This window comes from Pseudocolwellia antarctica (assembly GCF_049933045.1).
Taxonomy (GTDB): Bacteria; Pseudomonadota; Gammaproteobacteria; order Enterobacterales; family Alteromonadaceae; genus Pseudocolwellia.
The window spans coordinates 2825897-2883567 of record NZ_CP187926.1 but is presented as its reverse complement, the minus strand read 5'-3'; the positions used below and the strand labels follow the sequence as shown (position 1 = coordinate 2883567).

The following is a 57671-nucleotide window of genomic DNA, read 5'->3' as shown; positions in this document are numbered from 1 at the left end:
TTGTATGAATTTAGCGGCTACTGTTAATGTGTTGATGTATGACCGTTCGGTCAAATTAGAACACTTTGAATATGGCGATGATTTAATTAGAACCAGTCGAGATAAAAACAATCGCACGAGGTTAATTCAAACAGAAAATAAAACATAACTCGATAAATCAATTATAAAGGCTTTATTTTTATATCAGTAAAACTACTTGACTAAGAATTTTATTCAGCTAGAATGTTCCCAGCTAGAAAGTAAGACCTATATTTATGTACGCCGTTTCGATGTTATATTAGTAGCTCGTCCTGTTTAATAAGTAATAGCAAAACTTCCTGCAACACCGCTCCATTTTGGAGCAAAAAATTACTCTTAAAAGAATAGGATATTATTATGTCTACAACTACTGGTACAGTAAAATGGTTTAACGAATCTAAAGGTTTTGGCTTTATCGAGCAAGAATCTGGTCCAGACGTATTTGCACATTTCTCTGCAATCCAAGGCGACGGTTTCAAAACTTTAGCTGAAGGTCAAAAAGTACAGTTTACTGTTACTCAAGGACAAAAAGGTCCTCAAGCAGAAAACATTCAAGCACTTTAATTTAATTACCGATTAAATTCGGTTATTAATAAAGCGTTTAAAAGGCAAGATTATATCTTGCCTTTTTTGTGTCTGTTACTTTATTTTAGCCCCTTCAAACTTCAAACTTCAAACTTCAAACTTCAAACTTCAAACTTTACATTTTAGTTAGTCAAATTAACCATTTTTTAGTCTTTTAATCTTTAATATTATGCTTTCATAAATTTAAGTGATGATCGTTTATTTTAAGTCTTTGTTTGTAATGAATTTAATATTTGGCATCAGTTTTGTAATGTAATTATTAAATAAAATATAAATTTGAGAGTTAAACATGAAAAAATTATTCGTAGGGTTAGTTTTAATAAGTAGCAACAGTTTTGCACACGATTCATCACATACTCGTGATTCTTGTAATATCGATATTAATGGAGGCGTGAGTATTTCTCAGTCAAATATTGAATTTTTAAAGAATGATAAAAGCTTATATAAAATAGAGAAAGATCACTCTCTGATAATCAATGGTGAAGAAGTCTCACTAACTTCAAGTCAGCAATCAATAATCACCCAATTTTCAACGGATATAAGAGCCTTAATACCTCAAGCTAAAAATGTAGCGACTGATGCCTTAACTTTAGCTTCTGAAGGCGTTAGTTTAGTTTGTAATGAATTACTTGGTGAAAATAATGCTGTAGTCGAAGATCTTGCTACGCACTTTAATACGATTAATCATGAAATAGAAGAAAGCTTTGCGATGAACAAAACAATTCATTTCAATGAAGATGGATTTTCTAGTGATGAGTTTTTTGGAGATGATTTTGAAGAGCGTATCGAAGCCGCTGTTGAACAAACCATTAAAAACTCAATTGGTAGTGTGATGATTGCTGTTGGGCAAGAACTTCTCTTTTCTGGCGGTAATATGGATGTATTTGAAACTAAGATGGAAAGTTTTGGAGAACAAATGGAGTATGAAATGGAAGTAAGAAGCCAAGATATTGAAAAGCGAGCTTATGCTTTATGTGAAGCTTTAATCAATATTGACCTTATAGAAGAGAATATGAGAAATGATATCCCTGAACTTTCAAAATTTAATGTATTAACTATATCAGGTGAAAATCAAAATAAAGTCTAGTTTTCAATAAATAAGTAATTTTAAATGAGAGAACACTCAAAAGATGTTCTCTTTTTTTATCTTAGAGACGACGTTTAACATAAAAGTGTTTTATAATAACCCCATTAGTTAAATGAGGTTTTATACATGAGAATATGTGGCGTAGAGTTAAAAGGTAATGATGCAATTGTTTGTATTATGTCGAGAGAGAATGGGTTATATGATATTCCTCACCTTAGAGTACAAAAGTTATCAATAGGTGATGCTGGTGATGCAGAACAAGTAAGAACTTTTCAATTTACTTTTGCTAAGCTGATGGAAGATTATAAAGTAGATAAAGTTGTTATTCGTGGACGTGCTTTGAAAGGTAAATTCTCAGGTGGACCTGTAGGCTTTAAATTAGAAGCTGCTATTCAATTGATTCAAGACTTATCTGTTGAAATTATTTCTGGAACAGATGTTAAAAAATCTTTAGCTAAAAGTCAGGTTGATATTGATTTTAGAGATACAGGATTAAAGCAATATCAAGAAGGTGCATTTGAAAGTGTATTTTCTTACTTTGAGCAATCAGCGTTTAATCCAAACAGCATACAATAAATTAAATAAGCATATTAAATATAAGGAAGCGAAAGCTTCCTTTTTTTATTTCTTGGATTCAAATAATAAGTGCATAACTTGAATAGGTAGAAGAAATGGTCAGTTGAATATATGCTGATTGCTTTTTCTCCGGCAAGAGATGCAACAATGAAAACATATAAACAACTGACCTATGAACAACGATGCCAGATTTATGCGTTAAATAAAACAGGTTTAAGTCAAAATAAAATAGCGAAACAACTAAACGTTAGCCAATCTACTATTAGTCGAGAGTTTCAGCGTAATAAGGGTAAACGAGGTTATCGCATCAAACAGGCTCAGGCATTATCGAATGAACGTCGATTATCCGCTTGCAAAGCGATTAAAATGACAAAGCGCTTTACTCAACTTATTGATTCAAAGATAGAAGAAAAGTGGAGCCCTGAGCAAATATCTGGCTGGCTTCGGGCAGAGAAAGATACTGAGATTAGTCTTGAGACGATTTACCTGTATATTTGGGCGGATAAGCGACAAGGTGGCGTATTATTTCAGAGCCTGCGCAGAAAAGGAAAAGCATATCAATCCAGAAGTAAGGATAAGCAAGCAGGTCGAGGGTTCATTAAAAACCGTATCAGTATTGATGAACGACCAGCAGTTGTTGATGACAGAAGTAGAATTGGTGATTGGGAAATAGACCTCGTTATTGGTAAAGGACACAGTGGCGCTTTGGTCACTATTGTAGAGCGTCAAACAAGCTTTACCGTGTCTGCGCGAATAGATGATAAATCAGCTAAAACAGTGACTGCTGCCACAATTTCATTACTCAAACCTTATGAGAAATCAGTGTTAACAATCACGGCTGATAATGGTAAAGAGTTTGCTTATCATGAAGAAATGACTAAGCATTTAGGCTGTGATGTTTTCTTTGCAGATCCTTACTGTTCGTGGCAGCGAGGATTAAATGAAAATACGAATGGATTGTTACGGCAATATTGGCCAAAATCAACAGACTTCAAAAAAGTATCACACACAGAAGTTAACGAGGTCATAGTTAACCTCAACGATAGACCAAGAAAAAAACTAAAATATAAAACGCCAGCCAAATTAATGGCTGAACATATGGTAGCTATAGCTGCTTAAAGGTTATGCACTTCAGACTTGAATCTGCCTTTTAAAAAAACATCGTAAAGTTATTTTATTTTTAGTTATATTTCAAATATTGATAAATTAATATTTATTTCAGCTCATCTCGTTATCATTTTTTGTTGTTTTCAATCTTAAATAAAAATCAGAAAAATAAAGTAATTAGCATCAATGTATATTTAAGAACGCTTTTGCTTTTAGGTTGTTTGGATGATTTATATTGGTGATAAATTAATAGCGGAATTGTTAGAAGAGGTTGGGTCTAAAGCTTTGTTTTAGTTGTGTCATTATTGCTAGAAGAGATATAAATTTTAGATAAAAAAAAACCGGCTAATGCCGGTTTTTCAATCTTTATACAAAACTAAAGAGCTTTAATAGCAGCGTTTAAACGACTTTTGCTACGAGCAGCTTTATTTTTGTGAATAAGACCTTTGCTTGCATAACGATCTAAGATCGGTGTTGCAGATGCAAATTCTTTAGTTGCTGTTTCTTTGTCACCGGCTTCGATAGCACCGATTACTTTCTTAAGTAATGTGCGCATCATTGAACGACGGCTTGCATTGTGTTGACGGCGCTTTTCAGATTGTACTGCGCGCTTCTTAGCAGACTTTGAGTTAGCCAAGGTGAACTCCTAAAATTAATAAATATTGCCTAGATTTAAGGCGACGAAATATGCCTGTTTTTAAGCTGTTTGTCAAACCCTTTCGCTTTATTTTTAATTTTAGTACGAAATTTAAAACCAAAGGGAAAGGTAGAATATTTATTTTATCACAATCTAAATAAAATAGGTGTTTAAGTTAACTTTAACGCTTGTTTCTCCTTATCAAAAAAACGCATAATAATAGATTCATTTAAATGATAAAAATTAGCAGTATGGGAAGTCTATTTTGAGTAAGAAACTCATTAAATCAGGATTGATTGTAAGTATTATGACACTTGTTTCGCGAGTGCTTGGATTAATACGAGATGTTGTTATTGCTAATGTTATGGGGGCAGGGGTAGCCGCTGATGTTTTCTTTTTTGCGAATAAGATCCCTAATTTTTTAAGACGTTTGTTTGCAGAAGGGGCTTTTGCACAAGCTTTTGTACCTGTGTTAAGTGAGTATCATGCTAAAGATGGCGATAAGCTAGGTCCTGAAACTCGTCAACTTATTGCTCAAGTCTCAGGAACATTAGGTGTTCTAGTGACACTAGTTACACTTGTAGGTGTTATTGCATCCCCAGTCTTTGTTATTTTATTTGGTTTTGGTTGGTTTTGGGATTGGTTACATGACGGTCCAAAAGCTGAACAATTTGAACTGGCTTCGTTTTTACTAAAAATAACTTTTCCTTATTTATTTTTTGTTAGCTTTACAGCATTAGCAGGAGCTATTTTAAATACGTTAGGAAAATTTGCGGTTTCTTCATTTACCCCTGTATTACTTAATATTTGTATTATTACTTGTGCAATATTCCTATCTCCTATCGTGCCTAATCCTGCTTATGCCTTAGCGATTGGTGTTTTTATTGGCGGAATAGTGCAGTTTATGTTTCAAATTCCTTTTTTAATGCAAGCAGGTGCTTTAGTTAAACCTAAGTGGGCTTGGAAGTCTGAAGGTGTTAGTAAAATTAGAAGGCTTATTGTGCCTGCGTTATTTGGGGTTTCAGTTACACAGATTAATTTATTGTTAGATACGCTTATTGCTAGTGTATTGATTACAGGGTCTATTAGTTGGTTGTATTATGCCGATAGACTTTTAGAGTTCCCTCTTGGCTTATTTGGTATTGGTATAGCCACAGTTATTTTACCCAGCTTATCAAAGTTACATGCTAAACAAAGTTCTGGTGAGTTTCGCGCTACGGTAGAGTGGGGACTTAAAATAGTATCGCTATTTGGTTGGCCTGCTTTAGCTGGGCTTATGGTGTTAGCTCAACCTATTGTTATGGTTTTGTTTATGCGTGGTGAATTCTCAGAACAAACGGTACTTAATGTATCGTATGCACTTTTTGCGTATTTATCAGGTTTGATTAGCTTCATGTTTATTAAAATCTTGGCTCCTGCTTATTACGCGCGACAAGATACTAAAACACCTGTGATTATCGGTATTAAGGCTATGGTCGCTAATATGGTATTTAATTTGATGTTGGCACCATTCTTTGGTTATGTTGGTTTAGCTATCGCAACAACTATGTCGGCATCGTTAAATGCTTTTCTACTTTATCGAGGATTAAAAAATCAAAATGTTTTTAGCTTATCTTCACAAGCATTATGGTTTATGGCGCGTATTATGATCGCTGCGGGAGTTATGGGTACGGTTGTTTATTTTATTTCGCCTCCATTTATTGAATGGTTAAATATGACTAAGATCGAACAACTGATTCAACTCATTACTTGCATTGGCTTAGGTGTTATTAGTTATTTTGTATCAATTGTTTTATTCGGTATTCGAATGAAAGATATTAAAGTTTTAAACTAGGGGCTATTCATCAGAAAAGATAAATAGACTCTGGTAGCGACTTAAAATGACTAAATCGTAAATAAATGTGATGAAATTGCGTTCATATGCTGATTCTTAGGGTTGAGTAATATATAATTTCTCGGTTTTTCTTAATACATAATTGAAGTTCAGTGAAAGTTTAGTTAAAAAAGGTTTTTTTAATAAATGCAGTTAATACGCGGTATCCATAATATACAACCAGAGCATAATGGCTGTGTACTAACTATAGGCAACTTTGATGGTGTTCATCTAGGCCATAAAGAAGTAATTAATGCGTTAATTAAACAAGCTAAAGAACTTAATTCTATAGCCGCTGTTATGGTTTTTGAGCCACAACCTCGAGAATTGTTTTCTCCAGAAACAGCCCCAGCTCGATTATGTAGATTAAGAGATAAATATACTTTGTTGGCATCGTTAGGTGTTGAACGATTAATTTGTGTTAATTTCAATCAGAAATTTGCAACACAATCAGCTGAAAATTTTATCGAAGACTTATTAGTGAATAAGTTAGGTATTAAAAGTTTGATTGTTGGTGACGACTTTAGATTTGGTAAAAGTCGTAAAGGTAATTACAACATGTTACTTGAAGCAGGTAAGGCTTCAGGCTTTAATGTTTCAGATACCGCAAGTTATAAAATACTGGATCAAAGGATCAGCAGTACAGAAATTCGCAAAGCTCTTGAAAATGATGATCTTGAGCAAGCCGAAATGATGCTTGGTAGGCCTTATTCAATAATAGGCCGAGTTTTTCATGGAGATAAAAGAGGCCGTCAATTAGGCTTTCCAACGGCGAATGTTAAATTAAAAAGACGTGTTTCACCTGTTAATGGTGTGTACGCGGTAAAAGTTAAAACAGGTAAAGGGCTGTTTTTTGGGGTCGCTAATATTGGCTCTAGACCAACGGTCGCTGGCATACGACAGCAGCTAGAAGTACATATTTTCGATTTTGACTTTGATCTTTATGGTCAAACCATTGAAGTGATATTGCTGAAGAAATTAAGAAAAGAAATGAAATTTGATTCTCTTTCTGCCTTAACAGAACAAATAGTGATTGATAGCGAGCAAGCTCGTCAATTTGTTCAAGTGTTAAGTGTATAAAGCGGTCACAACATATATTAATTTTTAAAGTTAACCGTAGTAATGAATTGTGAAGGTTAACTAAAATACGAGTGGATATAAATTTAAATGAGTGATTATAAGCATACCCTAAATTTGCCAGATACTTCGTTTCCAATGAAAGGGAATATGGCAAACCGCGAACCTAACATGCTAAAAGAGTGGGCCGAAAAAGATTTATACGGAAAAATTCGTGCTGCTAAAAAAGGCAAAAAATCATTTATTCTGCATGACGGACCTCCTTATGCAAATGGTGATATTCATTTAGGACACTCAGTAAATAAAATTCTTAAAGATATTATTGTTAAATCTAAAACCTTATCTGATTTCAACTCTCCTTATGTTCCAGGTTGGGATTGTCATGGCTTACCAATTGAATTAATGGTTGAAAAGAAAATAGGTAAACCAGGACATAAAGTGACTGCTGCTCAGTTTAGAGAGAAATGTCGCGAATATGCAACCAAGCAAGTTAATGGTCAAAAAGAAGACTTTAAACGCTTAGGCGTTTTTGCTGATTGGGATAAACCTTACCTAACGATGGATTTTGATACTGAAGCTAATATTATCAGATCGCTTGGTAAAATTGCTGAAAATGGTCATATACATCAAGGCTTCAAACCTGTTCATTGGTGTACTGATTGTGGTTCTGCTTTGGCGGAAGCTGAAGTTGAATATCAAGACAAAAAGTCACCTGCTATCGATGTTACATTTAGTGTTAAAGACAATGCAATAGTTGATAAATTTTCAGTTGGAGACAATCAAGGTGAAGGCGATATCAGTATCGTTATTTGGACAACAACTCCTTGGACTTTACCTGCTAACCGCGCGATTTCGGTTCATCCTGATGTTGAATACTCTCTTGTTCAATGTGAAACAGAGCAGGGTAAGCAACGATTGATTTTTGCAACTGATCTTGTTGAATCATGTATGAAAAGATACGGTATTGAAGAATTCAGCACATTAGGTTTATGTAAAGGTATCGATCTTGATTTAGTTGATGTTAACCATCCGTTTTATGATTTTACTGTGCCTATTGTATGTGGCGATCATGTAACAACAGATTCAGGTACTGGTTGTGTTCATACAGCTGGTGGTCATGGTGTAGACGATTTCAACGTAAGTAAACAATACGATTTAGAAATATATAACCCAGTTGGAGCTAACGGTGTTTATTTAGAAGATACACCTTTATTTGCTGGACAACATGTCTTTAAAGCGAACGCTTCAGTACTTGAAGTATTAGCTGAAAAAGGTGCTTTATTGCATCACTTTGCAATGGAGCATTCGTATCCTCATTGTTGGAGACATAAAACACCTATTATTTTCCGTGCGACTCCACAGTGGTTTATCAGTATGGACAAAAAAGGGTTACGTCAAGATTCACTGAAAGAAATTGAGAAAACAAGATGGATCCCTGATTGGGGTCAAAGCCGTATTGAAAAAATGGTTGAAGGCAGACCTGATTGGTGTATCTCTCGTCAACGTACATGGGGCGTGCCTATTGCTTTATTTATTCATAAAGATACAGGTGCACTTCATCCTCGTAGTATTGAACTTATTGAAGAAGTTGCTTTAAGAGTTGAAAAATCAGGTATTCAAGCTTGGTTTGATTTAGACGCAAAAGAATTGATTGGCGATGATGCGAATGATTTCGTTAAAGTACCAGACACTCTTGATGTATGGTTCGATTCAGGAACAACTCACGCTTCAGTTATTGAAGCACGTGAAGAATTTGACGGTATAGCTGATTTATACTTAGAAGGTTCAGATCAACATCGTGGTTGGTTCATGTCATCGATGATGTCATCAGTAGCTATGAACGGAAAAGCACCTTATAAACAAGTGTTAACACATGGTTTTACTGTTGATGCTAAAGGTCACAAAATGTCTAAATCTTTAGGCAATGTGATCACACCATCTCAAATAACAAATAAGTTAGGTGCAGATATTTTAAGATTGTGGGTAGCTTCAGTTAACTACACACAAGAAATTACTGTTTCAGATGAAATATTTAAACGCCAAGCTGATGCATATAGACGTATTCGTAACACTTCTCGCTTCTTATTAGCTAACTTGAATGGTTTTAATCCTAAAGAACATTCAGTTGCGTTAGAAGATATGGTTTCATTAGATCGCTGGGTTGTAGGTCAAGCTGCACAATTACAAGAAGACATAGAAAAAGCGTATAACGATTACGAATTTCATGTTGTGGTACATAAGCTAATGAACTTCTGCACAACTGAGTTAGGTGGTTTCTATTTAGATGTGATTAAAGATAGACAATACACAGCTAAAGAAGACAGCGCTGCGCGTCGTTCATGTCAAACAGCTATGTATTTAATCGCCGAAGCACTAACGCGTTGGATGGCTCCTGTATTATCGTTTACTGCTCAAGAACTTTGGGAAGCATTGCCGACTCCTGCTGGTGAAGAGAGAGATGAATTTGTATTCACTGATGTTTGGTTTGATGGCTTAGCTAAATTACCTGAAAATGCATCATTTGATGATGAATTTTGGGCTGAAATTTTATTAATTAAAACTGAAGTTAATAAAGCTCTAGAAGCGGCACGTAAAGAAAAAATAGTGGGTAAAGCATTGGAAGCTTCAGTCACTATTTATGCAACAGCCAATATCGTAGACAAACTTAAACAACTTGAAGAAGAGCTACGCTTTGTTTTAATTACTTCATCAGCAACAGTTGAATTAGTGACTTCTGCACCTGAAGGTATGATTGAAACTGATGTTACTGGTTTATGGTTATCAGTTGCTCCAGCATCAGGTAGTAAGTGTGACCGTTGTTGGCACTTTACAGACGATGTTGGTCAAATAGAAGCGCATCCTGAGTTATGTGTACGTTGTGTAACTAACGTAGACGGTTTAGGTGAAGAGCGTAAGTTTGCATAGCTCGTTAGTATAAACGTCATCTTAAGTGACTAAATATATTAAAGAAATAAGCGTATATTATTAATTAATGTACGCTTGTTTTATATTTAGGCGTTAATTTCGTTCTTTAAAAAGGTTTTAGTTTTTAATGATAAAAAATGCAATGAATACAGGGTTAAGTTGGTTGTGGTTAACTTTGTTATGTTTGATTGTAGATCAAGTAACTAAACATCAAGTTGTTGGTTCAATGGAACTCTATGAGTCAATCAAGGTATTTTCTTTTTTTAGTATTACTTATGTACATAATCTTGGTGCAGCTTTCAGCTTTTTAGCTGATGAAGGCGGCTGGCAAAGGTGGTTCTTCACCGGTGTTGCCGCTATCGCTAGTATCGTTTTTATTGTTTGGTTAGCTAAAACACCTAAAAACCAAAAATTATTAAGTATTGCTTTTGCCTTGTTGCTAAGTGGTGCTTTAGGCAATTTAATTGATAGAGCTTTATTTGGATATGTTATCGACTTTTTAGATTTCTATATTGGTGATAATCACTGGCCTGTTTTTAATGTTGCAGACTCAATGATCTTCATCGGTGCAGCGCTCATGATTTTTGATTCATTCAAAAACAATAATAAAGACAACGAAAAAAATAAAAAGTAGGCAGACAAGTCATGACTAAAATTATTAAAGAAAACTCTAATATCATTGTTCATATAACAATGAAACTTGCTGATGGTTCAGCTGCTGACAGTACGAAAGTAAATAATAAACCAGCAAAAATCATTATGGGAGATCAAAGTATCTCTCCAGCATTTGAAGCCAATCTTCTTGGTTTAAAAGAAGGTGAATCTAAAGAGTTTACGCTTCAATCTATCGATGCATTTGGTGATAAAAATCCAGACAATATTCATTATGTAGATGCCACTAAGTTTGATAGTGAAACACCCGCTAAAGTCGGTAACATTATTACCTTTACTCAACCAGGTGGTGAGTTACCAGGTATGATCACTGGCGTTTCAGGTAGTTCAGTTACTGTAGACTTTAATCACCCCTTAGCAGGGCAAGCAGTAACTTTTGTTATCGACGTAGTAGAAATTCAATAGACCAGAGTAATAGAGAATATCATGGAAATTATATTAGCAAACCCAAGAGGCTTTTGTGCTGGTGTAGATCGAGCAATTAGTATTGTTGATCGCGCACTAGATTTATTTGATGCACCTATCTATGTTCGACATGAAGTTGTACATAACAAGTTTGTTGTTAATGGTTTAAAAGAGCGCGGCGCTGTTTTTGTTGATGAGTTAGATGAAATTCCTGATGACAGTACTGTGATTTTTAGTGCGCATGGCGTTTCTAAAGCTGTTCGTAATAAAGCAAAAGACCGCGGTTTGAAAGTGTTTGATGCTACTTGTCCGTTAGTGACTAAAGTACATATGGAAGTATCACGAGCAAGCCGTAAAAATGTTGAATGTATTCTTATTGGTCATGCTGGACATCCTGAAGTTGAAGGTACAATGGGGCAATACGAAAGTGACATTGGCGGAATTTATTTAGTTGAATCTGTTGATGATGTTGAAACATTAACAGTGAAAAACCCTAATGAACTGTATTTTTGTAGCCAAACCACATTATCAATAGATGATACCAGCGATGTGATTGATGCTTTACAGAAAAAATATACGAATATTGAAGGTCCACGTAAGGATGATATTTGTTATGCAACCCAAAATCGTCAAGATGCAGTGCGATCAATTGCAAATCAAGTAGAGTTACTTTTAGTGGTTGGAGCTAAAAATAGTTCTAATTCAAATCGCCTAAGAGAGCTTGCTGAAAAAATAGGTACTACATCTTATTTAATAGATACAGCTGAAGATATTTTACCTGAGTGGTTGGATAACATTAACCATGTTGGAGTAACTGCTGGAGCATCTGCCCCTGAAATTCTTGTTAATCAGGTAATAGAAGCACTTAAAAACTATGGTGGTAAAGAAGTTATAGAATACCCTGGGCGAGAAGAAAATACAGTATTTGCAGTTCCAATTGAATTGCGCTAATCTTATCTTTCTGTATAAAAAAAGAACTAATTGTTAATTTGGTTAGTATGTTGTTAATTGAATTAACATATTTTGTTTCTAAAATGTTTTTTTATAAGTCTAAGTTTTTATTACGTAAATTATAAGTGGTAAAAACATAACATTTAGTGAAATACTACTGAGATATGGATATTAAGGTATGAGTTAATGCGGTTCACTTTAGTGATTTTTAACACGTATGATTTTCTTTTAAAGTTATTGGTCTCTATAAAACAATACTTTCTTACTTTGTTGCCGCTAACAAAACCTTCCTTAAATATTCATGATGATTATTCAGAACTTTATCATGTGAACCTTCTAACCGTTGAGGCGTAATAATTTGTGTTTTTCATCGTCATTTAAACAAAAATCTAATAAAGGCTTTACCTTAATAGAAGTACTTGTTGCGTTATTCATATTATCAACAGGTATCTTAGGTGCTGTTGCTATGCAAGCGTCGGCTAAAAAGGGCAGTTTTGATGCAATGCAACGCTCAATGGCTTCTACACTTGCACAGAATATTATTGAACGTATGCGAGGCAATGATGCGCAAGTTGAGACAAATGTACTTAATGGATATAATGGGAATTATGGTATTAATCCATTAAATGCTCCAGGTAACAGATGCAACCTATCTACATCTTTATGCACAGCAGGTGAATTAATTACCAACGACTTATATGAGTGGGAGCAAAGCTTAATTGGTGCTGATTCAAAAAATATTAATGCTAATGTTGGTGGTTTAAACGAAGTTGTAGGTTGTATCAGTCATTCAAATAATAACGTTACTGTCGTCATTAGTTGGGAAGGACGTGAAGACACTTCTGATGGAGCTACAGATAATGATGAGTTTGGAAAGAATTGTGGTGCTTCAAATACAAAACGTCGTCAAATTGCTATTAATGCATTTATTAATTAGAGGCTTATATGCTTAAAAAACAACAAGGTTTCACTTTACTTGAAATTTTTGTCGCATTAGCTATAGGTCTTGTGCTTATTGGCGGTGTGTTAAGTGTTTTTGTTGGAATGAAAACGACAACACAAGAAACCTCTAGTATGGGAGAGCTTCAAGAAAATGGCCGCTTTGCTGTTTCACTTTTAACTGATGACTTATTAAGGCAGAACTTGTGGGGAGATTTAAGTAGTAATTTGAGCAGTGGATTACTTATTACTCCTGCACCTGCGAACCCTGCTGGTGATTGTATAGGCGGAGGGTTTAATAATGGTAGTTTTCCTCAACCTGGAGTAGGAAGCTTTCGTACCATTTGGGCGCAAACGGTTGATAATATAAATATATTAGATGGTTGTATTGACGATGCAGTTATAGATTCAGATGTTATTCAAATCAAACGTGTAGTCGCTAACCCTGTTGCTCAAGCAGATATACAAGTAAATCGTTATTATATAAATTCAGGGTTTGAGAATGCAGCAATATTTTTAGGTAATGCAGGGGCGGTACCTACAGTAAACCAGTCTCGAATCTGGGAATATCAACATCACGTTTATTACATTCGTGAAGACAAAGTAGGAGACGAGGTTATACCTGTATTAATGCAGGGGAGATTACAAAATGCTGGTAATGCGATGTCTTTTAATATGTTAGTAGAAGGTATTGAAAGAATACACTATATGTTTGGTGTTGACACTAGTGGAGATGGTGTTATTAATGCCTATATAGCCCCCGTCAATATGCTCGAAAATTATTGGGATAATGCAAATAATGTTAAGATTCTTGCTGTTAAGCTTTATGTACTTGTGAGATCTATTAGGCCAGATAGAAATTACGACAATGATAATGTTTATCAAATGGGTGATGTTAGTTTTGATGCCAGTGGCGATAATTATAGGCGAATACTCTTTAGCACAACGGTATCGATGCCGAATGCGACACTTAGAACTTTTTAAAATACAGAGTTAATATGAAAACTATATACTTGATCAATCCTAAATATCAAAACTATAAGCAACAAGGTGTTGTTTTAATTGTAGCATTGGTTTTTCTCATTGCTTTAACTGCCGTTGCTGCCGCCTTAATGCAAAATACAGCAACAGATATTAAAATGGCAGGGGCAAGTCAAGAAAAATCTATTGTAACTCAAGAAACTATTAGTGAAATGGAACGCGTGATATTTAATGAATATCGTAAGGTTGATGGGGCTAATGCATTTTCAGATATTATTGTCGGTGAAATTACATTCGATGTTACTAATGATGAAACAATGAATGCTTCAGCTGTTAATGCGAATCAATATGGTTTCGATGTTAGTTGTCCTCGCAATACACAACCTACATCAGGTATGAAATGTACAATTACACGAGTTCAAATAACTCAAACATATGGTCGAGACAATAACCATGCAGTCCAAGTCAACTCTGGTATTGCTCAAGAATTACCAGCAGGAAATTAATATGAAAAAGTCATTGTTATTTTTTACATGTATTCTTCTTCCACTTTTTTCTTTTAGTGAAGATATAGAGTTATATATTGGTAATACTAGTCAACGAGAAGATACAAAACCTCAAGTATTATTAATTGTTGATACATCTGGCAGTATGGCTGATACCCAATCGATAAAGACCCCCTATGATTCAACTAAAACGTATAAAACATTAGGTGGTTTTTCTGGTTCAAATAAAGATTATTTATATTATGCGGTAGGTACTGGAGCTTCTACTCCTGTTGTGGATTCACCTGAAGAAAACCGTCGATTTTTAAACAGTATTAATAACTGTTCTGCAGCAGTTTCTAGATTAAACAAGGTGGGCTTTTACACAGGTCGAATAAGAGAATATACATTTGAAGGGAATACTGGAAGCTGGCAAGAAGTTCCAGAGTCAGATGGAAGTGAAATTACAATTATTGATTGTGAAGACGATATAAATCTTGATTTAACAAATATAAAAAATGGTTTAGCTGTAGAGCATGATGAAAATGAAGTTAGTATAGGTTTACTTGGCCTAACAACTACAGTTAAAGGTTACCCTATTGATGGTGCGGGTAATGCTGTTCTACCTGAATATTATGATTCTGATATTGAGAAGGTCGAGTCCTCTTGGGGTGGTGATGTTGTTACTGTTTATACTGATAATTATCTCCGTTGGGATCAAGGTACAAAATATAGCAATAATAAGAATATTGGCGAAACAATAGCATCGAGAATATCTATTGCTCAGCGGACATTGAGTGATTTAGTAGAATCTATTCCGTCAGTACAGTTTGGCCTCCAAGTTTATAATATCAATTCAAAAGAAGATAAAAACTCAAATGTTGGTCATGGGGGTCGTATTGCTTTTGGTATTCAAGATATAACGGCTAATGCAAAAGCTGATTTACAATATATCATTGATAATGACTTACATGCTGCTGGCTCTACGCCTTTATGTGAGTCATATTATGAAGCATACCGATATTTCTCTGGATCATCGGTGTATTTTGGGGATACTGATTTTAGCTCATATCTTAATAGTAAGACTCAATATCATAATAGTAAAAAGCCTGATAGAGATACAAGTATTGAGAGTAAGGGTACTTATATAGCACCATATAAAACTTGTAGTAATGAGATCTTTGTTATTTTAATTACAGATGGTATTCCACAAAATGATAGCAAAGCAGATAATTTAATCAAATCTCTTCATACTAGCGTCGGCTCTACTGCCCAAGCCGTAGATGGTAATTATTTACCTGCATTAGCAAAATACATGCATAGTAATGATATAAATGCACAAATAGATGGAACTCAAATTGCAACTTTATATACCGTTGGGTTTAGTGAGGGTGCAGAGGCTGCTGAAGATGTATTAATTGCTGCAGCAACTAATGGTGGAGGTCAATACTATGATGCAAATGATCCTACTAAGTTAGGTTCATCGCTTCAAAAAGCCTTAAGTGCTATTTTAGAAGTTACCACTAGTTTTACCGCACCATCAGTTGCAACGAATAGTTTTGATAGAACAGAATCACAGGATTCGGCTTATTATGGAATGTTTATTCCCGAGAGTGGCGCTAAATGGAAGGGGAATCTAAAAAAACTTAAGTTAGTCAATGATGAACAAGTTGGTCGAGATGATGAAGTTGCGATTGACAGCGATGGTAATATGTTAGCCTCTGCAAAAACATATTGGAAGAGTACTTCGGCATCTGACGGAAATAATGTCGAAGCCGGTGGTGTTGTGGGGATGTTTAATAATAAAGAAGATGCTCGTGATATTTACAGTGATATTGGCGAAGGAAATTCACTAAATCCATTGAATTATACAAGTATGGTGGATTACTACGGTGGTACTCTTAATACGTTATTAGCGTTTGGCGTTTTAAACATACTTGAAGCGGATAAATATATTAATTGGGCTTTAGGTTTTGATGTTGACGATGCCGATAATGATAATGATACAGGTGATTACCGACCAGACTTATTCGGAGACCCACTACATTCAAAGCCAGTAGCAATAAACTATGGTGGTAGTGACGAAGACAACCCAGATATTAGAATTGTAGTTGGTACAAACTCCGGTGTATTACATATGTTTAGAGACAAAGGAGAAACTGTTGAGGAGTCTTGGGCATTTATGCCGAAAAGGTTTTTCTCTGATATAAAATCATTGCGAGATAATTTACCTGCTGCTAATAAAGTTTATGGTGTTGATGGTCCTATTACCGCTTTTACTATAGATAGTAATGGTGATGGTACAATCAGTGGAACAGATGAAAAAGCGTGGATATTTTTTGGTTTACGACGCGGTGGTAACTCATATTATGCCTTAAATGTAACAGATCCTGGCACACCAGAGTATATGTGGGAAATCACAGCTGATACACCAGGTTTTGCTGAGTTAGGGCAAACATGGTCTCAACCTGTGGTAGGGTATTCAAAATTAAATATTGTAGGCGGCTCACCTAAACCTGTTCTTATTTTTGGTGCAGGGTATTCTATTGCTAAAGATGCTTCAGGACCGGGAACTGAGGACGAAGTTGGTCGAGGCATATATATGGTAGATGCTGCGAGCGGCGATTTGCTGTGGAGTATAACACCTGGGCCTACAAGCAAGGAAAATACTCAATTTACAGGTCTTACAGGCTTTACTGACAGTATCCCTTCTAAAATAGCGGTATTTGACAGTGATAGCGATGGGCTTATTGACAGATTGTATACGGGGGATACTGGTGGTAATGTTTTTAGAATAGATATGCCAGGTTCAGATCCTTTTGATAGTGACACACCTTGGACAGCATTTAAATTCGCTAAATTAGGTGGTATTACTAATGCTGACGATAGACGCTTCTTTAGTGAGGCCACTGTAGAAAAGACATTTTTTACTGATACTGTTAAAGTTACTATAGATGGCGATACAACCGTCGTAAGCCAAGAAACACCTTACGATGTTGTTTTAATTGGCAGTGGTGATAGAAGTACTCCTACATCAACCGATACTGATGATAAGTTCTTTATGCTACAAGATGAAAATGTAGTTACACAATCATTTGTTGCTGGTGCAGTTGCGCCGTCTCTTGAGCCGCCTTCACCGATATTATTTAGCGACGCTTATTTACACGACTTTACTGATAATCCGTATGATTCATTAACAGGTACTGATAAACAAAACCTAGACGAAATTGTTAGTAAAAAGTCTGGCTGGTATTACAATTATGGATTAGGTGAAAGAAGTACTGGTGGCGCTATCTTGGTTAAAGGTAAGGTATTATTTCCTGCATTTGTTCCAGGTACAGCAGCAGATCCATCTTCTTGTTCTTTATCTACAGGTCAAGGTTTTATATATACGATTGACTTATTTGACGGTACTAATGCCTATGACACACGTAGAACTGTAGTTACGTCAACAATGCCTGACACCCCAACTATTGTTATTCCGCCAAGTGGCACTGTAACAACAACTCCAGATGAAAATGATCCTCCGGGTACTGATAGCTCTAATATACTAATTTTGACAGGTGGTGTTCCTATCAGTACGGATGTTTCACTTAGTACATTTAGTACTTATCAATATGTTACGGAGCAATAATCATGCAAGCTAAAAAACAAGTAGGCATGACACTTATTGAGTTGTTAATTACTATTGCTATTGTAGGTATCTTGGGCGCTGTTGCTTATCCGTCTTATACAACGTATGTAACACAATCGAATCGTACTGAAGCTAAAAGAGAACTAGCTCGAGTCGCAAACAAAATGGAGCAATATTATGTTGACCATCGAAAATATACAGCAGACATGACTTTACTTGGACTAGCTGCTGACCCTTATATAACAGAAACAGGTAATTATAGTATTGATACTTCAGCGCAAAATGACGGGACTTTTACTTTAACTGCCACAGCTACAGGAAATCAAGCGAGTAGAGATCCCGACTGTACTACATTATCTATCGACCATACGGGTCAAAAAACAGCTGAATCAGCTAATTGTTGGGAAAATTAATATGGATAAGTTCTTTTTATTAATCGTGGTACTAACGTTTTCTAATGTTGCGTATAGTAACTCGTCAACCAAGAATCAAAATTCTGAAGAAATGGAAAGGGTTTCACTTAAATGTGATGTTATATATGTAGGGGGCAATAGAAGTATTTATTATCATCACTACTTACCTAAAGCACAAAACAATTCTTTTGAGTCGGATTTGATGCTGAGAAATAAAGACTCAGCGAATAAAATATATAAAATTAATGAGTGCGTAGAAACCGATAATAAATTTACAGATCCATCTGCAAATGAATTAGAAGAAACGTTTAAATCAGAAAGATAATTTAAAATTTAGAACCATTCTAATCGACTTTTAAGCTGCTCTTTAAAGGAGTGGCTAATTTTTAAATACACGTTATGTTTACGTTATTTCTATCTTCATCAACCCCATCGCCATCACTATCATCACTAATATAAGCTCTTCCAGAAACAGCAACAATAATACCTCTTGATGCATCTGTATAGCCGTAAGGACAGTAACTAAAAGTAGATTCATTGTTATTTATCGGTAAGTTACCTAAAGAATTATAAGTAAGAAATGCTCCATTTGAATATTGAAACTGATCATTACTACTACTTATAGCTGATTTTACACGAATAATTTCGTCAGACGGTATTGCCCCTGCTGCTGCATCAAAATCATTGTTTTGATTAAAGTCGATAAAAACACTAATTTCTTTAGTCCAATCATCAGTACAAGAACCATTCACGATAGGGCATACAACTACGTTTTGTCCGCTATTTACAGAAGTATTTCGTGCAATAAGAAGCAACCGATGTAACTCAGATATTTCATTATCAACTCTCATACTGACAGTAAAGCTATTTAAGCTGGGTAAAGCGACAGCAGCCAAAATAGCTACAACTGATATACCAACTAAAAGCTCTACCATAGTAAAAGCTTGTTGTTTTTTCTTGAGGTTTTTTATAGACATATAATCAATATCATCCTTTGTTACAGCAATAAGTTATTTATAACATTATAAGAGTAACCTATCTAGATATGAGTATAGTCTATTTACAGATTATTAAGACTCCACTTCTATTTCTGTCTAAACCATCATTTTTTAAGTTTGTTGTTTGATAAGCTCTTCCTGCTCTTGAAACTATTATACCTCTGTTTTTATCTTCATGATCTTTCGGACAATATTTAAAGGTTGCATTACCACCCCAAATAACTAAGTGTCCAGTAGGGCCAAAAACTAAAGCTGTTCTGTTTAAGCCATATTGTAGTTTGTCATTAACATCGATAGCTTCTTTAACTTTAAGTATAGTTTCATCTTGTAGAGGTTCATATTTCTTATTTTTATTATGATCACTGAATACACTGATAGCTAAGTGCCAATCTGCCGTGCAAACATTAGTTTTGTTTAAAGGGCAAATAGTAATATTGGTATTAGAGTTAACTGCTGTATTTTTAGTAAATACTATCATTTTATGTAAAGCGGATATTTCACGGTCAACACGAAGTTTAACCGTGAAATCTGCCAATGCAGGCATCCCTATGGTGATTAAAAACATTAAGATGCTAACTGAAGTGAGTAATTCTATTAATGTAAAGCCGTTATGTTTATTCATATCAACTATCCTTAGTCGCTTGATTATTGTTTTGGTTATTTAATAAACGATTTAGCTGCGACATTGATAGTATAATTTTTAGCATTGAATGTAAACTAGGTGTAAATTGTTGGTATTTCAGCTCGCTTGTGCTGGGTTTTTAGGTAGATATTTATGATCTTTTTCTCAATTATTTTATCTGTTAATTGACCTTCTAAAAAATCATCAAGCTGATCATAAGTAATACCTAATGCATCTTCATCTTTCTTACTTGGTGATAACTCCTCTAAATCAGCAGTAGGAGCTTTTATAATGAGCTGTTCTGGCGCACCTAACTCTTGAGCAAGCTGACGAACTTGACGCTTTGATAAACCAAATAATGGTGCTAAATCGCAGGCACCATCTCCCCATTTAGTAAAGAAGCCCGTAATATTCTCAGCGGAATGATCAGTACCGAGTACCAAGCCACCCAGAATGCCAGCTACGTTATATTGCATTACCATTCGTGTACGTGCTTTAACATTGCCTTTTGAAAAGTCAATTTGAGCATCTGAGGCGGTTAATAAATTACTAGTAGATAATGCATCAAGTGTTTCTTTATGTATGGCATTAGCTCCATTTAAAATATTGGTGCATATATCATGTGAGGGTTTGATGAAGCTAAGAGCGAGTTGCGCATCTTCTTCGTCAGCTTGCACATCAAAAGGTAGTCGGACAGCTATAAAATTATAGTCGCTAGCATTATTTTCAGTATTCAATTCATTTACTGCAAGTTGCGCTAATTTTCCACATGTTGTTGAATCAACACCACCACTAATACCTAGTACTAGATTTTTTAGCCCAGAGCCTATTAATTGCTGTTTAATGAATTGTACTCGGCGGTTAATTTCGAACGGAACATCTATAACAGGCAATACTTTCATTTCATCAATAATTAATTGGGGATTCATGCATTTTCCTTAGCAGTAATTAAATAATAATTTTATTTGAAGGATCAGATTCTTCGGTAGATAATGAGGTAAGTGTATCAAAATTTATCACATTAATAGTATGCTATTTAGTGATATTTTTGATTGATGTTGTGAATTGTGTACAATGAATTTAACTTTATAGAAATGGATCAAATGATGAAGAAAATAGAAGCAATTATTAAACCGTTTAAATTAGACGATGTTCGAGAAGCACTAGGCGAAATAGGTGTTACAGGTATGACGGTTTCTGAAGTTAAAGGTTTTGGACGTCAAAAAGGTCATACAGAACTTTATCGTGGTGCAGAATACATGGTTGATTTCTTACCTAAAGTAAAAATTGAACTTGTTATTGCTACCGAAGATGTAGAAAGGTGTATTGAAGCTATTATGTCTACAGCGCAAACAGGTAAAATAGGCGATGGTAAGATATTTGTTACAGATGTAGAGCGTATTATTCGTATAAGAACGGGTGAAGAGGATGCTTCAGCTATATAGAAATGGCTGCAGATATATTCAAAGCACTAATTTATATATTAGTGCTTTGAAAAACTTATATTATTTTAACAGCGGATTGTCAGGAAAGTTAGCCGCTAATACTTGTTTTGCATTATTCTTAAGATCATTAAGCTCTAACTTGTCGTAACACTCAATCATAATCTCTAAAGCTTCTTCAACATGCTGACTCGGCGCATAGTATTCGATAACATATCTACCTCTGTTAGCTGCTGAAGCCCAAGCATCTCTTTTCAAATAAAAGCGCGCAACAGATATTTCATATCTAGCTAAACGTTCTTTTATATCAATCATACGTTTTCTTGAATCGGCAGCGTACTTACTTTCTGGATAATCTGTAAGGATCTTCTTGAAGCCAAGAAAAGCATTTCTAGAGGCTGTAGGATCTCTATCTGAGCGATCAATTCCCACTAAATCTTGGAATAAGTTATCTTCAGTTGATAAATTAATCAATGCTTTCATATAGTAAACATAATCAACATTTGGATGCGCAGGGTTTAATTTTACAAATCTATCAGCTAAGGCAATACCTTGTTCGGCATTTCCCGTTTTGTAATAAGCATATATTAAATCGATTTGTACTTGATGAGATATAGGACCAAATGGGAATCGAGCATCTATTGCTGATAATAATTGAATAGCTTTTTGAAATAACCCATCATCAAGTGCTTTTCGTGCATCTGAGAATAATGTTTGAGCAGATTTATTCGGTACATTTTCAATGTTCACTTCATCAGAAGATGAACAACCGACTAAGCTTAATGTAAGTGCAGTCAGTAATACTTTAATTGATATTTTTTCCATAGATATAAAAATCACAACGTTGGTTTAGCTAAAGTTAATGTGGCTTTATCAAAATTCTATATGATTCATGCATTAATTATCGCATTCATATTTATTTAATAAAGTTGGTTTCATCCCATCACACAAACAGGTAAAATATCCAAGCATTCTAACCTAGCAAACATTCCTTGCACAGTACTAAAGTATATTTAGTTTGCTTGGTAAATTTAAAGAGAACTTAATGGCTGAAAAAATTCAACACACTGGTATAGTCCCTGAATCTTGTCTGGGTAAAAGATTAGACCAAACAATTGCGGAAATGTTTCCTGATTATTCAAGAACAAGGTTAAAAGATTGGATTTTAGCTGGTCACGTCAGTGTAAACGACGCTGTAGTTAATATTGCACGCGAAAAAATGTTTGGTGGCGAAAGTATAGCTATCGATACTGTAATAGAAGCTGAAGTTAGATTTAAAGCTCAAGATTTACCGTTAAATATCGTATACGAAGATGATGATATTTTAGTTATTAATAAGCCTGCTGGTTTAGTAGTACATCCTGGAGCAGGTAACCCGGACGGTACTGTATTAAATGCATTGTTACATTATTGCCCTCAGGTAGAAATTGTACCAAGAGCTGGCATAGTGCATCGTTTAGATAAAGATACGACTGGGTTAATGGTTGTTGCTAAAACAATTGCAGCACAAACTAATTTAGTTGAAGCATTGCAAGCCCGAGAAATCACTCGTGAATATGAAGCTGTTGCTGCTGGTGTTATGACTGCTGGTGGTTTGGTTGATCAACCTATTGGCAGACACCCTACTAAACGCACACATATGGCTGTATCTTTTTCAGGACGCCCATCAGTTACACATTATCGTGTTATGGAAAAGTTTAGACTTCATACCCGACTTCGTTTGCGATTAGAAACAGGGCGTACTCATCAAATCAGAGTACACATGTCTCATATTACTCATCCACTTGTTGGTGACCCTGTATATGGTGGTAGACCTCGTCCACCTAAAAATGCAACTGAAGACTTACGTGACTTTTTACGTGGATTTCATCGACAAGCTTTACATGCTGCAATGTTATCGTTATTTCATCCTATAACGGGTGAGCAAATGACATGGCATGCTGATGTACCAGAAGATATGGTTAAGTTAACTGCACTGTTAAGAGAAGATAGTAAGTTACATTCAATTGAACCGTACTAATAACGTTTTTCATTATTTGTCTTGGCCAGTACAAAATGTAGTGGCCTTTACTACAACTGTTCATCATCCCGAACAATTTAAACGCTCTTCATCTTACGGAAATTTTAACTTAGGTTTGCATGTAGGCGATGACAAAAGCATTCTTCAAAGTAATAGAAATCTTTTACTTAACTACCTTCCAGAAAAAACATCAATTCAATGGTTAGAGCAAGTTCATGGAAATAACGTGGAAGTTATAACAACATGTTCAGGTGTGCTTATTGCTGATGCCTCTATTACACAACAAAAGAATATAGCACTTGCTGTAATGACGGCTGATTGTTTACCTATTATTATTTCTTCACTTGATGGAAGTGAAATTGCTGTAATACATGGAGGATGGAAACCATTATCCCAAAATATTATTGAGCAGACACTCTTGAAAATGAACACTGCTGTTCAAGATCTACATGTTTGGTTAGGACCTTGTATAGGACCTGCAAGCTTTGAAGTAGGTAAAGAGGTATATGAACAGTTTATTTCAATAGACTCAGACTTTAAAAAAGCTTTTGTTGCTTTTAAATCCTCAGAGAATGAAATTAAATATTTGGCTAACTTACATCTCATCGCCCAAGTACAGCTAGAAAAACTAGGTGCTCAATACGTATATTCCTTACCTCATTGCACATTCACTCAGACTGATGATTACTATTCTTATAGAAGAAGTCATAAAACAGGTCGAATGGCGACTATGATTTGTCGAACTTAAAGATCTATATAAATATTATTCTAGATCAAAAGTAAATGAATCTAGATTGAAATTTCGCAATTTGCCCCTATTAATAAACTATAGAAAGTTAAACTAGATCATATTTAATTTCGTTTTATTGAAGGTGTACCATGCGCTTAGACCGATTTACCCAAACATTCCAAGAAGCTATTTCTGATGCTCAATCGCTTGCATTAGGAAAAGACCACCAATTTATTGAGCCTACTCATTTAATGATGTCGTTATTAAATCAAAATAATAATAGCGTAATCCCCTTATTAAAGAGTGCAGGCGTAAATATTCATACCTTACGTAATCAGATAGACACGTCTTTAACTAATTTAGCTCAGGTTTCTGGCACAGGAGGAGATGTACAACTTTCAGCGTCTCTAGGTAACTTATTTAATCTATGTGATAAATACGCTCAAAAACTAGGTGATAAATACATATCATCTGAAGTTTTTGTTCTTGCTGCTATCGAAGATAAAGGCGCGCTAGGCAGAATGTTAACTGCGCTGGGTGCTAATAAATCACGATTAGAGAAAGCAATAGAACATATAAGAGGTGGAGAATCAGTGAATGATCAAAATGCTGAAGACGTACGCCAAGCATTAAATAAATACACGGTAGATTTAACTGAAAGAGCAGAGCAAGGAAAACTCGATCCTGTAATTGGGCGTGACGATGAAATAAGACGAACTATTCAAGTATTACAAAGACGCACCAAAAACAATCCTGTCTTAATAGGTGAACCAGGTGTAGGTAAAACAGCGATTGTTGAAGGGCTAGCTCAACGAATTATTGATAATGCTGTACCAGAGGGTATAAGAAATAAAAGAGTTCTTTCATTAGATATGGGAGCTTTAGTTGCTGGCGCTAAATATCGAGGCGAATTTGAAGAGCGTTTAAAAGCTGTTTTAAATGAATTAGCGAAAGAAGAAGGGCAAGTGATCCTCTTCATTGATGAATTACATACCATGGTTGGCGCCGGGAAGTCTGATGGTGCTATGGATGCAGGTAATATGTTAAAGCCTGCTTTAGCTCGAGGTGACTTACATTGTGTAGGTGCAACCACACTTGATGAATATCGACAATATATAGAAAAAGATGCGGCTTTAGAACGTCGTTTCCAAAAAGTATTAGTTGATGAACCAAGTGTGGAAGATACTATTGCTATTTTACGTGGTTTAAAAGAGCGCTATGAACTGCATCATAATGTTGAAATCACTGATCCTGCGATTGTTGCAGCGGCAACATTATCTTACCGCTATATCAGTGATCGTCAGTTACCAGATAAAGCTATAGATCTGATTGATGAAGCTGCATCTAGTATTCGTTTACAAATGGACTCTAAACCAGAAGATTTAGATCGTTTAGAAAGAAGACTGATCCAGCTAAAATTAGAAGAGAGAGCTTTAGCGAAAGAATCGGATACTGCTTCAGTAAAACGTTTAGAAATTATTGTGCAAGAAATAGAAATAATGCAAAGCCAATATGACGAGCTTGATGAAGTATGGACAACTGAAAAAGCTGCATTACATGGTACACAAACTATTAAAACCGATCTTGAGCAAGCGAGATTAGCACTTGAAGCTGCCACTCGAGTTGGTGACCTGAATAAAATGTCTGAACTGCACCACGGACGAATTCCAGAGCTTGAAAAGCAACTTGATTTAGCAAGCCAAGCTGAAATGCAAGAAATGAGCTTGCTAAAAAATAAAGTAACTGAAGCCGAAATTGCCGATGTTTTAAGTAAGGCTACAGGTATTCCTGTTTCAAAAATGCTAGAACAAGAGCGAGAAAAATTGTTAAACATGGAAGATAGCTTACATGAGAAAGTTATCGGACAAAATGAAGCGGTAGAATCAGTATCAAATGCTATTAGAAGATCAAGAGCTGGTTTATCAGATCCTGATCAACCCATAGGATCTTTTTTATTCTTAGGTCCAACGGGTGTAGGTAAAACAGAATTAACGAAGTCACTGGCTAACTTTTTATTTGATAGTGAAGACTCTTTAATAAGAATAGATATGTCAGAGTTTATGGAAAAGCATTCTGTTGCTCGTCTTATCGGTGCTCCTCCTGGTTATGTTGGTTATGAAGAGGGCGGCTATTTAACAGAAGCTGTACGTCGTAAACCTTATTCAGTTATTTTGTTGGACGAAATAGAAAAAGCACACCATGATGTTTTTAATATCTTACTTCAGGTACTTGATGACGGAAGATTGACTGATGGGCAGGGAAGAACGGTTGATTTTAAAAATACAGTGATCATCATGACATCTAATATTGGTTCTGATGTTATCCAAAAGTTTAGTGCAGAAAAACAATATGAATTAATGAAAAGTCAGGTGATGGAAGAAGTTCATCAATACTTTAAGCCTGAATTCATTAACCGAATTGATGAATCTGTTGTATTTCATCCACTAGAAACAAGTCAGATTGAGAAAATAGCGGGCATACAAATTAAATTACTTGCGAAACGTTTAAAAGATAAAGATATAACACTCACTATATCTGAAGAAGCGTTACATTATATTGGTACCATTGGGTTTGATCATTTTTTCGGTGCAAGACCACTCAAAAGAGTTATCCAACAGGAAATTGAAAACCCGCTAGCTCAATCACTGCTGGCGGGAGACATTACTCAAGAGAGTGTTATTAGAATAGAACTGCTAGATGAGAAACTAACTTTTACAATTACATAAGTTATTTTTTACAGAAAAGATCAACTCGTTCTTGATTAATAACGAGTTGCTCTTTCTGTGCTTCTTTATCTAATACTTGAGTCTCGCCATCTGCATTTACAAAGCGGATCCTATTAAAGTCACTTAACGTAGCTAAGTTTTTCTTAGCTTCTTCACATTTTTTAGCTGTATCAATCGTTAAGTTTTCAGAAGCTTCCGTTTCTTTTTTATCTGGCTGAGATACTAAGCTTTTTGTTTCTTTCGGCGTATTATCTTTCTTATCAGTATTTGATAAATGAGTATTAGCCATGGTCAATTCAGTATAATCACCTACAGCAGGTTGATGCTGAGTAAAGTGAACAATACCACTTTCATCAACCCATCTATAAATAATACCATCGGCGAAAGTATTCAAACTAAAAGCAAGTAATAAACCTGCAGACCAATATTTCATTTTTAAACTCTTTTTATTTTTTAAATCAGTAAGTAAATTATGATGTTTATAAATCTACTTAAGAATGTGTAATATGAATCTATAACATTCCCTAGTAATAATTCAAACATTTTATGCTTTTTAAGCGTAATAATAGTAAATATTCTATCGTTGTGAATTAGACTTATGGTAAATTTACGCAAACACCTTGTATAACCTAATGGTTTTAAAATGACACAAAACTCTTCAAATGAAAAAACACCTAATAAAGGTATTTATCTTTTACCTAATTTATTAACAACGGCAGGTTTGTTTTTTGGATTTTATGCCATCGTATCTTCTATGAATGGGCACTTTGAAAGTGCAGCTATCGCAATATTTGTTGCTATGGTATTTGATGGCTTAGATGGGCGAGTTGCAAGAATGACAAATACGCAAAGTGAATTTGGAGCTGAATACGATAGCATGGCAGATATGGTGTCATTTGGTATTGCACCAGGATTAGTTGCTTATAACTGGGCATTAGATGACTTTGGAAAATTTGGTTGGTTAGCTTCTTTTGTCTTTGTAGCAAGTGCAGCACTTAGATTAGCTCGCTTTAATACACAGGTTGGTGTTGCTGATAAACGTTATTTTCAAGGTTTAGCAAGTCCGGCAGCCGCTGGCGTTATTGCAAGTTTAGTCTGGGTTGGTTCGTCGTACGAAATTGTCGGTCAAGATTATGGTTACATTGTTGGCGTAATTACTATTATTACAGGTTTGCTGATGGTGAGTAACTTCAGGTATAGCAGCTTTAAAGATGTCGACTGGAAAGGAAAGGTAAACTTTGTTGTTGTTCTACTGATCGTTCTTGCGTTTGTTATTGTTGCCTCAAGTCCTGAAAATGTATTACTCATCATTTTCGTTATTTATGCTTTTTCTGGGCCTTTTACCACTATTAGAGGAGTGAGAAAGCTTAAACTAGAGCATGTTGTTGGTGACGACAAAGATGCTGATTTTAAATAGTATAAAATTTTTTTAGATGCTTTTTTAGTTTATCAGGATTGAGAATTCCGTCCCACAAGCCAATATTTATATTGGCTTTTTTGTTTTTATTAGGCAAAATATAATTTTCCATATTTAAATTAACAAGGATGTATTAATGAAGCGTTTATTCATTTTAGCAATAGCTATTTATAGTATTGCCTTTAGCAGTTTCTCTGCTCAGTCACTACTCTCCTACAAAGACTTCGGTGTTCTACCTATGTTTGAAAGACCATCTGTTTCACCTGATGGTAATAAGATCGTTGCTATTTATAATACAGATGATGGTCCTAGTGTTATTTTGAGTGATTTTGGCGGTCAAGAAATTACAACTCTCGTTAAGCTTAAAAAAGCTAAAGATAGGATAGATAATGTTTATTGGATAAATGAGAAACGTGTATTAGTTTCTGCAAGTTATTCGGAAAGGATTGTCGACCGTTATTTTAGAATGACACGCTTATTTGCCATAGATATTGACGGTAAAAATTTACGAGAAATTAAACAACGAGGACGAAGAGATCTAAATAACTGGGAAAAAATTGCAGCAGGAGATGTTAGTTTAGTTTCGCTACTGAAAAATGATAAAGAGCATATTTTAGTTCAGTTATATGATAAACGAGATAAAGATCACGCTGTTTTTAAATTTAATGTTAACGACGGTAGTTTAGAGAAGCTATTTGCTAATACATATAATGTTCATTCTTGGGTTGTAAACAGTGAAGGTGTTGTTGTTTTTGGTTATGGTACAGACAAAGTTGAACGTGATGTAAGAACCATTTGGTATCGAAAAGATGCATCATCTGAATGGAGTTTATTACATAAGAAAAAAGCATATAAAGGTGAAACCTTCAGACCTATTATAGTACAAGACAATAAATTATTGGTTATTAGTGATAGAGAAACTCGTAGAGCCTCTTTATGGCAATATGATATAGAAAAAGGTGAATTCGATAGTATTATTTATAGCCATGATAAATATGATATTGAAGGCGTTATATACTCTGCTGATCGAGATAGAGTTTTAGGTGTTTATTATTTTGATAACTTCCGCAGAAGTCACTACATAGAAGATGCTGACAATAATATTGCAACATTAGTTAAAAATACATTTAAAAACTTCGAGACAAGTATTTATAGCCTTAGTCAAAACAAGCAAAGAATGCTTATTTTAGCTGCCAGTGATAACAGCCCAAGTAAATTTCTATGGATGGATTTAAATGTTAAAAAAGCAGGGGTTTGGTTTACACAATATCCTTATTTAACAAACAAAAACTTCCCTAATGTAACTCCTTATAGCTATAAAGCAAAAGATGGAACAGAACTTTCTGGTTACTTAACCTTGCCACATAATGCTAGCCCTAAAAAAACACCTGTAATTGTATGGCCTCACGGTGGCCCTATCGGTGTTCGAGATTACCAATATTTTAATACCTTTGTTCAATTTTTCGTAAGTAAAGGTTATGCTGTTCTACAAATGAATTATCGTGGCTCGGGTGGTTTTGGCTCTGACTTTGAAGTGTCAGGTTTTCGCGAGTGGGGTAAATTAATGCAAGAAGATGTATATGATGCCTTTGATTGGTTGAAAACTCAAAAACTGGTTAATACTGATAACGCTTGTTTAGCTGGTTATAGTTATGGTGGCTATGTGGCTCTAACAGCGTCGTTCCAAAAACCTGATGCATTTAAATGTATTGTTAGTGTTGCCGGTGTAAGTGATTTACTAGAATTAGCTGAAGATGATTATCGTTGGGAAGGAGGTTTACGTGCTCATGTTATTAACGAAATTGGCGATCCTTCAAAGAGTGAAGTAGCGAAAGAATTAGCAAGTGTATCTGCAATTAATTATCTTGATAAAATTAAAGCGCCGATTCTACTTATTCATGGTACTTATGATACACAAGTTAGATTAGATCAATCCTCCAATTTTTATGATAAAGCTAAGAAAGCAGGACTTGATGTAGAATACATAGAGTATAAATATGGAACTCATTATTTAGATGAACCTAGTAATCGTTTAGATGCATTTAAAAAAATAGGAGGGTTTTTAAAAGAACATTTAGATTAAAACCGTTCTAACGTTTTCTTTAATAAATCGAACATTATTAGCCCTCTATTTACATACAAATAGAGGGCTTTTTTATTAAAAATTGTAGATGATTCAATCTAGTTTTAAATAATCAATTTACATCATAAGATAGGTTTTAGATCGATTAATTTACTATTTAAATAGAATGTTAGAAATTACGCGAAAGAAAAATCCTTCATAACCTATCTTATAAGTAGTTATTTATTTTTAAGGAAAATAAAGATGTTTTTAGTTAAAAAGTCAGTTCAAGCCGCTGCAATAATTATGATGTTTTTCAGTTTGTCAGCTTTCGCTGTTGATGATGCTGTCAACACAGGGCGTTTTAATAGTATTGCTATTGATGGTTACGATACAGTTGCCTACTTCACCCAAAATAAAGCAGTAGAAGGCGATAAAGCGTTTAAAGTTAAATGGCGCGATGCTTATTGGTATTTTGATAACAAAGAAAATAAAGCGCTATTTGAAGCTGCTCCAGAAAAGTATGCACCGCAATATGGTGGTTGGTGCGCCTATGCAATGGTTGATGAAGGTAACACGGTTCGAATAGATCCTGATGCTTTTCATATTTATGAAAATAAACTTTATTTGAACTACAGTAAAAGTGTTAACGAAAAATGGTTAAAAGATAAGTTAACTATGATCAAAGATGCTGATTATTACTATCCTTTAGAAACTAATGTAAAAAGCTTTATCAAAGAGTAATTAATTTTCTCTGTTAACGTATGTTTACAATTTTTATTATTATTTAAAGACACCTTTTTAGGTGTCTTTTTTGTTTCTAAGATATACTTAAGTTACTGTGGCTGTTGAATTACATCGATAAATATTTAATCGTGAAAAATCCAACAGACCCAAGATAAAATTTTATCTTACAACAATTCCTCTTATTAATTGTTCATTCAGCATGTTTAATCACTAAGTACTTAAGCTATATCTTAATAAATGTAATTATTAAGATATTGTATTTATTTTAATGTGTGTGCGATGGAGTTGGTTATTAAGAGGGGAATATTTGTATGCTATTTATAAATAAAGTCGATTAGTGTTATATCGTTTTATTAGGATAGTTAAGCATCAAAAATTAAATAAACATATTTTATAAGGATTTACGAATGAACCTGTTTCGTCCCGTAGTTTCATCGTTTTTTATTTTACTACTATCTGCTTGTCAATTAAGTGGTAATTCAAAAGATGAAAACAAATCAACTGTGCAACAAAGAGCTGAAAATGCTTACTTGTCTCAAGAACAAGCTTTCTCTCGCTCAGCCAGAGTTTCTAATGTTAACTATAATTTAGAGTTTTCTTTATCTGAAAAGAGCGTCTTCGCAGCAACTTCTCATATTAACTTTCAATTAGATAATGCAAACATCCCGTTAACGATTGATTTAAATGATGCACAAATAACTCAATTATTGGTTAATGGCAAAGCGGTAACACCAAAATATAACCAATGGTTTATTACCTTACCTGCCAATGTACTGGTAGAAGGGGATAACAAAGTAAGTGTGAGCTTTACTCGTGAACACAGTACTGATGGTGAAGGGTTACATCGCTTTCAAGATCCTGTAGATGACAAAGTTTATTTATATTCACACTTTGAGCCTGCGGCAGCACAGCAGATGTTTGCTTTGTTTGATCAGCCTGATCTTAAAGCAACTTATACTATGTCAGTATCAGCACCCGCAGATTGGTCTGTAATAACGGCAATGAAAGAAAGTCGTGTTGAGAAAAAAGGTCAAGTGAATACTTGGTACTTTGCCGAAACACCTAAATTAAGCCCTTATAACTTCTCTCTTCATGCAGGTCCATATAAAGTGTGGGAAGATAATAACGCTAAATATCCATTACGTTTATTTGTGCGTCAATCGGTTGCTGATCAAGTAAAACCAAGTGATTGGTTCCAATATACCACTCAAGGTATAACGTTTTTTGAAAGCTATTATGGCGTTGATTATCCATTTGCTAAATACGATCAAGTATTAGTACCTGATTTTTTATATGGCGCGATGGAAAATGCTGCAGCTATTACTTTTGCTGAAGGTAGCTTTTTAACGAACGGCGAAATGAGCAAAAGCAAACGTGAACGTCTTGCTAATGTGATCATGCATGAAATGGCACATCAATGGTTTGGTAACTTAGTTACCATGAAATGGTGGAATGGATTGTGGTTAAACGAAAGTTTTGCTGCATTTATGGCAACTTTAGCAACAGCCGAAGCAACAGAATTTACTGCCGCATGGAGAACTTTTTATGCAGGTGGTAAACAAGGAGCTTACCGTGCTGACCAAAGTGTAACAACTCACCCGATAGAAGTTCCTATTCCTTCAACGGCAAACGCTTTTGATAATATTGACGCTATTACTTATTCAAAAGGTGCTTCTGCGTTAAACCAATTACGCTTTTTATTAGGCAAAGAAACCTTTAGACAAGGCATACACCAGTACTTGAGTGAAAATGCTTATAAAAACGCTGTTTTAGATGATTTTATTGGAAGTTTAGCTAAAGCAAGTAATCGTAACTTAGATACTTGGAAAGAGCAGTGGTTATACAACGCTGGAGTGAACACCATTAATGTTAGATTTGAATGTGTTAATAATGTAATCACTCATTTCGAAATTAACCAAACACCTGATGAAGCAACACAAACATTACGTGAGCAAAAAATCCAGCTAGCACTTTTCAATATTGAAGGTAATAAACTCAATAAAGTTAAGTCTTTACCTTATATTTATAACGGTAAAACAACTAAGGTTACTGAATTAAATGGTGTGCAATGTCCTGATTTAGTTTATCCAAACTATGAAGATTGGGGATTTGTAAAAGTACAACTTGATGATAAATCTTTTGAAACAGCTAAAGAACATGTAAATAAAGTAGAAGATCCGCTTTTACGTTCTATGTTGTGGCAAAGTCTTTGGGATAGCGTTCGCGATGGTCAACTAGCTCTTAATAGCTATTTAGATGTTGCGTTAAAAAATATCTCTGAAGAGCAAGACTATACGATTTTAGGTCAAGTGATTGGTCAACTTGAGTTAAGCAAATCGTATTTAAATAAAATATACGGTACAAATCACACGTATGTTAAAAGCATGGCATTAAAACTAGAGCAACTTGCTTGGAATAATACCGTACATCATTCAGGTAACAATATGCGTAGATGGTTCGATGCCTACGTTAATGTAACTAGTACAAAGGATAGTTTAACTAACTTACATGAATTACTAACAGGTAAGAAAGTGATTGATGGTTTAGTCATTAACCAAGATTTACGTTGGGATATCATTAAACAGTTAAGTCGATTCCAGTATAACGGTGCAGATAAACTTATAGCTAAAGAGTTAGAATCTGATGGTTCAGATACTGGATTAAAATCGGCTATTGAAGCTGAAGTTATTGTTCCAAATAAAGCGACTAAAGATAACTGGTTAGCTAAAATTCATGACAGTAATACAGATATGCAGTTTTCAAAATTACGCTCAGCAATGACAGTATTATATACTTCAGAACAAAATAACTTATCTGAGCTTACAGCAGAACAGCGCATCAATACTTTAGTAGCCATTGATGCAGCTAATGATCATACTTTCATGAGAAATTATGGACGTTACCTGATCCCAATGAACTGTTCAGAGCAAAGCGTACAGCGTTTACAAAAAGCGGCGAATACATTTACCGATATATCGTCAGGAACAAAACGTTCATTATTAATGGCGCTTCAAAGTGATGAACGTTGTGTAATGATCAAAAATAAAATGAATATTCAATAGGTAGGTTTCAACCTGAGGCAAAATGTTAATTTGGTGTTTTGCCTCAATAATGTTTCATAACAGCTCGTTGTACCTCTTAACCATTATATTCATTCATTTGTTGAATAGTGTATTATTAAGTATGCAATGAGCTTTTTATAGGAGATAAATATGAAAACAGTATTAGTTCTTTTAGTCTTTTTTATTTCTGGGTGCGCTCAGATATTTGATGATAAACGCAGTGTTGTTGATGGTACTATTTGGGATTTCGACCATAGCGTTCAGTTTGAGCAACATAAAAACAGCGATAATTCATATAGTCTAACTATTCGGTCTACCAGTAAAACCCGCTTTTCATCTTTGGCTACATTTTTAGTGCGTCAATCATTTAAACTTTGTAGAAACTACGGGTTTAAGATTGAAGTATTAGATGGTGTAGAAAGTTACAATGATGAGCGTTATATCACAAGTTTCATTCCTGCATCACTGCAAGCTAATATAGAATGTCCCGCAGAAGTTGCTAATTAAGCTAAGTGCTAGTAATACTTCTGATAATGCCGAGAGGCTCTTAGGTTACGTTCTAGTAAAGCTGATTTAGATTCTAATTATAGTCTAAATACCCACAAGATTAACAACGTTTGAAGATGAAAACACTATTACAGATGGTTGTAATATTTGTTAAAAGTGGAGTCTTATTTTTCACGCCTACGCCATTTATGATTAAGTACGTATAAAAACGTGAAGATAGTAATTTATATAATCCTTTTTTGTCGATTTTACAGGAAAAACAGATATGTTTTCTATTGGATAACGCTCATTCACTATAAGTAGGACATGAACTGGAGTGTTGTAATTTCCACTATTCTTTAACAAAAGAATTTGTTCCGTCCTAGCTATAAAAATAGCGCTAGAGCTTGACTGAAAACCGAGATGTCGAAATAATACTAAATACAAGTCGATGAACTTTATCGACTTGTTTGGCCATCTCTATTGAACTGTTCTATTGGAAAGATAAGTTTGATAAGAATGAGTAAACTTAATGAGTTTACTAGGCAACCAATCAATAACGATTAAATCCACATGAAAATACAAAGGACACTTCATGAAAATCAACTATAAACTCAGCTCTACGGTAATAGCATTTACCTTATCATTATCTTTTATTTCTAACTGTTATGCCGACATTGTTCAAACTAACATAAGTGGTGAAAAACTTTTTATTAAACAAGGTTTAATGAAAGTTGAGTATCAAGAAGATAACACAGCTATTTTTGATTGGGATAATGAAAGAATAACAATGATATCGGATGAGCATAAAGTTTATATTCAAACTAGTCCAGAGGAGTATTGCGAAGGAATGAAATCTTTTTTTACAGAACATTCTGGTAATGATGGAGCTAGTATCGATATGAATGCTATGCGTGATGCTATTATTGCGAGAAGTATAGAAGGAATGACAGCAGCAGAGAAAGCCGAGTTTCATGCAGCTAGAAATCCCGCTGTGGACATTATTGAACAAAAGCATGGAGAGATAATCGCTGGTTATAAAACGACTCAATATAAGATTACCGCAGGAGATGAGGTAGTAGAATACATATGGTTAAGTAGCGATAAAAAACTGCTTAAAGAAGTCGAACATTTATTAACGTTAAACAGTTTTGATCTATCTTGTTCTGTATTTGGAGGTGATAACGAAACATATTCGGATTCTGAAGAGTACAAAGCGCTTACTGCGAATGTGTATCCACTTAAAACTATTCAAGGTAGTTTGGTTTATGCTTTTGAAAAAGGGGAAACTGCTAATCTTGATTCAGATGATGACGGAAACTTTAGTGAAGTCGTTAAAATAGAATTGTCTAATTTACCATCATCAACATTTTTAGCGCCATCTACTTATAAAAAAATATCAGTAACTAATTTCATGAAATTAAACCTTAATGTGGAAAGTACTGATACTGCAGCACAAAGTATAGAGTTAGACGTTGAAAAAGCAGAAGTTGCGTTAGAAGCTTTAGAAAAAGAATTTGAACAACAACCAGAAAAGAAATCATTTTTTGACAAAATGCAGCAAAAACTTGAAGATAAAATAACAGACTTACCCGAAAATATTGAAGAAAGTACAGAAGGGAAGGTAGAAGAAACGGTAGATGATGCAATAGAAGAAAAAATAAAAGACAAGCTAACCGACTACCTGTCTGACTGGTTGTAGGTTAAGTATTATTGATTTTTATAGAGTAGTCATTTATGTGTTACACATAAGTAGAGTGATTTAAATTACCTCTATAAAAAAGGGTGACTATTTTAGTTATTCGCAAGTGTTAAGCTTGCCAAACTAAAATAGTCACCCTATTTTTTGTTCTACTTCTAATTAAGTACCTTACCTATCTGTCAAATAAAGTACTTAGCTTAGTAAGGTTTATACCATTTTAATTGGTACATACTTAGTCGTCATTTCTTCTGTAGGAGGAGCAAAGCGAGTTAAATCGATACCTTCTACAGCAGCTTTATATTCTTCGATTGTAGGGAAGCGACCTAGAACAGATGAAAGTACAACTAAAGGTGTTGAACCTAATAGTGACTCACCTTTTTTCTCAGCAGTATCTGCTACAACACGACCTTGGAATAAGCGTGTAGATGTCGCTATAACCGTATCACCCGGTTCAGCTTTCTCTTGGTTACCCATACATAAGTTACAACCTGGGCGTTCAAGATACATGATGTTTTCGTACTTAGTACGTGCAGCGCCTTTAGGGTTTGCATCATCAAATTCAAAACCAGAATACTTACGTAAGATGTCCCAATCGCCTTCAGCTTTAAGTTCATCAACAATGTTGTACGTTGGTGGAGCTACTACTAGTGGTGCTTTAAATTCAACTTTTCCACTTTGTTTTTCAATGTTGCGTAACATTTGAGCGATGATTTGCATATCGCCTTTGTGAACCATACAAGAGCCAACGAATGCTAAATCTACAGGCTTACCATCGTAGTATGAAACAGGGCGAATAACGTCATGAGTATAACGCTTAGATGCATCATCGTTGTTAACATCAGGGTCAGCAATCATTGGTTGATCGATAACATCTAAGTCAATAACAACTTCTGCATAGTATTTAGCATTATCATCAGGTGCTAATGCTGGATTAGTTCCTGATTTAACTTCTTCAATACGTTTGTCAGCTAATGCGATTAATCCAGTAAGTGTACCTGCTGCGTTTTCCATACCCTTTTTGATCATGATCTGGATACGGCTCTTAGCAAGCTCTATTGATTGGATTAATGTTTCATCGTTTGAAATACAGATTGAAGCTTTTGCTTTCATTTCTGCAGACCAATCGGTAAATGTGAATGCTTGGTCAGCTAATAAAGTACCAATATGTACTTCGATTATGCGGCCTTGGAATACGTTCTCACCACCAAACTGTTTAAGCATTTGAGCTTGAGTTGCATGTACAACATCACGGAAATCCATGTGACCTTGCATTGTGCCTTTAAATGTTACTTTTACTGACTCTGGAATTGGCATAGCCGATTCACCTGTAGCAAGAGCGACTGCAACAGTACCTGAATCGGCACCGAATGCTACACCTTTAGACATACGAGTATGAGAGTCACCACCAATGATGATAGCGCGATCATCTATTGTAAGGTCATTCAATACTTTATGAATAACATCAGTCATCGCAGGGTATGCACCCTTAGGATCACGAGCTGTGATAAGACCAAACTTGTTCATAAAGCTCATTAATTTAGGAATGTTTGCTTTAGCTTTGCTATCCCAGACTGATGCTGTGTGACAACCAGACTGATATGCACCATCAACTAATGGAGAAATAGTAGAAGCAGCCATCGCTTCTAGCTCTTGGCATGTCATAGGACCCGTAGTATCTTGAGAACCTACAATGTTTACTCTAACGCGAACATCTGAACCTGCGTGAAGATCGGTTTCAGAAAGAACACCAACAGCATTTCTATTAAATATTTTCTCAACAGCTGTTAAGCCTTGACCTTCATGAGATATCTCTTTAGAAGCAGCAAAAACAAGTTTAGTTGCAACACCTAGAGTTTCAGAAGCAAAAGTTTGTAATTTTTTACCGAATACAACAGCGTAAGAACCGCCAGCTTTCATGAATTCAACTTTCTGTGGAGTGAAAGCTGAAGAAATATCTGCCAGTACTTTATCGCCATTTAGAAGTTGTTTAGCTTTAGTATTAATTGTTAATACTGTACCAGTAGCAACAGAATAAGCTTCTTCTAAAACAGCATCACCATTTTCGTCAACAACGTTTTTACCGTTTGCATCTGTTTTCTTAACCCAGTTTTTAAGATCAAGACCAATACCACCAGTAACATCAACCGTTGTTAAGAAGATTGGAGAAATACCATTTGTACCTGCAACTACAGGTGCAATGTTGATAAATGGAACGTATGGACTAGCTTGTTTACCCGCCCAAAGTGCAACGTTATTCACACCAGACATACGTGAAGAACCAACACCCATAGTACCTTTTTCAGCAATAAGCATTACTTTTGCGTTAGGGTGCTTAGCTTGTAAAGCTTGAATCTCATCTTGAGCTTCTGGAGTGATCATACATTTACCGTGTAACTCACGGTCTGCACGTGAATGTGCTTGGTTACCAGGAGAAAGTAAATCAGTTGAAATATCACCTTCACCAGCAATGTAAGTTACTACTTCAATTTTTTCTGCAATATCAGGTAATTTTGTAAAGAATTCAGCGTTAGCGTAGCTTTCTAAAATATCTTTAGCTACTGCATTTCCTGCTTTGTAAGCCGCTTCAAGGCGAGCTGTATCAGCATCGTATAAAAATACTTGAGTTTTTAATACTGCTGTAGCTGGCGTTGATAATGCAACATCATCGCTTAATGCTAGATCAAGTAGTACACCAATAGATGCGCCACCTTTCATGTGTGATAGTAATTCGTAAGCAAATTCAGGAGTAATTTCTGCTACGGTTTCTTCACCTAAGATGATTTTTTTCAAAAATGCAGCTTTTTCACCAGCAGCACTTGTTGTGCCTGGTAATGTGTTATAGATAAAGAAGTTAAGAGAATCAGCGCGATATTCATTCCCTTGGTCTTTAATTTGTTCGATGATTTCAGCTAGTAATTCAGCACCATCAATTGGCTTAGGCGCTAAACCTAGCTCTTCTTTACGATTTTTAATTTCTGCTATATATTCTAAATACAGGCTCATCTGATACTCTCTCTTTAGCTATAAGGCGCTAATAATATGATAATTAGCTGGGGCAAATTTTTTAGGTCTATTTTACCTGATTTTTTATCTACTATGAATCATTTGATAAAATAAACACTATTCATCATGGTTATACCTTGTAGAAACTATACTTATATGTGTTGTGCATATTCATTACCGCTCTGAAGCATGTATCTTGAACGATAAAGGATATATCTTTTACACTTAATATAGACTTCTAGAAGTAACTAAAAACAATTTAGTTTAGATAAGCTGTCACGTTTAATCAATGCTTATCCCTCTGGTTAAACCTGTCGGACAATGAATGAGTATTATTAGCAATTGTAATGTTAGTTCTATATTTTTATAGCGGAGTGAATTCTAGAAAAAGTCATAGTATATGGCGTTTTTTATTTATCATGATTCGACATTTTTTATTACGTTTTTCCTTAAATTAAGTATCTATTTGAAAGGGGAGAAGTTAATAAGTTTGCTATAATTATTGTTAACAACGTTAAGTTATTTTTTAGTAATGAGAGATTTATGGAATACGACTTTTTACATGATTCATTAACAGGATCTGCAACAGCTAGGTTTTCAATGGAACATGAAATAATGGGGCCATGGCTAGAAGTAGAATTGGGCAAAGATAAAGCTAAATTAACTACATTATTGGAAGTTATAGCCAACCTCGATGAACGAAAAAATAAAGATGTTTTTGTAAACGGTGTTGAATATACACTTATTTTTAGTGAAGATTCTGTTCGTATTATTTCAAATACCAATTTTGAACAAATTGAACATAACTTAGAAAACGTAGAAATTGAAGAAGGCTTGAATACCGACTTTGATAGCTCTGCAGAATGTGGAATTGAAGACTTCAACGAGTTACTCGTTAAGTGGTCAGATTTTATTAAATAACCTGAGTAAGCTTAATATTTATTAGTGTATCAAACAGAAGTTAATAAAGAGTTTGATACACTGTTTAATATAGGGTTCAATAAATAAGTGATTAATCTAACTGCATTTATATCATGATATTTAATACAAGAAGTATATGGTTAATTAAATGGTAGAAAAATAGGGGTATACGAGAAGTTTGTTTTGAATGCAGACTATAAGGTTGTTCGGCTAAAGTATAAGATTAAAGTTACAAGGTTAAGCACATTGAATATTTTCATCGGCATTATTCAATATCTCAATATATTCATCTTCCGTTAATACTAATAAATTAAGTACTTTGTCCTTCAAAAACGTCCAGTCTGGCGTATCTTTTGTGTACCTCTTTTGATGTACAATATTCTCAGCCATTTTTAAAATAGAAAAGTAAAACTTTTGAATACGACTGAAAGGATTATCAATAAAATCCCTTTCATGGTGAGCTAAAATTAATTGGCATATGTCTTTTGGTAAACGCCAAGAACTTGAAACATAATAACCAATAGTCGCGTGATTCGCTTTGTAAGTCGTATCTTCAATCGTGGTAATTGGAATATTTGGAAACTTTAACGCGCGTGCAAAAGTTTTATGATATTCAGGGTGCTTCATTGCCATAATAGGAATGCCACAGTCATGAAATAAGCCTAACGAAAATAATATATCTTTTGAAATAGCTTGTTTTAATGTGTTACCAATTTGAACACACACATTTGCTATGCTTGTCGAGTTTGCCCAAAATTCACCTAAAGCGATGGAGCAATCTTTTTGTTCAAAGGTTTGTTTGATTAAGCTACAAGTAACTAATGTGACTATGCCATCTAAACCTATATATCGAACCGCTTTAGGAATATCGGAAACTGTTCTGGATAAACCATAAACAGGCGAGTTTATGGTTTTTAAAACCGTTGATGATATGGCAACATCTTGCGATATTGTTTTAGCTATAAGGTTTAATTCAGGTTCTTCTCTGGTAATTAAATCTTGTAGTTCTTGAAGTAATTTAGGTTGAGCAGGTATTGAGAAACCACGTTCTATATCCTCAATTACTTTTTCATCAATATGCAACATAAGTCTTTAATATTATTTAGGTGATAACTACAATCCATATATAAAACATGGCGTTATTTCTTCCATTATATTTTTACAACTATCCCTTAGTTTTATATTCTTTTCAATAACTGATTAACATTTGTAGACGTTGTTCATTTTCTGCTTTACTTTAAATAAGACTAAAGCAGAACAAAATCACTTGATATCAAACTAACTACTTATGATCTTTGATATAAATATTTAACGGCAATTAAATGTTCTTATTATTGATTTACTCTAGGTTTTAACCGGGTGCCATAGCAAGTATTGAATGTATCTCAATGGTTTGAGAGTATTTAATAAAACCTTTTTCAGCTTGAGTTCTCGCCAAAACCGCCATTCTATCAGATAGTTCATTACCTTCAATATTTGCATGACCTTTTACATGGGAAATGGTCACGTTATTTTTTATCTTTTCATGAAGCGCGTAACAGCTTTTTATGATTTCTAAATTCTTTATTTCTTCGCCTTTTCCTCTCGTCCAGCCTTTGTTCTTCCAACCTTTTGCCCATTTGGTAATGCAATCAATTGAATACTTAGAATCAGAGAGTATTTGCACTGAGTGCTCTAGTTGGATGTAGGTGGCAGCCATTTTTAATGCTTCATGTAAGGCATGTAATTCAGCGGTATTGTTAGTACCATTTTTCTCATACAAACCATACCAAAGCTCAATTACTTGCTCTTTTTCATATATAGCAACACCTGAGCCTGATTTACCAGGGTTAGGTGAACATGCTCCATCGCAATATATATTGTAATCAGCAAAGTTAAGTGAGCTTTTAGTGCTTTTTACTGGCGAAGATTTAGCAACAGGTGCTGGCTTTGAGCTTGCACTATCACCTTTGGCTAAAGAACGTTTCATTAAAGCTCTAGTATATGTTTCTTTAAATGCTGCATCGGCTTCTGACTTAGATGCAAACCCCATATACTGAGCATCATTCATTCCTGCAACTAATGATTGCACTGTACTCCAAGTGTCAAAAACACCTGTTTGTTTACCTTTCCAAATAACGTAATGTTTTTTACTCATTTATTTATACTTCTTATTTGAAACGGTTTGAGGTTGGTTTAGTTTTTTTAGTGCTAATACAACTAAAACAATACCAGCGATAAAAAATGGGATACTTAACATTTGACCTGTGTTCAAAATAAACTCTGAACTATAAGCCGCTTGCTTTTGTTTTACAGATTCAATTAAAAATCGAGCGGTAAAAGCAAGGATCAAAAATGTGCCTAGTAATAATCCATTAGGAGATTTACTTTTGAACCTTTTATATAAACCAATAAGAGTAATAAATATAAATAAATAAGCGAAGGCTTCATAAAGCTGTGCTGGATGTCGTGGAACGTTATCTATTCGAGCGAAAATAACCGCCCAAGGCACATTGGTTTGAACACCTAATATTTCTGAATTAATGAAATTAGCGAAACGAACAAAAACACCAAATAATGCTGTACCTATTGCTAATCTATCTAAAATCCATAAATAACTAACTTTGTATTTTTTTACATATAAACCAATAGCAAGAATAACACCTAACCCACCGCCATGGCTGGCTAATCCACCTTCCCATATTGCGAGTATTTTCATTGGGTTGGCGAAGTAATAGCTAGGGTCGTAGAAAAAACAGTGACCTAATCTAGCGCCAACAATGATACCAACAACAACATAACCTAATAGAGTATCTAAAGTATCAAGCTCTATGTTTTCTGTTTTATAAATCCATTTCATGACTTGTAAACCAGAAAGTATAGCGGCAGAAAATAATACGCCATACCAGTGAATTTTTATTGCGCCGAAAGAGACCAATACCGGATCAATATTCCAAATTAAATGTTCCAAAGAGAGTTCCTACTAAGAGAATTAATACTGATGAAATTAAGTTAGTTTCATCAAAGAAAGGAGATAGTGCCATCATAAATTTGAAGGCAGAGATTATCAAGCCGAAGTTAATGATACTTGGTTTTAGTTATAAGTGCTGTATTAACTATACTAACGTTTATATTCGTATTTCTCCTTGGTTTAATCGTTATTTAGTCCTATTATATAAAGTAGTTGTTATTCTTATCTTATTGTCTAGTTTTTGTATTTTAATCGCATACTAGGTCAGTTTAAGCTTGAAGCAAATAAAAGGATTTTATGTTTTTGAAAGTTTTAGGTGAGCACTGATGATAGAACGCTCAATTAAAGAGACCTTACTCTTATACTTCACTTCTTCCGGTGCATTTGTCATCGTCTTATTAATGCTAGTTCGAGTTTACCAAGAAGATTGGTACACCGTTGCATTAGACCTCTTGATTGTTCTCACTTTTATTTCTCTTTTTGTTTATGTCTATAAAACAAGAAATGTAGGAAAAGCTGGAGAGTTTCTCGCTATATTTATGTTGTTGTCAGTTGTCACTTTGCTTTGGATGAAAGGACCCATGCAAATTTACTGGGAATATCCAGTTATTATTGCCTGCTATTATCTATTGCCCATAAGGCTTGCTGTTATTTTAAGTACTTTGTTTCTGATTATTGCAAGTGCTATTACATTCACTCATCTGTCGATATTCCACTTCTGTAGTATCACCGCTACATTACTTACGGCAAATATGTTTTCTTATTTTGCGGCTCGTAATATTAGTGAAAAACACAGTTCATTAATTAAAAGTGAACGTTGGGGACGCCTGCGAAACAAAACATTAGAGATGATTGTTGGCTCACATCCACTGTCTCATGTTTTAGAATTTATTGTTAAAAGTGTCGAGCAAGAAAACTCAAATGTTTATTGTGGTATCTCGCTTTTTGATAAATCAGGGAAGTTTTTAATGGTGGGAGCGGCACCTAATTTGCCTGCTGGAATGGTAGAACAAATACATAATTCTGAGATTGGTCCCGAGAGTTCGACTTGCGGAACTGCCGCTTTCTATGGAAAAAGAATTATTGTTGAAGATATTAGTCAAGATCACCGTTTAAGTGGAATGATCAATATGGCTGATGAAGCAGGCTTAAAAGCTTGCTGGGCTGAACCTGTTATAAGCTCTAAAGGCGAAGTTATTGGTGTGTTTGGTATTTATCACCGTATAGAATATAAACCTACAGATCAGGACTTTTTCTTAGTTGAGCAATTTGCCCATTTAGCTAGTGTTTCCATTGAAAGAGAGAAAAATAGTTTACTTATTTGGAAACAAGCGAACTTTGACAGCCTAACTGGTTTACCTAATAGGAATATGATGCGTGGACATTTAACGCAACTTATTGCTCGAGCAAATCGTGATAATGAAAAGCTCGCTATCGCTTTTTTAGATTTAGATCATTTTAAAGATGTTAATGATACTTTAGGTCATCATATTGGTGACGCCTTACTTAAAGAAACAGCTAAACGAATCAAGCAAAGTATTCGTAAAAACGACATTGTGGCAAGGTTGGGTGGTGATGAGTTTGTTATTATTATGTCTAACCTCAAAGATTATAATTGTGTAGAAGTTGTTGCTGAGCAATTACTTAGTTCAATCGCTTTACCTTACTATTTGTTAAATGAAGTGGTTCATAGTGCAGTAAGTATTGGGATAACCATTTATCCTGATGATGGAACTGAAATAGATGATCTCCTACAAAATGCAGATCAAGCTATGTATGGCGCAAAAAGTTTAGGACGAAATACCTATCATTATTTCACTCAATCTATGCGAAATAGAGCTGTTGCTAGAATGCAATTGATTCAGGACTTGCGAAATGCTATTGCGCGCGAAGAATTCTTTGTGGTTTACCAACCTATTATTAACTTACAAACTAATGTGGTTTATAAAGCGGAAGCCTTAGTTCGTTGGGAACATCCTACTAGAGGTATTGTTAGCCCATTTGACTTTATTGCCTTAGCTGAAGAAACCGGGTTAATTATTGAAATTAGTGATTTTGTATTTAATCAGGTTTTACATGATGTGAAGCAATGGAGAAAAATCATTCACCCTGATTTTCAAGTCAGTATTAATACCTCACCAATACAATACAAAATGAATACGGGCAACATTACACAATGGATGGATACTTTAGTAAATGGTAAGCACTCAAATGAATCTGTGGCTTTTGAAATAACAGAGAATCTTTTGATGGAGAATAAAAAAGGCGTAGCCGATATTTTACAACAAGTTAAAGAATCGGGTATTCCTATTTCTATTGATGATTTTGGTACCGGTTATTCATCACTTTCTTATCTAAAAAATTACGACACAGACTTTTTAAAAATAGATAAAAGCTTTGTTCAGAAAATGTCATTAGACAGTAAAGATTTAGCTTTATGTGAAGCTATGGTTGTTATGGCGAAAAAGTTAAACATTAAAGTGATCGCCGAAGGTATAGAAACCAAAGAGCAACAAGATATGTTAAGTAGTATTGATTGTGATTATGGGCAAGGCTATTATTTCTCTGTACCTATAAGAAAAACTGAATTCGAAAGCTTTCTATCTAACTCTTTAGAAAAAATAATATAGCAATTATCTTCTAAAATTTACGCTTCTTATATGCTTGGGTAGCTGCTTTTTTTGAGCCTCAGGCATATAGAGTTAATAACCTGCGCGTTTCCAAAATTTAGCATCTAAAATTTTATTAGGTTCATTAATAAAGAACGTTTTATCTGCAATTATTTTTTCATCACATTCTATTGTCATACGCCAATCACCTATTTTATTCTCTAATGGTTCCCATAAAGTATCACCTAGATAAAAGTGCCAGTTATTATCTTTAATATAAACGTCACCTGTAAAAGGGGGCATAACCTCTCCGTTATCGTCCGGTATATTTGGATGATAAATACAGTAGGTTATCTTTTTACCTTTGCCTTTCTTTATATTAATAATAAAACCAAATTCAATATCGGTTTTGGCAGATACATTTAAAGTGAATTCGATGACTTTAGGTAGCTCTTTATCAGACTGATCCCATTTGTCGTAAATACCAAAACTGATAATAGTGTGTTGGATTTTTGTTTTAGCCATAAATAATCTAGAGAGCCATTAATAGATGAGTGTGCGAGATAGGAACATATTTTAGCGAGTCTTGAGATAAAAATCTTCAGGTTTCAGTAAAAGTATCGGGGCATTGTAAATTGAAAAGCTTTCTATATTCACTTGTACGTACTAAAACTCATTATTAATACGTACAAGTAGGTGAATAGGCAGCTATAAATATGTTAGTTGACCTGAACTCGGATTAAGATTTCCCTAATCCATTGGAATTATTGCTAATAAAATCTAACGATGAAGCAAATAAAAATAGCTGCTAGAGAATAATATATGAAACCGAGCTCTGGTTATTTGGGTCTAACCTTATTCATCAGCGCTTGAATACTCAATATCGAAGAAGCTTTCCATATTTCATTTAAATCAATGGGTAGCTTCTGACGCCAGTTAGGATGTTCATCTATTGTGCCAGGAATATTTACTTGCTCAATAAGCTCTAAACCATCTTCTATTGGTATTAATTGTATATGACTTGGTGAAAGCGCTATGTATTTTTGAACAGCAAGGTTAAGTGCTGAGTTAGATATTTCTAATGTTTCGTTGTTAATATCATCATCAGATAATGTCCCTTCATCTTTAAGCGCTGAGATCAAAAAATGGCGATCTTTTATTCTGTCTTTTTGCTCTTGCGCTTTTAATTCGTCATTTGGATATAAGTCTAGCTCTCTACGCCAAGTTAAATCGCGACTTGCCCACCAGCCCACCAAAGTAGGTACGTCATGAGTTGAAACGGTAGCAATTGATTGACTCGGATATAATTCAGGGCGTTTAAATAAGCCTGTTTCCCACCAACGTTCAAAATATAAAACCTTGTAAGAAAGCAGTCCAGATTTAGCGATAATGTCACTAAAACCTTCAGGTACAGTACCTAAATCTTCTCCGATAACAACACAACGAGATCGGCGAGATTCTAACGCGATAATACTTAAAATATCATCAAGAGGGAACGTAATATAAATACCTTCATGAGCTCCCATTCCAGGAGCAACCCAGTACTGACGTAACAGACCTAAAATATGATCTATACGTAAAGCTCCTGCATATTTCATATTACAGCGTATGGCTTTTATTAAAGGAAGGTAACCTTGATCTTTTAGCATTACAGGGTTCATGGGAGTTAAGCCCCAATTTTGACCTAAGGTATTCATTGCATCAGGTGGCGCGCCAACGGCTGCTCCAGAAACATACACGTCTTGATTTGACCAAACATCAACGCCTGAACCATCACAACCAACAGCCAAATCTAAATATAACCCTAAAGGCATATTGTGAGTTGCTGTTAAGTTAGCTGCTTTGGTTAATTGCTCATGAGCTAACCATTGTAAATACATAAAGTATTGAATACGTTTTTCGTGAGACTTTTGAAAAGTTTTAATATGATCAGTGTTAGGTGATTGATATTCTTTTGGCCATAATTTCCAATCATAAATTGAAGCATCCTTACCTCTGAAATGCTCATACAATGCTTCAAACGTTGCTAATGTATATAAGTCTTCACCTTGCTCTTCGATAAAACGAGCAAACTCTTGTGTGCATTTACTTTCATCAACCAGTGAGTCTGTTGAGATAAAATCATCAAATAATATCTCTAATAATTCATACTTTAGTTTAGCAACAAGAGGGTAGTTAACTAAGTCGCAAGTCTTAGCTAAGGCTAACGCTGATTGAAAAGCTTTACTGTTAAATGTATCACTAGCATTTTGACAAGTTGAAAAGTTATGAGTCGCACGAACATCAATATAAAGTACATTAAGAAAACAACGGCTAGTAGGAGAATAAGGGCTAATGTGTTCAGGGTTGTTTTGATATAAAGGGTGTAAAGGATTCAGACCAACTGTTGAAGCACCTTGTTTAGCCGTATTAATTATAATGTTATTTAAATCGCTAAAGTCGCCCATCCCGAAGTTATCTTCACTTCGTATTGAATAAAGCTGAGTGGTGTAACCCCATACTTTTTTACTGTGAGCTTCTTTAGCACTAAAGCAAGTGGCTGGCGCCATAATTAAGTTACATTGAGATTCTGTGCTATTTATTGTTACTGATAGTTGATGATACCCTTCAGTTAAATCAGGCAGATTAAGTTTGTATTGAGTAAAATCTTCATTATCTAGCTTTAACGTTTTTATGATCGCTAAGCTATCAAGTGCAAGGTTAGCTTCAATCACATCACCTTGTTCGGTTTTAACGATATATTTTATTGATTTCACATCATCTGAACGAGCTAAGCTTATAGGTACATAAGGGTTTGTAGCTGTGCTTTTAATGATATGTGTTGCTGGTAAAGTGTTACGCCATTGTTTTTCTTCTAAAGCAGTAATTTGCTCTGCTAAACGCTCTTCATTACTTAAGTCATATCCCATTGCATTTAATAACGCTTCAAGAGCTTCCTGCTTAGGTGTTTGTTTAACACCAAAACTATTTACATAGCTTTTATGAAAGCCAACAAGATCTGCTAATTTTTCTATAGATGGGGAGACTTTATTCATACTTACTCTCTATATTCAGGGTAAAGTTCAGGGAAAAACGATAATTTAATGGTGAACAAATAATATATGTTGAAGTTAACGTTACAGGAGAGCCTTAGTTGATAAAGCAATGGTATGTGTCATTATTTATAACATACTCTGAGCAAAGTTTTGTACTGTAAAATATAAAATTATGTGATTAATTATCTTAATATAGACATATATTTTATTCTTTGCTCGAGCAAAGTTCGAATGTTCCACATATTATCTACATTAACTGTATTTATACTTTAAGGTTTCAACAAAATTATAGTTATGACGGTTTTTTTACCTTACCTTGTTTTAATTATTAAGGTAGCCATATATCTATAGAGTTAAGTTGTTAAAATTAAAATAAACAAAGGAATTTTTATGAATAAGACAGTTGTCATTACCGGCGCTAATCGAGGTATTGGTTTAGCTATGACTAAGCTTTTTAAGTCAGCAGGTCATATTGTATATGGCGTATGCAGAAATACTTCTCCAGAATTAGAACAATTAGGCATTCATGTCGTGACTGATGTAGATGTAGCTACTCCCGAAGGTATTAACAATATGAAAAGTGCATTAAATGGTGTAGCCATTGATGTGCTCGTTTGTAATGCAGGAATTTTACGTGATGAAAGCTTATCTGACTTAAATTTAGACACTATCAGAGAGCAATTTGAAGTCAATGCTATAGCTCCACTTAATATTGTTGATACCTTACAAAGTAACTTAACTGAAGGAAGTAAAGTTGCGATGATAACTTCTCGAATGGGATCTATTACAGATAACGGATCTGGAGGTCGCTACGGTTATAGAATGTCTAAAGCTGCATTAAATGCGGCGGCTATGTCGTTAAGTAAGGATTTATATGCTCAAAACATTTCCGTTGGCATTTATCATCCAGGTTATGTTCAAACAGATATGGTTAATAATAATGGTGATATTTCGGCAAATGAAGCCGCAAGTCGAATTATTGGTTTAATCGATTCATTATCATTAAAAGAAACAGGCGTTTTCAAACACTCTAATGGTGAAACGCTTCCATGGTAGATGCCGTCTCTAATAAGAAGGCTCATGACAAAGGGAATGAAAAAGCCAACGCTAATCTGCCCTATATTAAAATATGGAAAACGGTGCAGACTATCCCTTATGGCAGTGTTGCTTGCTACGGACAAATAGCTGACTTAGCAGGATTGCCTGGACGAGCTAGGCTCGTAGGTAAAGCTTTAGGCAAAGTGCCTAAAGAGGGTTGGAATAACCAAGCTGTACCATGGTTTAGAGTTATAAACTCTCAAGGTAAAATATCATTTGCTCCAGGAAGTGATGCTTTTATTCGACAAAAAGGTTTGCTGCAAGATGAGCAAGTTGTTGTTATTGGTAGTAGAGTAAAGCTTGCAGAGTTTCAATGGACACCTGATTTAGCCGAGCTATTGTTTAAATTAGAGTTTTAGCTGGCGCTTACATCAATTTATTCATAAAAACTTTTCAAAAGAGCTACAGGTTAGCTGCTTTTACGTCACTATGTTTCGCTTATTTATAAGGTTTAAGATGACTGATTTACCACAAGGCATTCATGTTTCAGGCAAAGGACCTACTGTTATTTTACTGCATAGTTCATTAAGTAGTTCAAAGCAGTGGATGACGTTAGTACAAGATTTAAAGAATGACTTTACCGTGATTAATATTGATATTTTAGGTTACGGATCGGTGGGAGATGCAGAAACACTTAAATCTCTTGAATACTACAGAGCATCTTTTGAAATGGACCGTATTCACCAAGCATTGCAATATTTGCATATTGAAGATCAGCCCTATCATATTGTTGGTCATTCTTTTGGTGGCGCTTTAGGTTTGAAGCTAGCGGTAGAAGCACCAGAAAAAGTGCTTTCCTTATCTTTATATGAACCCGTCGCTTTTCATTTAATAGAAGAAAACACGGAAGCTAAAGATATTCTGACCGATCTATTTAAGAGAGTTAGCGTTGATGATTTATTTATTGCCGCTGAAGAGTTCATGGATTACTGGAATATGAAGGGTTTTTTCAAGAGCTTACCTGCTCGTGTTCAACAAGGTGCAGCCCATGAAATGAAAAAAGTGAATTTAGACTCTATCGCCTTAATTTCTGAAACTTATGGGGCAAATGAAATAAATAAGATAACAGCTCCCGCTATGATCATGACAGGTAGCCACAGCCCTATGTTAAGTAAAGTACTAGCCGAAATTATTATTAACGCTTTAGATAATGTTACTCAAGAAGTGTTTGAAGCAGGGCATATGGGTGTAATTTCTCATGCACCTATTGTTCAGCCCAAAATAGCTGAATTTATAAAAGCACATCATACGACGAACTAGTCGAAGTATAAGTTTAACAAAAATGCTTAAAATTGTAGATATTCAAGGTAAAAAAAGCCCAGCTATAAGCTGGGCAAAAAACATAAGGGGGAATTACATGAAGTTAACTATTAAGAGGCATTATCCTCCGTATTGTTTACAACACGTTGTACCTGACTTTTACCATTAATCGCTATTTTTCTTGGTTTAAGTGCTTCAGGTATTTCTCTTTCTAAATCTATATGTAAAAGTCCGTGCTCCATAGCGGCACCAATAACTTTTACGTGATCACCAAGTTGAAACTTTCGTTCGAAATTTCGTTCTGCAATGCCTTGATGCAAGAATTTTCGTTCAACTTTGTTTGCTTCAGGTATTTTTGTCCCTGTAACAATTAATGTGTTTTCTTTAGATTCAATATCTAATTCGTCTTCAGAAAAACCAGCAATTGCCATGGTTATTCTGTATTTGTCTTCTTCAAGAAGTTCAACATTGTAAGGGGGATAAGACGATTGTTTATCAGCTCTAGATGCTTTGTCTATTAAACCAGCTAAGTGGTCAAAACCAATAAATGAACGGTAAAGTGGGCTAAAATCTGTAGATGTACGCATAATATTCATATCCTATATTTAGCTAGCAATATGCTGTATTCGTTAAAAAGAATTATTTTGTAAAAATCTATAAAGTTAAAGCCAATAAATATTGCGAATTAACGATTTAAAAATAATTTAATTTTCGAATTATTGTGCCTTTCAAAATGAACAGGCAGTTAATGTAGACCCTATCGGCGACTACACTATAAGAGATGGGATTGAAGTATTACTTTTCAAGAAAAAAACCAAATAAATTTTACGTTTTATTTGGTTTTTATTTTATCTTATTGATATTTATCGTTTTATTTTTAATTTGAAATCACTGTGTTTCTGATGTTTGGCTGCTCAATAATGTAATTTTTTCTAATGCAGTTTTATAATCTGGATGATTTGAAATGTTAGATACTAGTTCTTTATATACAACTTTTTGCTCAGAGTTAATAATAAAAATAGCACGAGTTAATAACCCCATATCTTTTATTAATAATCCATATTTAGCACCAAAATCTCTCCACACAGAATCAGATAAAACTTGAATGTTATTAATGTTTTCAGTTGTGCAAAAGCGTTTTTGAGCAAAAGGCAAATCATTACTGATTGTTATAAATACCGTGTTGTCAGGTAAGGCTGCAACTTTTTCATTAAACGTTTTTGTTTGTATAGAACAAACGCCTGTATCTAAACTAGGTACTACAGATATTAAAATATTTTTACCTGAAAAACGTTCAAAAGTGACAGGTGAAAAGCTTTCATCAACCACTTTAAAGTTTGGTGCTGTATCTCCAATATTGATTTGTTGACCCAGTAAAGTAACAAATTTCTCTCCAGCTTTAACTAAGCTGCTATTTTCAGGAAGGTTAGTCTCTTGGGCAGAAATGAAAGGTGAAGATGTTAGTAGAATAAAGCTGATTAATGTAATTAATTTCATTGTATAATGTTGTAAAATGAAGATAGTTTATGTGAGTTTACCTGTTTTTTTTGTAAAATATCAGCAGTCTTCATTTTTATTACCTATTGTTAATAGGTGATTTGTTGTTTTAATGATTTACCTTTTACCCGTTTGAGTCAATTTAGGAAATAAGTGTGTATGTCAACTCCGTTATTAATATGTGACGATTCAAATATGGCGCGTAAGCAAGTCGCGCGATCTTTACCAGACGGCTGGGATGTCGATATTAGTTTTGCTACTAATGGCTTTGAAGGAATAGAAGCCATTAAAGCAGGGAAAGGCGATGTATTATTATTAGATTTAAATATGCCTGGAATGGATGGTTATGAAGTATTACAAGCCATTGTTGAACAAGATCTTCCTACCTTAGTTATTGTTATTTCTGGTGATATACAGCCCGCAGCTCATAAAAGAGTTACAAGTTTAGGTGCTTTAGATTTTATTCGTAAACCTGTAAGTAAAGACAAGCTAACTCAAATACTTTCGGCTTATGGTATTTATACAGCCTCTCAAGTTGAAGAAAAACCTGAACCCATTATTGAAGCACTATCAGATAAAATTGATCTACCGCCTGTTACTGTCGCTCAAATTGATAAGAAGACACCTATTAAGAAAAATCAGATCGACTTTATCGAATCTGATCTTAGAGATTGTTATCAAGAAATTGCGAATGTTGCCATGGGGCGAGCAGGGGACTTACTTGCACGCTTATTAGATGTATTCGTTGTATTGCCTATTCCTAATGTTAACTTGATTGAAGTTAGCGAATTAAGTATGGCTTTATCTGCTGTTGAAGTGAATGAAAGTACGTCAGGTATTTGCCAAGGTTTCATTGGCGCAGGTATATCAGGTGAAGCATTATTAATTCTTAATGATTCAAGCTTTAAAGATATAGCGACATTAATGAATTACAAACAGAAGTTAGACGAAAACTCTGAACTTGAATTGTTAATGGATATGGCCAACGTATTAATTGGTGCATGTTTAAGTGGTGTTTCAGAGCAACTTGATATGAACTTTAGCCAAGGGCATCCTGTTGTGCTTGGACAACACCGTAAAATTTCTGAATTAATTGCTACAAACTCTTCGCGCTGGCGTCGTACTTTAGCGATTGAAATAAGCTACAGCATAGAAGATTATCCGATAAAATGTGATTTGCTATTACTCTTCACAGAAGAATCGATGAAAACACTGAACAATAAAATTTCTTACTTATTGGATTAATTATGTCCCTCGAAACTGAACAAATTAATGAATTACATTGGCTTATGGAAATGCTCCATACGATTGATGTGGGCTTAGTTGTCCTTGACCGTCAGTACAAAATTCAGATCTGGAATGGTTTTATGGAAAACCACAGTGGCTTGTTACCTCGAGAAGTAAAAGATAAAGAGCTTTTTTCATTATTTGATGAAATCCCAAAGGATTGGTTTAAGCGTAAAGCCGAGTCGGTTTTCTTACTTAAGAATAAAGCTTTTACTATTTGGGAACAAAGACCTTACTTATTTAAATTTCAAAACTACAGACCTATCACAGGTTCTGCAGATTACATGTACCAAAATACGACATTCATTCCTTTAATGTCGTCAACAGGTTTGGTGACTCATTTATGTTTATTGATTTACGATGTAACAGATAACGCAATTAACAAGCAAGAACTTGAAAAGCTTAATGGTGAATTAGGCGTTCTAAGCCAAACTGATGGTTTAACTAAACTATTTAATAGAAGTCACTGGGAAGTATGTTTACAAGCTGAATTTAAGCGCTGGACACGTAGTCAGAGTCCAAGCAGCTTGGTGATTTTAGATATTGATCATTTTAAAAATGTAAATGATACCTACGGACATACTGTAGGAGATGATGTAATACGACACCTTGCGGGTTTAATTAGACTGCATGGACGAGAAACTGATATTTCTGGGCGTTATGGTGGTGAAGAGTTTGTGGTTTTATTAGCAGATACACCAATAGAAAATGCACTAATATTTGCTGAAAGATTACGTAAAGAAGTTGCTCAGTCTATCGTTAAACATAATGATATTGATTTAACATATACCATTAGCTTAGGCATTGCAGAGATTAATCCATCGATTAAAACTTATGAAGAGTGGATTGAACATGCAGATACAGCGTTATATCGTTCTAAAGAAACAGGGCGAAATAAAGTAAGCTTGCAAGCAAAAATCTAATCATCAATCTGTTTGTAATAAGCGTCAAATAAACCTTATATTTTATCGAATATAAGGTTTTTTATTTTGAGCTTTTAGAAAAACGACTAACTAAATATATAAGTAATGTTAGTAACGCAAATAGCCATTGGGTGAACTGACCCCATAAAGCGTAAGGTGTTTCTCCCTCAACTAACATTATTTCAGCTCTTAATACTTCCTCAGTAAACTGTGGAATAACATTAATCACTTTACCTGTATGGTCTACTGCCGCCGTAACGCCATTATTGGTTGCTCTAAGTAACGGGCGGCCAAACTCGGCTGCTCGCATTCTAGCAATATCTAAATGCTGATGTGGTCCATGTGAATTACCAAACCAAGAATCATTACTTACCGTTAGTAATATATTTGTTGTTGCTTGAAAGTTTGCTTTTAATTGCGCAGGAAAAGCGATTTCAAAACAAATTAAAGGCAATATATGAATATCGTTGGCTATTAAATTAGGCTGAACATAATCGCCTTCTGAAAAAGATGATTGAGGTAAATTAAACAAAGGCGCGATAGGTCTTAACCATTCTTGAAAAGGAACAAATTCACCTATAGGTAACAAGTGATATTTAGAATATCGATTATCAGCATTATATTCATAGCTTCCTTGTTTATCTGCTTGGTGCTTTTTCCCTAAAGTAATTAAGCTATTAAAGTATTCTTTATTTTTGAAATTGTAATTCAAAATACCTGTAATGATTGTACTGTTTTGTAAAGCCGCAGACTTATCCGCTAACTCTAAAAACTCTTGTGCTAAAGGTTCAACAGCAGTAATGGCTGACTCTGGCCAAATAATAATATCAGCATCATAGTTTACTCGTGTTAAATCTAAGTATTTCAGCATGGTTGGCCATTCTTGATCTGGCTCCCACTTAAGCTCTTGTTTTATATTACCTTGTACTAAAGCTACTTTTACCGTCTTATCGGTTGGAGTGACCCATGCTTTATCATTTAAAACTAAGCTCGCCACCACAAACGAGATTATGATACTGCATGATAAAAGAAGGCTCTTGCGTTGTATTAACTGATGTATAGCAATGCACAAGAGTAATACAATTGAATTTAATCCAAACTCGCCCGTAATAGGAATAAGGCTAGCTAATGGGCTATCTATTTGTGTATAGCCTAAAGACAACCAAGGAAAGCCCGTTAAAAATACACCGCGTAAATACTCAGTGAACAACCAAAAAGCTGAGAACAGCCATAAGTTGGCTTGTTTAGTAGTAGACAGTTTAGCGGATAAATAGCTGGCTAATGCGGGAAACAAGGCTAAGTATAAACACAGCAATATCATCAATAAAACAGATATTACAAGCGGTAGTCCACCAAATTGATCGATAGCTACATGCACCCAACTTATACCACTAGCAAACCAACCAAAGCCGAAGATGAAGCCATGTTTGGTTGCGTTTTTTATGGAACAATCTTTGAGGATGAAAAACCAAAGAGGGATGCTGATAAAGGGCAACCACCATAAAGAAAATGGTGCGTAAGCAAATACTAAACTTAGCCCAGCAATAAAGCTGAGCCAATGATTAGGTGTTATTAGAAAGGTTTTTAAAGATTTGATTAAGGTTGAAAACATGAATGTCCATATGATTATTGCTAATCAGTATTCTTCCCGTTTATTTCATGATCTTTAGCCGTGGTGACCTGAATTGTTTGAATACGACGAGTATTTGCTGCAGTGATTTTAAATTCAAATTCATCAACCGTCACCGTTTCACCTTTTTTAGGCATGTGACCAAATTGATTAAGAATAATTCCGCTGATGGTATCTGCGTTTTCACCGGTAAAATTGGTGTTAAAGTATTGGTTGAAATCATCTAACTCGGTAAGGGCTTTTACTTGATAAACTTGCCCGGCAAGATGCTTGATATCTTCTTCTATAGCATCGTCGGTTTCATCTTCAATTTCACCTACAATAAGCTCTAATATATCTTCAATGGTAACTACACCTGAAACACCACCATATTCATCTACCACAACGGCCATATGATAGCGTTGTGATCTAAATTCTTTTAATAAAGGTTCTACTTTTTTGCTTTCAGGTACCATAATCGAAGGTCTAATAACCGTCGCTATAGTTGATTCGTTGTCTTGGGGCTGAAATGCATGAATTAACAAATCTTTGGCGAGTAGAATACCTTCTATCTTATCAATATCCTCATTAATAACAGGAAATCGAGAATGTCCAGATTCAATTATTTTAGGAATAGATTCTTCAAGAGAATCATTAATATCGAGTGTGATCATTTGTGATCTTGGTATCATGATATCTCGTACACGCATATCAGATACTTCTAAAACACCTTTGATCATTAATCTTGTTTCTGGTCTGATTAACTCTCGATCTTCTGCGTCGTTGAGTACTTCAACTAACTCATCTTTATTTTTCGGCTCCCCTGTAAATACTTGTGCTACTTTTGACCACAATGACTTATTTGAAGAACCGTTACTAGAGTGGGGGTTGTCTTCGCCCATAGAGTTTTACTACATCCTATAATTAATGTTTTAAGTATGAAATCTATACTTCTTGGTAAGGATTGTCTATACCAAGAGTTGATAATAGTTTTATTTCAAGTGATTCCATTTCAACAGCTTCATCTTCTTCTATATGGTCGTAACCCAACAAATGCAAGCATCCGTGAATAACTAAATGAGCCCAATGGTCGAGGTTTT

The 57671-nt window shown here is 34.7% G+C and carries 51 protein-coding genes (2 of these 51 running past the window's edge); 34 read left to right on the top strand and 17 right to left on the bottom strand.

Features of this window, described 5'->3' with window-relative positions:
• From ACPUVN_RS12460 to ACPUVN_RS12440, 5 genes are all read left to right on the top strand, one after another.
• Window positions 1-148, top strand: partial view of an RNA methyltransferase gene (locus tag ACPUVN_RS12460; protein ID WP_426359995.1) — the end only. Its footprint begins 377 nt before the window's first position; the window shows 148 of its 525 coding nt (coding positions 378-525); its start codon lies off the left edge, out of view; its stop codon occupies window positions 146-148.
• Window positions 149-375: 227 nt separating this feature from the next.
• Entirely contained in the window at window positions 376-582 is a 207-nt protein-coding gene (gene cspE, locus ACPUVN_RS12455) for a transcription antiterminator/RNA stability regulator CspE (protein ID WP_304370310.1), read from the top strand.
• Between the two features lie 310 nt (window positions 583-892).
• A complete protein-coding gene (locus tag ACPUVN_RS12450) occupies window positions 893-1690 on the top strand; it encodes a DUF2884 family protein (RefSeq protein ID WP_426369203.1) in 798 nt (265 codons plus the stop codon).
• A gap of 126 nt (window positions 1691-1816) precedes the next feature.
• Window positions 1817-2266 carry a DUF3010 family protein gene (locus tag ACPUVN_RS12445; RefSeq protein ID WP_426359997.1) on the top strand — a complete coding sequence of 150 codons (450 nt, stop codon included), beginning with the start codon at window positions 1817-1819 and terminating at the stop codon, window positions 2264-2266.
• A 147-nt stretch (window positions 2267-2413) separates the two neighbouring features.
• A complete protein-coding gene (locus ACPUVN_RS12440; RefSeq protein ID WP_426369202.1) occupies window positions 2414-3385 on the top strand; it encodes an IS30 family transposase in 972 nt (323 codons plus the stop codon).
• Window positions 3386-3749: 364 nt separating this feature from the next.
• Here the strand turns inward: ACPUVN_RS12440 and rpsT are convergent, their stop codons facing one another.
• Window positions 3750-4010 (bottom strand): 30S ribosomal protein S20, encoded by a 261-nt coding sequence (gene rpsT, locus ACPUVN_RS12435; RefSeq protein WP_304370307.1) that lies wholly within the window; start codon window positions 4008-4010, stop codon window positions 3750-3752.
• Between the two features lie 265 nt (window positions 4011-4275).
• On the opposite strand from rpsT, the gene murJ reads away from it, so the two are divergent.
• The 12 genes from murJ to ACPUVN_RS12375 all read left to right on the top strand — a co-directional run bounded on the left by murJ (window position 4276) and on the right by ACPUVN_RS12375 (window position 18690).
• Window positions 4276-5844 (top strand): murein biosynthesis integral membrane protein MurJ, encoded by a 1569-nt coding sequence (gene murJ, locus ACPUVN_RS12430; RefSeq protein WP_426359998.1) that lies wholly within the window; start codon window positions 4276-4278, stop codon window positions 5842-5844.
• A gap of 186 nt (window positions 5845-6030) precedes the next feature.
• Window positions 6031-6963: a bifunctional riboflavin kinase/FAD synthetase gene (gene ribF / locus ACPUVN_RS12425; protein WP_426369200.1), complete on the top strand. Its 933-nt coding sequence runs from the start codon at window positions 6031-6033 to the stop codon at window positions 6961-6963.
• An 87-nt stretch (window positions 6964-7050) separates the two neighbouring features.
• Entirely contained in the window at window positions 7051-9885 is a 2835-nt protein-coding gene (gene ileS, locus ACPUVN_RS12420) for an isoleucine--tRNA ligase (protein WP_426360000.1), read from the top strand.
• A 127-nt stretch (window positions 9886-10012) separates the two neighbouring features.
• Window positions 10013-10519: a signal peptidase II gene (gene lspA / locus ACPUVN_RS12415; protein WP_426369199.1), complete on the top strand. Its 507-nt coding sequence runs from the start codon at window positions 10013-10015 to the stop codon at window positions 10517-10519.
• Between the two features lie 11 nt (window positions 10520-10530).
• A complete protein-coding gene (gene fkpB / locus ACPUVN_RS12410; RefSeq protein WP_426360001.1) occupies window positions 10531-10962 on the top strand; it encodes an FKBP-type peptidyl-prolyl cis-trans isomerase in 432 nt (143 codons plus the stop codon).
• A 21-nt stretch (window positions 10963-10983) separates the two neighbouring features.
• The gene (gene ispH / locus ACPUVN_RS12405) at window positions 10984-11913 is read left to right on the top strand and encodes a 4-hydroxy-3-methylbut-2-enyl diphosphate reductase (RefSeq protein WP_426369198.1); all 930 of its coding nucleotides are present in this window, start codon (window positions 10984-10986) and stop codon (window positions 11911-11913) included.
• 358 nt (window positions 11914-12271) lie between these two features.
• On the top strand, window positions 12272-12850 hold the full coding sequence (gene pilV, locus ACPUVN_RS12400; protein ID WP_426360003.1) for a type IV pilus modification protein PilV: 579 nt from the start codon (window positions 12272-12274) through the stop codon (window positions 12848-12850).
• Window positions 12851-12858: 8 nt separating this feature from the next.
• Window positions 12859-13836 (top strand): PilW family protein, encoded by a 978-nt coding sequence (locus ACPUVN_RS12395; RefSeq protein ID WP_426369197.1) that lies wholly within the window; start codon window positions 12859-12861, stop codon window positions 13834-13836.
• 14 nt (window positions 13837-13850) lie between these two features.
• Window positions 13851-14339, top strand: coding sequence for a pilus assembly PilX family protein (locus tag ACPUVN_RS12390; RefSeq protein ID WP_426360005.1), 489 nt, complete (start codon window positions 13851-13853; stop codon window positions 14337-14339).
• Window position 14340: 1 nt separating this feature from the next.
• Window positions 14341-17952, top strand: coding sequence for a pilus assembly protein (locus ACPUVN_RS12385; protein ID WP_426369196.1), 3612 nt, complete (start codon window positions 14341-14343; stop codon window positions 17950-17952).
• Between the two features lie 2 nt (window positions 17953-17954).
• A complete protein-coding gene (locus ACPUVN_RS12380; protein WP_426360007.1) occupies window positions 17955-18365 on the top strand; it encodes a type IV pilin protein in 411 nt (136 codons plus the stop codon).
• A 1-nt stretch (window position 18366) separates the two neighbouring features.
• A complete protein-coding gene (locus tag ACPUVN_RS12375) occupies window positions 18367-18690 on the top strand; it encodes a hypothetical protein (protein WP_426360008.1) in 324 nt (107 codons plus the stop codon).
• Between the two features lie 61 nt (window positions 18691-18751).
• On the opposite strand, the gene ACPUVN_RS12370 is transcribed toward ACPUVN_RS12375, so the two are convergent.
• From ACPUVN_RS12370 to nadE, 3 genes are all read right to left on the bottom strand, one after another.
• Window positions 18752-19342 carry a GspH/FimT family pseudopilin gene (locus tag ACPUVN_RS12370; protein ID WP_426369195.1) on the bottom strand — a complete coding sequence of 197 codons (591 nt, stop codon included), beginning with the start codon at window positions 19340-19342 and terminating at the stop codon, window positions 18752-18754.
• A gap of 79 nt (window positions 19343-19421) precedes the next feature.
• On the bottom strand, window positions 19422-19985 hold the full coding sequence (locus ACPUVN_RS12365) for a GspH/FimT family pseudopilin (protein WP_426360011.1): 564 nt from the start codon (window positions 19983-19985) through the stop codon (window positions 19422-19424).
• A 95-nt stretch (window positions 19986-20080) separates the two neighbouring features.
• Entirely contained in the window at window positions 20081-20914 is an 834-nt protein-coding gene (nadE, locus tag ACPUVN_RS12360; RefSeq protein WP_426369194.1) for an ammonia-dependent NAD(+) synthetase, read from the bottom strand.
• 177 nt (window positions 20915-21091) lie between these two features.
• On the opposite strand from nadE, the gene glnB reads away from it, so the two are divergent.
• Window positions 21092-21430: a nitrogen regulatory protein P-II gene (gene glnB / locus ACPUVN_RS12355; protein ID WP_304370293.1), complete on the top strand. Its 339-nt coding sequence runs from the start codon at window positions 21092-21094 to the stop codon at window positions 21428-21430.
• A 60-nt stretch (window positions 21431-21490) separates the two neighbouring features.
• Here the strand turns inward: glnB and ACPUVN_RS12350 are convergent, their stop codons facing one another.
• Complete coding sequence (locus ACPUVN_RS12350) at window positions 21491-22252, bottom strand: outer membrane protein assembly factor BamD (RefSeq protein ID WP_426360013.1); 762 nt, start codon at window positions 22250-22252, stop codon at window positions 21491-21493.
• 220 nt (window positions 22253-22472) lie between these two features.
• Here ACPUVN_RS12350 and rluD point away from each other — a divergent pair, with 220 nt between their 5' ends.
• The 3 genes from rluD to clpB all read left to right on the top strand — a co-directional run bounded on the left by rluD (window position 22473) and on the right by clpB (window position 26903).
• A complete protein-coding gene (rluD, locus tag ACPUVN_RS12345; RefSeq protein WP_426360014.1) occupies window positions 22473-23447 on the top strand; it encodes a 23S rRNA pseudouridine(1911/1915/1917) synthase RluD in 975 nt (324 codons plus the stop codon).
• Entirely contained in the window at window positions 23434-24195 is a 762-nt protein-coding gene (pgeF, locus tag ACPUVN_RS12340) for a peptidoglycan editing factor PgeF (protein WP_426360015.1), read from the top strand. Before rluD ends, pgeF begins: the two co-directional genes overlap by 14 nt.
• Before the next feature lie 131 nt (window positions 24196-24326).
• Window positions 24327-26903, top strand: a complete 2577-nt coding sequence (clpB, locus tag ACPUVN_RS12335) for an ATP-dependent chaperone ClpB (protein ID WP_426360016.1) — start codon at window positions 24327-24329, stop codon at window positions 26901-26903.
• Window position 26904: 1 nt separating this feature from the next.
• Here the strand turns inward: clpB and ACPUVN_RS12330 are convergent, their stop codons facing one another.
• Window positions 26905-27336: a DUF4124 domain-containing protein gene (locus ACPUVN_RS12330; protein ID WP_426369193.1), complete on the bottom strand. Its 432-nt coding sequence runs from the start codon at window positions 27334-27336 to the stop codon at window positions 26905-26907.
• Window positions 27337-27546: 210 nt separating this feature from the next.
• Between ACPUVN_RS12330 and pssA the strand changes: the two genes are divergently transcribed.
• The 6 genes from pssA (at window position 27547) to ACPUVN_RS12300 (ending at window position 36379) form a co-directional block, all read left to right on the top strand.
• Entirely contained in the window at window positions 27547-28320 is a 774-nt protein-coding gene (pssA, locus tag ACPUVN_RS12325; protein ID WP_426360018.1) for a CDP-diacylglycerol--serine O-phosphatidyltransferase, read from the top strand.
• Window positions 28321-28456: 136 nt separating this feature from the next.
• Window positions 28457-30403 (top strand): alpha/beta hydrolase family protein, encoded by a 1947-nt coding sequence (locus tag ACPUVN_RS12320; protein WP_426360019.1) that lies wholly within the window; start codon window positions 28457-28459, stop codon window positions 30401-30403.
• A 243-nt stretch (window positions 30404-30646) separates the two neighbouring features.
• Complete coding sequence (locus ACPUVN_RS12315; protein ID WP_426369192.1) at window positions 30647-31126, top strand: YHS domain-containing (seleno)protein; 480 nt, start codon at window positions 30647-30649, stop codon at window positions 31124-31126.
• Between the two features lie 410 nt (window positions 31127-31536).
• A complete protein-coding gene (gene pepN, locus ACPUVN_RS12310) occupies window positions 31537-34191 on the top strand; it encodes an aminopeptidase N (protein WP_426369191.1) in 2655 nt (884 codons plus the stop codon).
• Window positions 34192-34341: 150 nt separating this feature from the next.
• A complete protein-coding gene (locus ACPUVN_RS12305; protein ID WP_426360022.1) occupies window positions 34342-34698 on the top strand; it encodes a hypothetical protein in 357 nt (118 codons plus the stop codon).
• 574 nt (window positions 34699-35272) lie between these two features.
• Window positions 35273-36379 (top strand): hypothetical protein, encoded by a 1107-nt coding sequence (locus tag ACPUVN_RS12300; protein ID WP_426369190.1) that lies wholly within the window; start codon window positions 35273-35275, stop codon window positions 36377-36379.
• A 207-nt stretch (window positions 36380-36586) separates the two neighbouring features.
• Here the strand turns inward: ACPUVN_RS12300 and ACPUVN_RS12295 are convergent, their stop codons facing one another.
• The gene (locus tag ACPUVN_RS12295; RefSeq protein ID WP_426369189.1) at window positions 36587-39382 is read right to left on the bottom strand and encodes a bifunctional aconitate hydratase 2/2-methylisocitrate dehydratase; all 2796 of its coding nucleotides are present in this window, start codon (window positions 39380-39382) and stop codon (window positions 36587-36589) included.
• 543 nt (window positions 39383-39925) lie between these two features.
• On the opposite strand from ACPUVN_RS12295, the gene ACPUVN_RS12290 reads away from it, so the two are divergent.
• On the top strand, window positions 39926-40303 hold the full coding sequence (locus ACPUVN_RS12290; protein WP_426360026.1) for a YacL family protein: 378 nt from the start codon (window positions 39926-39928) through the stop codon (window positions 40301-40303).
• 237 nt (window positions 40304-40540) lie between these two features.
• On the opposite strand, the gene ACPUVN_RS12285 is transcribed toward ACPUVN_RS12290, so the two are convergent.
• The 3 genes from ACPUVN_RS12285 to lgt all read right to left on the bottom strand — a co-directional run bounded on the left by ACPUVN_RS12285 (window position 40541) and on the right by lgt (window position 43253).
• The gene (locus tag ACPUVN_RS12285; protein ID WP_426360027.1) at window positions 40541-41389 is read right to left on the bottom strand and encodes an HDOD domain-containing protein; all 849 of its coding nucleotides are present in this window, start codon (window positions 41387-41389) and stop codon (window positions 40541-40543) included.
• Window positions 41390-41654: 265 nt separating this feature from the next.
• Window positions 41655-42440, bottom strand: a complete 786-nt coding sequence (locus ACPUVN_RS12280; protein WP_426360028.1) for a viroplasmin family protein — start codon at window positions 42438-42440, stop codon at window positions 41655-41657.
• The gene (gene lgt, locus ACPUVN_RS12275) at window positions 42441-43253 is read right to left on the bottom strand and encodes a prolipoprotein diacylglyceryl transferase (RefSeq protein ID WP_426360029.1); all 813 of its coding nucleotides are present in this window, start codon (window positions 43251-43253) and stop codon (window positions 42441-42443) included.
• A gap of 326 nt (window positions 43254-43579) precedes the next feature.
• Here lgt and ACPUVN_RS12270 point away from each other — a divergent pair, with 326 nt between their 5' ends.
• A complete protein-coding gene (locus ACPUVN_RS12270; protein ID WP_426360030.1) occupies window positions 43580-45883 on the top strand; it encodes an EAL domain-containing protein in 2304 nt (767 codons plus the stop codon).
• A 72-nt stretch (window positions 45884-45955) separates the two neighbouring features.
• Here the strand turns inward: ACPUVN_RS12270 and ACPUVN_RS12265 are convergent, their stop codons facing one another.
• Window positions 45956-46387, bottom strand: coding sequence for a DUF3859 domain-containing protein (locus ACPUVN_RS12265; protein ID WP_426369188.1), 432 nt, complete (start codon window positions 46385-46387; stop codon window positions 45956-45958).
• A gap of 314 nt (window positions 46388-46701) precedes the next feature.
• Window positions 46702-48897 (bottom strand): 4-alpha-glucanotransferase, encoded by a 2196-nt coding sequence (gene malQ, locus ACPUVN_RS12260; protein ID WP_426360032.1) that lies wholly within the window; start codon window positions 48895-48897, stop codon window positions 46702-46704.
• A gap of 390 nt (window positions 48898-49287) precedes the next feature.
• On the opposite strand from malQ, the gene ACPUVN_RS12255 reads away from it, so the two are divergent.
• The 3 genes from ACPUVN_RS12255 (at window position 49288) to ACPUVN_RS12245 (ending at window position 51255) form a co-directional block, all read left to right on the top strand.
• Window positions 49288-49953 carry an SDR family oxidoreductase gene (locus ACPUVN_RS12255; RefSeq protein WP_426360033.1) on the top strand — a complete coding sequence of 222 codons (666 nt, stop codon included), beginning with the start codon at window positions 49288-49290 and terminating at the stop codon, window positions 49951-49953.
• Window positions 49947-50354, top strand: coding sequence for an MGMT family protein (locus tag ACPUVN_RS12250; RefSeq protein ID WP_426360034.1), 408 nt, complete (start codon window positions 49947-49949; stop codon window positions 50352-50354). The genes ACPUVN_RS12255 and ACPUVN_RS12250 overlap by 7 nt, the downstream gene beginning before the upstream one ends.
• A gap of 97 nt (window positions 50355-50451) precedes the next feature.
• Window positions 50452-51255, top strand: a complete 804-nt coding sequence (locus tag ACPUVN_RS12245; protein WP_426360035.1) for an alpha/beta fold hydrolase — start codon at window positions 50452-50454, stop codon at window positions 51253-51255.
• 110 nt (window positions 51256-51365) lie between these two features.
• Here the strand turns inward: ACPUVN_RS12245 and ACPUVN_RS12240 are convergent, their stop codons facing one another.
• Both ACPUVN_RS12240 and tpx read right to left on the bottom strand, forming a co-directional pair.
• The gene (locus ACPUVN_RS12240) at window positions 51366-51842 is read right to left on the bottom strand and encodes an Hsp20 family protein (RefSeq protein ID WP_426360036.1); all 477 of its coding nucleotides are present in this window, start codon (window positions 51840-51842) and stop codon (window positions 51366-51368) included.
• Window positions 51843-52143: 301 nt separating this feature from the next.
• A complete protein-coding gene (gene tpx / locus ACPUVN_RS12235) occupies window positions 52144-52752 on the bottom strand; it encodes a thiol peroxidase (RefSeq protein ID WP_426360037.1) in 609 nt (202 codons plus the stop codon).
• A gap of 159 nt (window positions 52753-52911) precedes the next feature.
• Here tpx and ACPUVN_RS12230 point away from each other — a divergent pair, with 159 nt between their 5' ends.
• The gene (locus tag ACPUVN_RS12230; protein ID WP_426360038.1) at window positions 52912-53997 is read left to right on the top strand and encodes a response regulator; all 1086 of its coding nucleotides are present in this window, start codon (window positions 52912-52914) and stop codon (window positions 53995-53997) included.
• Between the two features lie 2 nt (window positions 53998-53999).
• Window positions 54000-54962 (top strand): diguanylate cyclase, encoded by a 963-nt coding sequence (locus tag ACPUVN_RS12225; RefSeq protein WP_426360039.1) that lies wholly within the window; start codon window positions 54000-54002, stop codon window positions 54960-54962.
• Window positions 54963-55023: 61 nt separating this feature from the next.
• Here ACPUVN_RS12225 and lnt read toward each other — a convergent pair whose 3' ends face one another.
• The 3 genes in view from lnt to ybeY are tightly spaced (at most 43 nt apart) and all read right to left on the bottom strand, a layout consistent with a single transcriptional unit that may run on beyond the window.
• Window positions 55024-56574: an apolipoprotein N-acyltransferase gene (gene lnt / locus ACPUVN_RS12220; RefSeq protein WP_426369187.1), complete on the bottom strand. Its 1551-nt coding sequence runs from the start codon at window positions 56572-56574 to the stop codon at window positions 55024-55026.
• A gap of 20 nt (window positions 56575-56594) precedes the next feature.
• On the bottom strand, window positions 56595-57473 hold the full coding sequence (locus tag ACPUVN_RS12215) for an HlyC/CorC family transporter (protein WP_426360042.1): 879 nt from the start codon (window positions 57471-57473) through the stop codon (window positions 56595-56597).
• 43 nt (window positions 57474-57516) lie between these two features.
• Window positions 57517-57671, bottom strand: the 3' portion of a protein-coding gene (gene ybeY, locus ACPUVN_RS12210; protein ID WP_426369186.1) for an rRNA maturation RNase YbeY. 286 nt of this gene lie beyond the right edge of the window; 155 of the gene's 441 nt are visible here — the last part of the coding sequence; its start codon lies off the right edge, out of view; the stop codon is at window positions 57517-57519.

Bases quoted from the DNA above. Each gene is read 5' to 3' on its own strand.
- tpx (WP_426360037.1), bottom strand. From the start codon at position 52,752: ATGAAATTAATTACATTAATCAGCTTTATTCTACTAACATCTTCACCT.
- glnB (WP_304370293.1), top strand. From the start codon at position 21,092: ATGAAGAAAATAGAAGCAATTATTAAACCGTTTAAATTAGACGATGTT.
- ACPUVN_RS12395 (WP_426369197.1), top strand. From the start codon at position 12,859: ATGCTTAAAAAACAACAAGGTTTCACTTTACTTGAAATTTTTGTCGCA.
- malQ (WP_426360032.1), bottom strand. From the start codon at position 48,897: ATGAATAAAGTCTCCCCATCTATAGAAAAATTAGCAGATCTTGTTGGC.
- fkpB (WP_426360001.1), top strand. From the start codon at position 10,531: ATGACTAAAATTATTAAAGAAAACTCTAATATCATTGTTCATATAACA.
- ACPUVN_RS12370 (WP_426369195.1), bottom strand. From the start codon at position 19,342: ATGTCTATAAAAAACCTCAAGAAAAAACAACAAGCTTTTACTATGGTA.
- ACPUVN_RS12305 (WP_426360022.1), top strand. From the start codon at position 34,342: ATGAAAACAGTATTAGTTCTTTTAGTCTTTTTTATTTCTGGGTGCGCT.
- lnt (WP_426369187.1), bottom strand. From the start codon at position 56,574: ATGTTTTCAACCTTAATCAAATCTTTAAAAACCTTTCTAATAACACCT.
- ACPUVN_RS12290 (WP_426360026.1), top strand. From the start codon at position 39,926: ATGGAATACGACTTTTTACATGATTCATTAACAGGATCTGCAACAGCT.
- clpB (WP_426360016.1), top strand. From the start codon at position 24,327: ATGCGCTTAGACCGATTTACCCAAACATTCCAAGAAGCTATTTCTGAT.
- rluD (WP_426360014.1), top strand. From the start codon at position 22,473: ATGGCTGAAAAAATTCAACACACTGGTATAGTCCCTGAATCTTGTCTG.
- ileS (WP_426360000.1), top strand. From the start codon at position 7,051: ATGAGTGATTATAAGCATACCCTAAATTTGCCAGATACTTCGTTTCCA.
- ACPUVN_RS12230 (WP_426360038.1), top strand. From the start codon at position 52,912: ATGTCAACTCCGTTATTAATATGTGACGATTCAAATATGGCGCGTAAG.
- ACPUVN_RS12350 (WP_426360013.1), bottom strand. From the start codon at position 22,252: ATGGAAAAAATATCAATTAAAGTATTACTGACTGCACTTACATTAAGC.
- pepN (WP_426369191.1), top strand. From the start codon at position 31,537: ATGAACCTGTTTCGTCCCGTAGTTTCATCGTTTTTTATTTTACTACTA.
- pssA (WP_426360018.1), top strand. From the start codon at position 27,547: ATGACACAAAACTCTTCAAATGAAAAAACACCTAATAAAGGTATTTAT.
- ACPUVN_RS12270 (WP_426360030.1), top strand. From the start codon at position 43,580: ATGATAGAACGCTCAATTAAAGAGACCTTACTCTTATACTTCACTTCT.
- ACPUVN_RS12225 (WP_426360039.1), top strand. From the start codon at position 54,000: ATGTCCCTCGAAACTGAACAAATTAATGAATTACATTGGCTTATGGAA.
- ACPUVN_RS12265 (WP_426369188.1), bottom strand. From the start codon at position 46,387: ATGGCTAAAACAAAAATCCAACACACTATTATCAGTTTTGGTATTTAC.
- lspA (WP_426369199.1), top strand. From the start codon at position 10,013: ATGATAAAAAATGCAATGAATACAGGGTTAAGTTGGTTGTGGTTAACT.
- ACPUVN_RS12280 (WP_426360028.1), bottom strand. From the start codon at position 42,440: ATGAGTAAAAAACATTACGTTATTTGGAAAGGTAAACAAACAGGTGTT.
- ACPUVN_RS12365 (WP_426360011.1), bottom strand. From the start codon at position 19,985: ATGAATAAACATAACGGCTTTACATTAATAGAATTACTCACTTCAGTT.
- ACPUVN_RS12300 (WP_426369190.1), top strand. From the start codon at position 35,273: ATGAAAATCAACTATAAACTCAGCTCTACGGTAATAGCATTTACCTTA.
- ACPUVN_RS12245 (WP_426360035.1), top strand. From the start codon at position 50,452: ATGACTGATTTACCACAAGGCATTCATGTTTCAGGCAAAGGACCTACT.
- ACPUVN_RS12440 (WP_426369202.1), top strand. From the start codon at position 2,414: ATGAAAACATATAAACAACTGACCTATGAACAACGATGCCAGATTTAT.
- ACPUVN_RS12295 (WP_426369189.1), bottom strand. From the start codon at position 39,382: ATGAGCCTGTATTTAGAATATATAGCAGAAATTAAAAATCGTAAAGAA.
- ACPUVN_RS12240 (WP_426360036.1), bottom strand. From the start codon at position 51,842: ATGCGTACATCTACAGATTTTAGCCCACTTTACCGTTCATTTATTGGT.
- ACPUVN_RS12445 (WP_426359997.1), top strand. From the start codon at position 1,817: ATGAGAATATGTGGCGTAGAGTTAAAAGGTAATGATGCAATTGTTTGT.
- cspE (WP_304370310.1), top strand. From the start codon at position 376: ATGTCTACAACTACTGGTACAGTAAAATGGTTTAACGAATCTAAAGGT.
- ACPUVN_RS12250 (WP_426360034.1), top strand. From the start codon at position 49,947: ATGGTAGATGCCGTCTCTAATAAGAAGGCTCATGACAAAGGGAATGAA.
- ACPUVN_RS12390 (WP_426360005.1), top strand. From the start codon at position 13,851: ATGAAAACTATATACTTGATCAATCCTAAATATCAAAACTATAAGCAA.
- nadE (WP_426369194.1), bottom strand. From the start codon at position 20,914: ATGAATCCCCAATTAATTATTGATGAAATGAAAGTATTGCCTGTTATA.
- ACPUVN_RS12450 (WP_426369203.1), top strand. From the start codon at position 893: ATGAAAAAATTATTCGTAGGGTTAGTTTTAATAAGTAGCAACAGTTTT.
- ACPUVN_RS12215 (WP_426360042.1), bottom strand. From the start codon at position 57,473: ATGGGCGAAGACAACCCCCACTCTAGTAACGGTTCTTCAAATAAGTCA.
- ribF (WP_426369200.1), top strand. From the start codon at position 6,031: ATGCAGTTAATACGCGGTATCCATAATATACAACCAGAGCATAATGGC.
- ACPUVN_RS12380 (WP_426360007.1), top strand. From the start codon at position 17,955: ATGCAAGCTAAAAAACAAGTAGGCATGACACTTATTGAGTTGTTAATT.
- ACPUVN_RS12315 (WP_426369192.1), top strand. From the start codon at position 30,647: ATGTTTTTAGTTAAAAAGTCAGTTCAAGCCGCTGCAATAATTATGATG.
- ispH (WP_426369198.1), top strand. From the start codon at position 10,984: ATGGAAATTATATTAGCAAACCCAAGAGGCTTTTGTGCTGGTGTAGAT.
- ACPUVN_RS12255 (WP_426360033.1), top strand. From the start codon at position 49,288: ATGAATAAGACAGTTGTCATTACCGGCGCTAATCGAGGTATTGGTTTA.
- ACPUVN_RS12320 (WP_426360019.1), top strand. From the start codon at position 28,457: ATGAAGCGTTTATTCATTTTAGCAATAGCTATTTATAGTATTGCCTTT.
- ACPUVN_RS12285 (WP_426360027.1), bottom strand. From the start codon at position 41,389: ATGTTGCATATTGATGAAAAAGTAATTGAGGATATAGAACGTGGTTTC.
- ACPUVN_RS12375 (WP_426360008.1), top strand. From the start codon at position 18,367: ATGGATAAGTTCTTTTTATTAATCGTGGTACTAACGTTTTCTAATGTT.
- ACPUVN_RS12330 (WP_426369193.1), bottom strand. From the start codon at position 27,336: ATGAAATATTGGTCTGCAGGTTTATTACTTGCTTTTAGTTTGAATACT.
- ACPUVN_RS12385 (WP_426369196.1), top strand. From the start codon at position 14,341: ATGAAAAAGTCATTGTTATTTTTTACATGTATTCTTCTTCCACTTTTT.